Genomic DNA, 57,283 nt, shown 5'->3' with positions numbered 1-57,283 from the left:
ATCATTTGTATTTAAACTTAAATGACCATCGTTTTGAAGTGGCTTACTTTAAACATGGTAAATTATATTTATACAACACCTTTGAGTTTACGCACGAGGATGAACTGGCTTATTATACCGTATTTGTAAGTCAGCAATTAAAATTGGACATGAGTACGATTACGGTTGTTTTAGGCGGCAACATTGCCACTGGCGATAAACGCTACCATACTATTTTAGGCGATATTTTTAAAACGGTTGAACTAAATACCTTAACCGTTGCCCATATACCCGAAAGCCTGCCCCAACACCAGTTGCTGTCCCTTACCGCCCTACAATTATGCGCATCATTGGCGGACGCTTAAAAGGACTACGGCTTAATCCACCTAAAAACCTGCCCGTTAGGCCCACAACCGACCAGGCCAAAGAAGCCCTTTTTAATATTCTGCAAAACCAGATTGATTTGGAGAGCCTTAAAATACTCGATCTTTTTAGCGGAACAGGTAATTTAGCTTTAGAGTTTGCATCGCGCTATGCCGAAAGTGTTACCGCGGTTGACCGCAGCATCCATTGTGTAAATTATTTAAAGGATACTGCCCGCCAGCACGGTTTAACGCAGATCAGTACTTTTAAAAGTGATGTTTTCAAGTACCTGGAAATGGAGACCGAACAATACGACCTAATTTTTGCCGACCCACCATACGATCTGAACCGCATACCAGAATTACCTAAGCTGATTTTTGAAAAGAACTTGTTGCTCCCAGGTGGCCTGCTTATTATTGAACATCAAAGCTTGCAAAACCTAAGCCAGCATCCTAACTTCACCGACCAAAGACGGTATGGGCATTCGTCTTTTTCATTTTTCAATATGGCAGAAAGTGAAGGGATCTAAATGTGCAAATGAGAAGATGTGCTAATGATTTTTTTACTTTCGTCTTAGAACACCGGCCTCAAAACTTAACCCACTCTTGACTCACGACTACAAACTCGCTATCTTCCGTACATGAACCTGCGCAACAGTTACCTGGCCGATTTTGTGAACCTCCTGTTTCCGCGGTTATGTCAGGCTTGTAATGCCAGCCTACTTGGCACCGAAGATTTGATTTGTACCGATTGCCTGTACAACCTACCATACACCAACTTTCATACCCAGCCCGATAATATTGTAGCTCAGCAATTTTGGGGGAAGATAGATTTACAACAAGCCTATGCCATGCTATACTTTGAAAAGGGTGGCAAGGTACAGCACCTTATTCACCAGTTTAAATATAAAGGTATGCCCAAAATTGGTAACAAGCTCGGTAATATAGCCGCAGACCAATTGCTAAATAGTACTGCCATAAAACCGCTTGATCATATTATACCTGTTCCCCTGCATAAAAGCCGGTTGCGTGAACGCGGTTTTAACCAAAGCACCTGTTTTGCCCAAGGGCTGGCAGCTAAGTTACAGGCTACTGTAGAAGAACATAATTTAATAAGAGCTATTAAAACAGCGACGCAAACGCATAAAAACCGCTTTGCACGTTATGAAAATATGAAACAAGTATTCGCTGTGAAATATCCTGAACGCTTAGAAGGGAAACATATTTTGCTGGTAGATGATATTGTAACAACAGGATCAACCCTGGAAGCCTGCGCGCAGGAACTGTTAAAAATACCGGGACTTAAATTGAGTATTGCAACTATTGCTTATGCGCTGTAAGGTGCGAGGTGCGTAAAGGAAAATTGACTTGATACTGTCATGCTTTAATATTTCTTAACTTTTTCATCAAAAAACCTGCACATCTGCATATTTTCACATTAATAATGAAACTTTCTGAAAAGCACTCCCGTACAAGTACCCGGAGCGTTTGATCATAATTAGTGGCAGGAGTTCGTTTTAAAAAGCGGCTCCTGTTTTTTTGTACTCTATTGCTGCTGGTAGCGGCTTAATTTATCGTACAGGTTTTGGGGGTCAAATGGTTTCAGAATATAATCGTTCATTCCCGCATTTTCTATTTCATTCATCTGGTTGTTAAGCATCGATGCAGTAAGGGCGATGATGGGTACCTTTTTAAAAAATTCGTCATCTTTACCGCGTATTACCTGCGTTGCTTCTAACCCACCCATTTCGGGCATGTGAATATCCATTAATATCACATCATAGTTGCGGTTGGCAACCGTTTTTTGTACAGCCTCCAAACCATTTTCGGCAAAATCGGCCTGTATACCCCATTTCTTCAATACCTTATTAATAAGCAGACGGTTGATCTGATTATCATCGGCAACCAAAACATTCATTTTTAAGCCAATTTCGGCTGTATTGTTATTAACTACGGCAGTATTATCCACTTTTTTAAAGGTTATGGTAAACCAGAAAGTTGACCCCTGGTCGAGCACACTATCCACACTAATGCGCGAATCGTGTAACTCAATTAAACGCTTACTAATAGCAAGCCCCAAGCCGGTTCCACCGTATTTACGTGTAGTATCGCTTGATGCCTGCTTAAAGGATTCAAATATAGTATTAGTTTTATTTGCAGGTATGCCTATACCCGTATCCATCACCGCAAAGCGTATGCGCACCTCATGGGCACTTTCTTTAATTACTTTTAAATCGATAGTGATGCCGCCCAAATCGGTAAATTTAACAGCATTGCTTACAATATTTAATAATATTTGAATTAAACGGGTACGGTCGCCCAAAATAAACTTAGGCACCTCAACATCAATACTTTCTTTTAAATAAATATTTTTTTCTGCTATTTTGTATTTCATCGAACTGCATACGCTATGTATTAGTTCGCGCAGGTCAACACTGGCCTTTTCAAGCTCAATGTTATCGGTTTCTATTTTGGTAAAATCCAGCACATCGTTAATAAGCGTCATCAGGTTTTCGGCCGAAAATTTAAGAATAGCCAGGTTCTCTTTTTGAGACTCGGAAGGATTATCTTCAGACAACAAGTGCGACATACCAATAACCGCATTTAAAGGGGTTCGGATCTCGTGGCTCATTACCGATATAAACATGTCTTTAGCACGGTTTAACTGTAGAGCTTCTTCTTTAGCCGCAATTAGTTCTAATTCTGCTTTTTTCTTAGCGGTAATATCTATAATAACTTCAATGTACTTTTCTATCTGCCCGGTTTCATCTAATATAACCGAATTAATTACAGTTACCCAAAGCTGCTGCCCATTTTTACGGTAAACCAACAAATCAACTTCAAAAGACTGTTTGGCTTTGGAAAGCTCACGCGATTTTTCGATTATAGAATAATCAGTAAGTTCACCTTTCAGTACATCGCCCAAGTGCTTACCCTTCACGTTATCTAATTTGTAGCCCGTAATGTTCTCAAAGGCGCTATTTACCCACTCCACATAACCATCGCTATTATTAATTACCACACCGCTTACCGTACTACTGGCTACTAAAGAAAGCGTGGTTAACTGTTCTTCTGTCTTCTTACGCTCGTTAATGTCTACACATACCGTAATCTGCCGCTCAATCTGCCCTTGTTGGTTAAAGTATGGGCTATTAGAGAAAAACATCCATTTAGGTACACCATTTTTAGGATAAGCTTTAATTTCCAACTCGTAGGGCTTGTTGTTGGCTACAGCATCCACAGCCTGTTTGAATACCTCCATGTTAGATTCTTTACCCAACAATTTGGTGCCAAACTTTTGCCCCTTCATCTCCGCTAAAGAATAGCCTGTAATTTTCTCCAGCGCTTCGTTCATCCATATTACATTGGTATCCTTATCCCTGATCAGCATACCGCTTGGAGACTTCTCTGCAGCAAATGATAGAATTTTTATATCCTGCTCTGCCTTTTTACGGTCAGTAATATCAATCAGAATTTTAATATACTTTTCAGCTTTCCCCTCACTGTTAAGTATGGGTGAGTTCATAACAGACACCCACATGGAGTGCCCTTCTTTATGCTGAATTTGTGCTTCTATATCAAAAGCCTTACTTGTTTTAAGAAGCGTATCTACCTGATTCTTAATTTCATGATTGGCAAAATCGCCCATCAGCGTTGAGCCCATACGTTTGCCCAACATATCGGTCAGGTTATAGCCGGTTATTTTTTCAAAGGCATCATTTACCCAAATAATATGATTATCGGCATTGGCAATAGCTACACCATTACTTACCTTACTCGCCACTAATGAAAGTTGCTGTATTTCGGCCTGTACCTTCTTTTGTTCGGTGATATCCCGACCGCTGGCATACCATTTACCATCACGATTAATGGCGGTCCAGCTAACATATTTTTCCTTGCCACCTTTAGTTACTACGCAAGTTTCTAATTCAAAAGCCCTTTTACTACGCAAACCAACTTCAATTTGCTGGGCAAACTGGTTACGGTTTTGGTTCACCACAAATTCCCATAACGAACGGCCTATTAAATCCGCGGCTTTATAACCTAATATAGTTTCTACCGCATCGTTTACCAGTTCAATTTTAGATGTTTCGTCGGCAATGTAATGGATTTCCGATGAGCTGTTAAACAGCATAAAGAACTCTTTGTGCTGCTCTACACTTTTTTCGAGTTCCTTTTTTTGTTTACGCAAAGTAAGGTGAGAAATTACCTCTCCGGCCAAGGTGGTTAAAGCGTCGCGCTGTTCGTCATTTAAAGTTTTAGGCTTTTGATCGAACACGCAAAGTGTGCCCAAACGATAACCATCGGGATCAATTAAGGGGGCGCTGGCGTAAAAACGCACCATGCCTGCCTTTACACCATCAAAATGTGCGTACAGGGGATCTAATTCAGCATCTGGAACTTCTACCAATACATCACCCAAGATGGTGTATTGGCAAAAAGTTTGAACCCGTGGAGTTTCGGATATAGGCATTCCAATGGCAGATTTGTACCATTGACGTGTTTCATCTATAAATGATATTAAAGCAAACGGGGATTGACTAATATACGAAGCTAACCGGGTAATGGCATCATACTCAGCTTCTGGAAAGGTATCCAAAATATCATAAGTACGCAGCGCCTTTAAACGTTCATCTTCATTATCAGGTACAACACCCGGGGTTAATATCATATATAATATATTGTTTTCTTAGCTATAAAGCGGAAACTTCTCAGTTAAAGCATGTACGCTTTTACGTATTTTTTTTATAGAAGGTTGGCTTTCGGGGTCTTTTATTACCGCGTCTATCAGTTCGGCAATTTGCTCCATTTGCTTTTCTTTCATTCCGCGCGTGGTTACCGCTGCCGTACCTATACGGATACCGGATGTAACGAAGGGTGACTTATCATCATAGGGCACCATGTTTTTATTCACGGTAATATCGGCCTGTACCAAAGCATTTTCGGCATCTTTACCCGAAATGTTTTGGTTACGCAGATCTATCAATATCAGGTGATTATCGGTACCGCCCGATACAATTTCGTAACCTAAGTTAACCAGTGCTTTAGAGATGGCCTGTGCGTTCAGTTTTACCTGGAGTGCGTATTTTAAATAATCATCGCTTAGGGCTTCATGAAAAGCAACAGCTTTAGCTGCAATAATATGCTCTAACGGACCACCTTGCGTACCTGGGAATACGGCAGAATCTAACAGGGCCGACATTTTCCTGATCTCACCTTTAGGCGTTTTCAGTCCCCATGGGTTTTCAAAATCCTTACCCATCATAATCATACCGCCACGTGGACCGCGCAGGGTTTTGTGGGTAGTAGTGGTAACAATATGGCAAAATGGAAGTGGGTCTATCAGCAGGCCGCGGGCTATTAAACCAGCTGGGTGCGAAATATCGGCCAGTACCAAGGCGCCAACCTCATCGGCCACCTGGCGAATGAAAGCATAATCCCAATCGCGCGAATAGGCCGAAGCACCGCAAATGATCAGTTTTGGTTTTTCGCGCAGGGCAACCTCGCGGAGTTGTTCGTAATTAATTAACCCGGTATCTTTTTTTACACCGTAAAAATACGGCTGGTATAGCTTACCCGAAAAATTTACCGCCGAACCGTGCGTTAAGTGACCACCGTGCGAAAGGTCGAAACCTAAAATTTTATCACCCGGATTTAAAACCGCCAGCATTACAGCAGCATTGGCCTGCGCACCCGAGTGCGGTTGTACGTTTACCCATTCGGCGTTGAACAATTGCTTGGCACGTTCAATAGCAATAGTTTCAATTTCGTCAACAATTTCACAGCCGCCGTAATAACGTTTACCGGGCAAACCCTCAGCGTATTTGTTGGTAGCTACAGAGCCAGCAGCTTCCATTACCTGCTTGCTTACAAAGTTTTCGGACGCAATAAGCTCCAGGCCTTCTTCCTGGCGTTGCTGCTCATCGTCTAATAGTTGAAATATTATTTTATCTTTTTTCATGATGTATCGAGGCGCCTAAGTTAATCAAAATCAATGGTCTGTTCGAGTTGCTATCCAAAAATTATTATAATTGAGCCCTATTTGTATGTCAATTAATTCTTGTTGCAACATCTCTAACATGGCTAAAAAGTTATAGATAAAATGAACCCGGTTATCGGAGTTCTTTACCATACCATCAAAATCCATCCGACCGTTAATACGCAACAAATCACTAATAGCTTGTTTTTGCTTTTCGATGGTGTAGGGGTATTGCACCACGGTGTGGGTAACTTCTTCGCTACGGTTTAAATACCTGCGGTTAATCCGTTCGTACACCTGCATTAAGCGATATAGGGTAAGGTCGGCCAGTTCTTCGCCGGGTATGGCCACGGCTTCTATGTCCGCCAGTTCGGCTGCTATATTGCCCCGTCGTTCCTGTTTAATGCGTTCTTCTTCTAAAGGACGCAATTGCTCGCAGAGGTCTTTAAACTTTTTATATTCAATGAGTTTGCGAATAAGATCCTCTTTGCTATCGGCCTCGGTCTCCCCGTTTTCGGCCTCATAGCGGGGCAGCAGCATTTTAGCCTTAATGCGCATGAGTGTAGAGGCCACAAAAATAAATTCGCTGGCCAGCTCCATGTTCAAGCTACTCATCTGGTGTAGGTAATCCAGAAAATCATTGGTAATGCCGGCAATGGCTATTTCATGAATGTCCAGTTCATCGCGCTCAATAAAAAAGAGCAGCAAATCGAAAGGGCCCTCAAACTGTGGTAACCGGATGGCAAAACTATCTTCGGTCATATATTTTAAAGATAGGGAATGCAGTTGAAGGTTTTATGAGCAAAATTTGCATACATTCGGCTAAGCTATCGCTCCAGGATGTCCTTAAAATCGTAATGATCTACTTTTTTTGTTTTGTTCAATTGCCAGTTGGGCAACTCATTAAAAACAGCATACATTAAAAACTTCTTTTCCTTGTCTATGCCTGGTATTATTTTCCCAATTGATTTCCTAACTGCCTCGTGTTCTTGTTTTAGCATTACGGTATCCTTTAATCTGATCTTAGACAGATACATGACCAATGGAAAACGACCTTCATCCGTATCTTTATTCACAACCATAAAAATAACTGGGTGTGTTGGTACCTGGTTCATAGCTAATGGGAATTTGTACCGGCTTCCAACTTCATCAGATAATTGAGTGTAAAACTTATCCATTTCACTCTGCAGCGCATAACGCCACATTACATTAGGTGTGGAACAATTACGGGCCTGTTCCATAGAACTCATAGCATTACTGATATAACTACTCTCGTACTGTTTTTGCGCCTGTTGGTATAGTTGTGGAGCCGATTTACCATCTATGGTTAAAGGATTAAGTTCCAGTTCGCAAAGCTTCCAACCGTAATTTAATTTATTGTAAATGGCGCTTAATAACCATTGTTCGGCACCCTCGTTCACCATATAAAAAGCCACATACATTTCGCGGGTTGTAGGCTGGTAGGTCAGTGTATAGCTATTTATACCATGATCGGCTTTCATAGTGTTGTCCTTATTAAAGTCATGCACCATGTAATATTCATCAAGCGGTATGGTTTTACCTTTTCGCATCCGAATGCTGCACAGCTCAATTAACCTTACCTTATTCACATCTTCGAGCATAGTTTTCGACATGATCTTTTCAATAAGCTTAGGATTATTGGCTTTTAAACCCTCGAAGAGCACTTTGTTCAATTCACTAAAATCCTCCCGCACACTTGCATCAATCCCATCGTTTCGCCAGGCACCGGGCTCATGCTTGGAGCAACCGGACAATACTATCAGCATAAACAACGAAAAACATAAGGCAAGAAAGCTGCGCTTACAAGTTTGGGTTAACATATTAATTAAGGCTTAATGGCTCAAATATGCTCATAACATTTGTAAAATTACACGATTGCTTTTCTTATCCAACCTTCTTTTTTAACAGTTAATTATTAATTGCACCACTGAACAATTTAGATTTGTTACAAACAAACCTCATTAGTATATTGTCGTATTAAATTATCAACTAAATTAACTTACTTTGTAAGTTAATTATCCGCAATAATATCCATGCAAGTACCTGCCGGCAATTTACTTCAAAAAATAGATTATCCTTCTGATTTAAAGAAGTTTAGCGAAGATGAATTAGAGACTATATCGCATCAATTGCGCCAATACATCATTGATGTAGTATCGGTTAACGGCGGGCATTTTGGCGCCAGTTTAGGCGTGGTTGAGCTTACCGTTGCCCTGCATTACGTGTTAAACACCCCTTACGACCAATTGGTATGGGATGTAGGCCACCAGGCTTACGGTCACAAGATTTTAACCGGCCGCCGCGATAACTTTCACACCAACCGCATGTATAAAGGCCTGAGCGGTTTCCCTAAACGGTCGGAAAGTGAGTATGATACCTTTGGCGTAGGCCACTCTTCTACCTCTATTTCGGCAGCTTTAGGTATGGCTGTTGCCTCCCATTATAAGGGCGAAAAAGACCGTCAGCACGTAGCTGTAATTGGCGATGGAGCTATAGGCGGTGGTATGGCTTTTGAAGCTTTGAACCACGCCGGGATAGAAAACAGCAATTTGCTGGTGATCCTGAACGACAATAACATGTCGATTGACCCTAACGTGGGTGCCTTAAAGGAATACTTTGCCGATATCACTACTTCTAAACCCTACAATAGTTTCCGGGCCGATATTGGCTACATGCTATCCAAGATCTCTGCCATTGGCCCTGATGCATTAAAGTATGCCAAAAAGATTGAAAAGAGCATCAAGGGCACATTGCTTAAACAAAGCAATTTCTTTGAGTCATTAAAATTCAGGTATTTTGGCCCAATTGATGGTCATGATGTAAAGCATTTGGCTAAAGTACTGCGCGATTTGCGCGATATACCAGGCCCTAAAGTTTTGCATTGCGTTACCGTAAAAGGTAAAGGTTATGCCTTGGCCGAAAAAGACCAAACTAAGTGGCACGCTCCCGGCTTGTTCGACAAAATAACCGGCGAAATTAAAAAGACGTACTACGAAAAACCTCAACCTCCCAAGTACCAGGATGTTTTTGGACATACCATTATTGAATTAGCCGAGCAAAATCCTAAAATTATGGGAATAACGCCAGCTATGCCATCGGGCTGCTCGTTAAACTTGATGATGAAGGCCATGCCAGATCGTGCTTTCGACGTGGGTATTGCCGAGCAGCACGCGGTAACTTTTTCTGCCGGATTAGCCTCGCAGGGATTGGTGCCTTTTTGTAATATCTACTCCAGCTTTATGCAGCGGGCTTATGATCAAGTGATCCATGATGTAGCCCTACAAAAGCTTAATGTAATATTTTGTTTAGATCGTGCCGGCTTTGCCGGAGTGGACGGACCTACGCACCACGGTGCTTATGATTTGGCGTATATGCGTTGCATTCCTAACCTGGTGGTATCGGCTCCTATGAATGAGGAAGAACTGCGCAACCTCATGTACACCGCACAGCTCGAAAATGCTGGTCCGTTTGTAATACGCTACCCCCGTGGCAATGGTGTAATGGTGGACTGGCAGCGGCCCATGAAAGCCGTTACCGTTGGCAAAGGCCGTAAAATATGTGATGGCGAGGAACTGGCTATTCTATCCATAGGTTCTATTGGCAACGAAGTAGTAAAAGCTACTTCTGAACTGAACAACGACGGTTTATACCCTGCCCATTACGATTTGCGCTTTGTGAAACCATTGGACGAAGCCATGCTACACGAAGTATTTACCAAGTATAGTAAAGTAATTACGGTAGAAGATGGCTGTGTTGACGGTGGTGCCGGAAGCGCGGTATTAGAATTTATGGCTGATAATAAGTACAGTGCCGAAGTTGTACGTTTGGGTATCCCAGATGCGGTAATTGAGCACGGCGAACAACCGGAACTATGGGCCGAATGTGGCTTTGATGCTGCCAGCATTGTACGCACCGTGAAGAACATGGGCGTAAAGCAAAATCAGCATATTATAGCTTCTTAGAAGCTCAGAACATAGAATAAGGAGTCAAGAATATAGACTTTATGATGCCCGGCAGTAGAGCTGGGCATTTTTTGTTTATGATACCCTAACCACTGTTTGACCAAAGCGTAGCAAATCAGGATTTAATCCCAGTTCCTGCATGCGGTCGGTGTCCATGTCTATAACCACACCTTTTTCGTAGGCACCTTTGCCGCTAAATTCGATCTCTATACCTTGATCAAAGAAAGCCTGACGGAGATGGTCGCGTTGAGTGGTGCCGGTTTCGGTGATGACTGCATCCAGATTGGGTACGGGTACGAATTTTTGCAAGCCCTGCACTACACTGCTCACCGCAGGTGTGGAAATATTGTTCACGCTATTTTGTTCCATATCCAACTAAAAAACTTCATAAAACCTCATAAAACTTCATTTTTATTCATGTAAGCTCACTTTCAGGCGTTAACTTTAATGAAAAAAAATACAAATTGTGTGGAAATAGTTTTCACGCATGAACGCTTTATGAACGGTTTGTAAACGCTTTTGTGAACACTTTTCTAAACCGAATTTTCCCAGTCGTCGCAAAAAATCCTTTATAGTACGGTGTTAAATATCCGCAACATAAAGGACTCATTAATCAATAAAGTACAGAGTTGTGCCTGTTTACTTTGCTTGTTTCAATATTTTCATCAGGAACTGGCCGTAACCGCTTTTCACTAATGGCGCAGCAATTTCGGCTAACTTACCAGCATCAATAAAACCCATGCGGTAAGCTATCTCTTCAATACAAGCTATCTTGATACCCTGACGTTCTTCTATAACCTGAACAAATTGTCCGGCTTGCATCAGCGAGGCAAAGGTACCAGTATCTAACCAAGCCGTACCACGACTTAGTATGGCTACTTTAAGTTTGCCACGGTTAAGGTATTCTTTGTTAACATCGGTTATTTCGTATTCACCACGCGGAGACGGCTGAACGTTTTTAGCAATTTCTACCACGTCGTTATCATAAAAATAAAGACCGGGTACGGCATAATCAGATTTAGGCTCTGTTGGTTTTTCCTCTAACGATATAGCGTTGTTATTGCTATCAAACTCAACTACACCATAACGCTCAGGATCGGCTACCTGGTAGGCAAACACCATACCACCTTCTGGGTCAGCGCTTTCCTGCAACAAGTGCGAAAGGCCATCGCCATAAAATATGTTGTCACCTAAAATGAGGGCTACCTTATCTGTTCCAATAAAATTTGCACCTATAACAAATGCTTGTGCAAGTCCGTTAGGCTCGGCCTGTATAGCGTACTCAAAACGGCAACCTAAACGCGATCCATCTCCCAGCAGCTTTTGAAACTGCGGCATATCATGCGGCGTAGAAATAATCAGGATCTCTTTGATACCGGCCAGCATCAGCACCGATAGCGGATAGTAGATCATCGGTTTATCGTAAACCGGCATTAGCTGTTTACTTACAGCTAATGTTAACGGGTGCAGCCTGGTACCAGAGCCGCCGGCAAGTATTATTCCTTTCACAGTTATATTAAGTGTTAGATGTTGCTTTTTTATTCCGTTATTGCGAGGTACGAAGCAATAGCTGCGTTAAAAAAATAGACTACCACCTATCATGCAGTAATTGCTTCATACCTCGCAATGACGATTTTTATCAGGCCTAAGATATAAAAAGCTTTTTAAATACCTGCTAATTTATCTTCGAGCTCCTGGTACCACTCGGCACCGTATTTTCGTATGAGCGGTTCTTTTAAAAACTCGTGAACTCTCACTTTTAACTCATCTCCAAAGCTACAAGCGGGGCTGCAAATGTTCCAGCGATCGTAATGTAGCACGTCAAACTCGGGGTAATTGGTTATACGGATAGGGTACAAATGGCAGGAAATAGGCTTGCGCCATGCTACCGCTCCTTGCTCCCACGCTTTTTCAATGGCACATTTGGTAATACCGTTTTCCCAGGTTACGTAAGCACATTCTTTATTTACGTCTACACAGGGGGTAGTATAATCACCTTCAAAATCGGTTACATGGGTGCCTTCCCTTTCAATGGTGGCAATACCTTTAGCCGTCATGTAAGGCTTTACTTTAGGGTATATTTCTTTCAGAATGTCCAGTTCATCGGCCGCCAACGGCGCACCCGAATCGCCCTCCAGGCAGCAGGCACCTTTACACTTATTTAAATTACAAACAAAATTCTCGTTCACTACATCTTCGTGCAGTAAGGTACTCCCAACTTCAATCATTCTATTTTGTTACTTTTTTATAGGGTTTAAATTATTTTTAAGCCCCTTGGCTGCAGTGAGGTCCATAGTTACACTCCCCACCACCAGTTCCACATGTGCCTTAATGGGTATGCGGTTATTATCATCACTTACCCAAAGGTACAACTTACTGTTCTTACGAAAGATGCGGCCGGGTATAATGGTGGGATTAAATTTTAAACAGTTGAATGTTCCTAACGAGCATTCGGCTTTTTCTTTACCTAAATAGGTAATACCCAGCGTATGGATGCCATCTTCCGAAAAATATTGCAGGTCGAACTTATCGCCTACTTTTAATTTAGATACATCGAGGCAACGGGCAAAATAATAGGCTGATGGAAAATCGAACACCTTGCCGGTAAACGGAAATTCTCCATTTTTAGCGGTTATCTTTTTGGTTTGATGGTTGAAGGTAACCCTATCGGTACGCTTGTACTTCGCTTCGTGCCGGTCTTCGGTATATAAATAAGGGAGCAGGGTATTATGGTCGGTAAAGGTTTCGTACCGGTTACGCACTTTGTAAAAAACATCGAACGTACCGGCGGTATTACCATCGGCAATAATATGCCAGGCTGGTTTTCCCTCAAATTTGGTATCGGCATCTTCTACCCGTAAATGGGCTTCGGCACCGGTAAACCAACCGTACTTAAGCCGGTAGCTCAACTCTTCGCCTGCTTTAAACGTTGGCTCAGCCAGTTTAACGGGTTCCTGGGCATGGGCTACCAACAAAGAAATGAGAAGTACTGCTACAACAAATAGTAAGCCTTTAATTAATCTATTCATAACATGAACGCTATTATGCTTTGGTATAAGACTTCAAGTATAACATTAAGTTTAATAGCATTATGTAGCATATAGCAAGACACAAAGTATTGGTAACTATATACCACTTTACACCGTATCTAATTTGTAAGATAATTATTATTTTACTATAAGACTATCGCGGATATAATCGTCCAACATTTTTGCAACATTGGGTTTGCTTTTAACTTGTTCTTGCAATCCGACAACCATTCTTGCAGGTAACTTCAGTTCAAGACTTATTTTGCTTTTATCAAATATTAAAAACCCTTTGGGTTGTCCATAATTAAACAAATCACGTTGTTTAACCTTTTCATCATAAAACATGTTCAATGCAGACAAATAAGCGGTGGTATCATTCTCTGATTTAATCGTGAACACTGTATCCTTCTTTAAGAATGTACCTAATTTATCATCATACTTATCTCTATACAAAGTCATACCATAGGACTTTGTATTTTTACTTTCAATATGTTTGTTGGTTTTTTCTTTACAGGAAATGAAAATAATTAAAGCGATAACTATAAAAAATATTTTTTTCATTTAAATCTGATATTAATAAAAAGAGCCACTTGTTAGGTGGCTTAAATATATGAATAAGTTGTAGTTTTTACATCTATTTTAACACAACAACACCAGATTCTAAATCATCGTCCTCATCGTCCTTTTTATCTTTTTTAGGCTTGTAGTTTAAGGCTGTATTTAGTTTAGTATTAAAGTCCGATAGTGGCTCTTTTGCTTTTACCTCTACAAAATCAGCCGGGGTTGCGCTTTCTGCCAAATATTTCTTAAGCCCTTTTGTTTCATTTTTAAGCTGAATAGAAAACTTATCGAATTCCTTTAATGCTATTTGTTTTCCAACCTCTGCGCTCACTTTACCAGCGTCATAAAGTATAGGCTTTTCATTTAGTTTTAAAAAATCTATTAGTTTAGATACCCATGTTGCCATGTACATAGGGCGTTTTTCTACGCTTTGCAATTCAGCGAAAGACAAAAACTGATCGGATAGTAGATTTAACCTTTTAATCTCTAATTCGGTTAGGTAATTTTTTGCTACCACTACATCTTTTTTTGTTAATGCTGTGCCACCGTATGTATATAAACCCATGTTGTCTTTGTAGGCATCGGCGCGTTCTTTTATCAATTCAGCTGCTGTATGGCCATGTATAGCGTAATGAAACATGTTTTGAACGGTAGCAAAGAATTTTTTGGCTATCTCTGAATTACTGTCATAATCCATGCTTGTGCTTGCAAAAATATCTTTAACCTTATCCCAAAAATTGCGCTCCGATACCCTTATTTCCCTTACACGTTCTTGTAGCTCATCAAAGTAGTTTGATTTTTGACCTTTCAGTTTAGCATCATCTAAAACAAACCCCTTTACTACAAACTCTTTTAATTGATTGGTTGCCCAAATTCTAAAATGCGTTCCCTGAATAGTATTAACTCGATATCCTACAGATATTATGGTATCAAGATTATAGGTTAGAACGTCTCTTTTAACCTTTCTGTTCCCCTCAATTTGAACTATTGAATTTTTTTCAATAGTTGTAGATTCATGAAGTTCTCCACTTTCATAAATATTTTTTAAATGAACATTTATATTGTCAACACCTGTTTGAAATAGTGCTGCTATCTGTTTCTGAGTAAGCCAAACAGTGTCTTTATCCTTATCGATATTTACCTCTATTTCAGTATTTCCGTTAGGCGTTCTATAAATTAGTAACTGGCTATTATTCTCCATTATTTAATTAGGTTATTATAGGTTAAACGATTGTTACAGTTTGAAAGTAGTGTATTAAAACGAACTAAATCAGTTGCCTTGCGACTGTTAAAACGGAAAGTAAACTCGTCAGCATATTTTTGAATGTGCTTTGGTGATATGTAATGATAAATACCTATTACCATTCTATCAAATTGTGAGAAGCAGCCCTCAATGCCGTTTGTATAATTGTATCCCCGTCCGTACTCTTTTTTTCCATGATCTACAACGCCGTGATAAGCGTAATCTTTGCCAATTTTGAAATAAGTATTAGCCGTATCAGTCATTAAAACAGATTCTAAGTCCACGTTAGCCCTTAATAAGTCAGGCACAAAATCGGTTGGTTTAACGGCCTGTAAACGTAGTCTACTGCCACGTTCCATTAAGCCCAGCAGAACGGTCTTATTATTGTTGCGGTCTGCTTTAGTTTCGGCTATAACTTTACGCTTTTTGTTGCTCATATTTTTGGCCTTACCGCCAACTATGGTTTCATCAACTTAAACAATTACACCCGAACCACCAAGCTTATTATCGTTATCGATTTCAGTTTCGGCACTTTCAATGCCGAAACAATTACGGATGCGTTGTAACATAAACCAAGCGGTTTTTTGAGTTACGTTTAAGTCACGGCCTAATTGAAGTGAAGATATACCTTTTTTGTGTGCGGTAACAAGGTATATGGCAAGAAACCAAGTTTGTAATTCAACTTTGGTGTTATCAAATAAAGTAGCGGTACGAACGTTGAAATACTTACCAGTATTTTTACATTTGTAACCACGTGCGGTAGTGTAAACTTTAGATGTTTCATCAAACGGGCTAACTACGTTGCCGTTCCAACGTAATTGCTCTAAATGACTAATACAGGTTTTTTCATCAGGGAATGCCTTGATTAACTCTCTTATTGATTTAATCTCTATATTTATCATTGCGTTTCGATTACAATGTAAATATAGAAGTTAATTACACCAATTACAATTTATTTAAAAGTAATTGGTGTAAAGTAGTATATAGTTACCAAAGTATTGTGTCTCTACGGTTAGTTACCGGATGTAGAGGCAAAACACTTTGTGTGTTTATATAATCAATCTTTCCTTTTATAAATGGGCACCGTTGAGCAAGGTTCACCAAACATCAGGCTTTTGGCTATGGGGGTCAATCTTTTGGTTAGTTCTACATAAGCCGATGTAGGTACCGGCACATCGCCGCAGCCTTTTAACACGATGCGCTGATCGCGGTACTGTTCAAAATCTACTTTCGACATTGACTTTTCGAACAGCACAGTTTCCAATACTTCGGCATTGCCAAATACCACCTCGCGGGCATAAGGGGCCAAACGGTTAGCCAGCAACATATAAGCCCAGGCAGGTACAATGGCGTCGGCACTACAGGTAACGGCTATGTTTTTACCGGCATACTGAGTCCAGTCGTGCGTTTTAACAAACTCCCTAAAGTCCTTTTCGCGAAGCATTAGTTCCATAAACAGGTTATTTTTAATATCGTAGATCACCCTTTCGCCCTCGGGGTAAAAACTGGCCGGATCGAGCGTTACTAAACCGCTTTGTGCTACTTTATTTACAAACGTTTCCTGAATATCCATAATACTTAAAATAAAAAAATCCGAAAGCAGCATAACGCCACTTTCGGATGTAAAATTACTTTAATTTTTGCTATAAGAATTTAGCGCGGTAATCTTTTACATTCGCCTTATCTTTCAGGGCATCAAATAAACGGTTATCGGCCTGTTGCATCATGGTTTGGCTGATCTGCTCTTTTTCGCGAACCGTGTTAGTTAACGGAGCAGGGTTCAGGAAGCTATCTAAAGATACTACGTAAACACCATTTGCACCTTCAATAGCCTTCGACAGCTTTTTAGGCTGCATACCAAATACAGTACCTATTACTTTGTATTCTAATGATAAACCAGGAATAACAGGGTTAGCAAAAACAATATTTTCTATCGGTACCACCTGAGACCCTGCTTTTTGAGCCACTTGCTGCAAGCTTGATGCACCGTTTAAGGCCGATTGTAATTTTTCACTTAACTGACGGGCTTTTACTCTCGTCAATACTTCAGCTTTGATCTGATCTTTAACATCCTCTAAAGCTAAAACACCTTGTTTTTTTATTTTAGTCAGGTGAGCAATTACATACTGATCGCCCAGGGTATAAACCTGGTCAACCACATCACCCTTTTCGGCTTTGGTAAATGCCCATTTAACCAGTTCGCGGGCGTTATCCAAACCTGGCAAAGCCGAAGCTGTACCTGTTACATCGATGGCTGGCTTTACAGATAAACCTGCTTTTTTAGCTTCCTGCGCAAAGTTGTCATTATTTACATTAGCTAAAAATGTTTGTGCTTTATTATAAGCAGCACTTTGCGTTTTATCGGTTGCTACCAATGGCTTATCAACCACGGCTACTTTCACCACTTTAGATGAACCTTTTTGGCTTAATACATTAATTAAGTGTACCCCAAACTCTGATGTTACAATTTTAAGATCGCCTGGTTTACCATTGAATGCGGTTTCTTCAAATACAGGAACCATAGCACCACGGCCAAACGTACCTAAATCGCCACCCTTTTCGCCCGATGCTTTATCCTCGGAAAAGTTTTTAGCTAACTCGGCGAACGGACGACCGCCTTCTATCAGCTTTTTAACCGAATCGGCCTTGGCCATTGCTTTGTCAACACCGGCGGCAGTACTAAATAAAATATGACGTGCCGAAACCGAATCGGAACCTACGCGGCTGTCAACCAGTTTGGCAACCTTGTAACTTCCGCCAGATACAAACGGACCATATATAAAGCCCGGAGTAGCGTTAAACATTACCGAATCCAAAGCCGGATCTAACTGGCCTTTGCGTTTATACATTAACGGGGATTTTGTTTCAGAATTGATCTGTACAAAAAGTGAATCGTTAGCCGCAGTTTTAAACCCAGGGATAATTTTTTCCAATTGTTGCTTAATAGCGGCTGTATCACTTTTTGATGGTGAGGCGTTAAAGCTAACATAGTCAAAGCTTCTTAACTCCTGTGGGTTGTTAAATAATGGTTTATGCTCATTATAGTAGCTTTGGTAATCATCGTCAGTTACGGTAACCTTATTATCGGCCAGTGAACTGTAAGGCAATTGTACATAACTAAACTTAGCCAGTTTGTTTTTGGCCTGGTAGCTATCCTGAGCCTCTAATGAGTTTACATATAAACCATTATGTACTAAAGCGAAATATTTTTCTACTCTTTTTTGCTCAATTAATGAAGTAACCAAACCGTTCCATTGTTTTAACATCGGGTCGCCTGATTTGGCAGTTTGAATCTGGCGTAAAAAGTTATCTAAGCCGGCACGGTTAAACTGACCGGTTTTTTGATCGGTAAAATACTGGGTGATCTGTTGGTTAGGGGTTGGCCCGCTAACCATGGCTTGTGTTTCGTAAGTACCAACTACCAAAGCTAATTTATCAACTTCCTTTTTAAGGATGATGCTGCTTAAAGTTTGGTTCCAGGCATTTTCCTGTACATAATCGGTAATTTGTGGCGTTAAACTGGTTTGACCCGATTGTTGCATAAACATTTCGGTGCCTTGTTTAACTTTTTCCAGATAACCTTCATAAGCAACCTTCTCGCCTGCTACTTCAGCTATGGTGGTTTGATCGCCACCCATATAAGAGCGGCCGTACGTAATTACTTCGCCTGCAATAAAGGCAAAAAGCGCCACGCCAATGATCACAACTAAAATTGTACCCATGCGTTCACGCAAAAAACTCATTATACCCATATAACCTAAAAAAAATAAATTTTCACTTCATTTAAAAGAGGGCGCAAGATACAACTTTTCATAAAAAGTTTTTAAACAAAATTTACTGCCCAAAGTTTTGATTTACCGGTATTTGGCCGGTAGTATTTTGGATGGTCCATGGGTACATACTTTCGTTACTGCTGGCCCCGGTTCCGTAGAATATAGTACCGTCGGCAAAGGTAATCTGTACCGGCTTGTTACTGTAAAAGATCTTTTTATTCTGGTCCCAGATCAACTCGTCGGATTTGAAGGTTTGACCCTGAATATTAGTAGCTACTACATTGCGACGCAATTCAATAATCTTATCGTTCTGCCGTTCTATACCATAATCGGCCATAATCTGCCCAGCCTCCTTCATCCCTTTAGCCGAATCGTATGATACTATTTTCAGCCCTTTAGGCATTTCCCTAAAGTGCTTATCGGTATATTCGAGCAATAGCGGGGCAGTTAACCTCGATTTTACCTTTGCCGAATCACTGTATATTACATCAAGGCCCGTGGTACGGTTAATAGGCTTGCTTACCTCCTGCGACGATATTTTCTGAATGTCCTTCATATCGTTTTCGCAGGCGCTAAAAAGCAACAGGCCGGCTATAAAAGCCAGCCAGTAACCTTTGCTGATAAGAAATGCAAATATATTAATCAAATTTATATTTATTAAACCAGGTATCATTCAGCGTAAAGCCTATATGTATGGTAAAAAAGTTTTCTCTGATCAGGCTGTTCGATAGTGTGCCGCGTTGTCCGTATTCGCCAGCAAGGTTCACTTTATAAAATGCGCCGCCGTTACGTGGCAACGGCAGGCCTAAACCAAAACTTATGGCCTGTTGTTTAATATCGGTGTTGCTTACCCTAATGTTGGTTTTTTCGAGGCGTACGCCCAGCCGGTAATCAATTAAAGCCAGGTAACTGCGTAAGGAATTATTATTAGGGGTATATTGTCCTCCTATATTTAAGCTTTGGCTGTTTTGTAATCCTTCGTTTACTCCACCAATGGTTAAAGCCGACCAGTTGCCCAAGCTATAATCTGCACCTATTAAAAATTTGCCGTCTTTTTGAAAAGACACCCCAAAATGGTGTATTAAGGGTAGTTTAATTTTTCCGTTAGATAGGATCTGGTTGGATAGGGTGTCAATTGCCGGGGTCTCGGTACTCTCCAGGCCATCAATATTAACCAGGTATTGGCTTACCACATTTCTTATTTCAGATTTTAGACTGGTGTTGGCCGAACCCGAATAGCCAAATATCAAGTGTTTAGTTTCACTTAGGTCGAAATTAACTTGTGTACCATAATCGAAATTTATGCCTCCTACACTGTTACTGCGCTCGCTGCGGGTGTTAATAGCCCCGAACAGGTTAGGTAATTCGGTTGAACGAAATTTACGCAGGTTACCAAATATATAGGATATGTTACCACCAAAAGACAGGTGCTTGCCAATGCCAAACCCGTAACCGGCATAGGCTTTTGATAAACCGCCGTCGCCGTTGTAAATATAATTTACCGTATTGGTATCAATAGTGCCCGAGTTGCTGTAATTATAACCCAGTTCGGAATAAGGCACCAAACCAAAGCTGAGTGCCGAGCGTTTGCTTACAGGTGCTGCAAAATTAAAATGGCTTAAACGGAAGTTGCCGTTACTTTGACCGGTGAGACTACCTTGTTTAAGGGTGGATATATTGCCGTATAAACCAATATCGATACTGGTTAAGTTAATATAGCTGTACGATGCCGGGTTTTGAATGTTAATAGTATTGTAACCACTTAAACGGTTAATAGCGGTTGCTATACCACCCATGGCACGGGTTTGTGGCAGTAAGCCATCATTTAAGGTACCCAGGCCGTATTGCGAGTATGGCGAACTGGTGGTGGCCGTGGCCTGCGCCATGGCGCCTATGGTAAGTACGGTAAATAAAAAAGTAAGACCCGATCTTATATATTTAATCATTATGCTCTTGTATAGCTGCGTTTAATCCTTGCAGAACCAGGTATGGCTCCGTTTTTATATAGCCGGCAAAGATGCTATTTTTCAGCACAGTATCCAAAAAAACACTATCGCCGCCGGTGAGTATAATCTTCAGGTGTTTTTCCTGCTTGTTGTAGCTTTGTATAAATCCTTGTACTTCGTATAACATACCGTTTTGTACGCCCGAGCGTATGGCGGTTTCGGTATCGGTGCCGTAATAATTATTAAACCCGGCATCGGCCTTTACCAGCGGCAGCACCGAAGTATAATGCTGCAATGCCTTGTAACGCATTTGTAAGCCGGGAGATATACTTCCTCCGTAATAATTTGCGCTGGCATCTATTCCATCGTAGGTAATGCAGGTGCCGGCATCTATTACCAGGTTATCATTATTAGGGTACAGGTAACGGGCGCCCATAATTGCGGCCAGCCTATCGAGCCCCAGCGTTTGCGGTGTGCCGTAATGGTTGTGTATGCCGTGAGCCATATCGCGGTTGAAGTATTGTACTTTAACCCGCTCTTCCAGCATACCCAGCCAGGCATCCTTTTCTTTTTTTACGCTTGATACAATGGCCGTGGTAATTATATGGGTTTCAAACAGCTGGCTCACATCGTAATTATGAACCTCGGTGTAATTACCTATCCCCAATAAGTATGAACCGTTAAAAACGGCCATCTTTGTAAAAGTATTGCCAATATCAATGACCAGTTGTGCCATCTCAGGCCTTAACCATGCTCAATATCGACTCAAATATGGCCAGTCCGTCTTCGTTTGCCAGTAAAGTATCGGCGGCACGCTCGGGGTGGGGCATCAGGGCAAACACATTGCGGTTAAGGTTACACACGCCGGCAATATTCTCTAATGATCCGTTAGGATTGGCTTCATCGGTAATGTTACCCGCCTCATCAGTGTAACGGAACAAAATCTGGTCGTTATCTTTCAGTCCTTGCAGCGTATCTGCGTCGGCAAAATAATTTCCCTCGCCATGAGCTATAGGAATCTTTAACACTTTTTGCTCATCAATTTGCGAAGTAAGCAGCGAGTTGCGGGTTTGCGGAACCAGGAATGTGTTGCGGCAAATAAACTTGCGTTGCCTGTTGTGCAGTAACGCGCCCGGTACTAAACCGGCTTCGGCCAGTATCTGAAAACCGTTGCAAATACCCATTACATAACCCCCTTTAGATGCAAACTGTATAACCTCCTGCATAATAGGCGAAAAACGGGCGATAGCGCCGGAGCGCAGGTAATCGCCAAAAGAGAAACCGCCCGGCAGGATAATCATTTCGGAACCCTGCAAATCATGGTCCTTATGCCACAGGCGTACCACCTGCTGACCCATAATTTTTTCGAGCACATAAATAATGTCCTCATCACAATTGGAACCGGGGAAAATAACTACACCAAATTTCATGTTACAAAGCTAATACAACAGGTTGAACCTGAACGAATGTAAAAGTTAAAAATTGTTAAACTGGAAGTAAATAATGCTGGCTATAAGCAAAATAAACAACGTTTCGTACACCCATCGTTTGCCGGCGTACAAAAAATAGTAAGCAAAAAATATAGCTACAGGCACCGCGCACAACAAAAAGTGGCTCAATCCAAACTCGGGCCGCACATAAAAAGATACTGCCGCAATAAGCACCATAAAAAATAATAACTGGAACGCTTTGCGGATGAGCACATAACTTTTAAAGAAATTTTCCTGCAATTTAAACAGCCCTAAAAACACAATAATAACTACAGGGATGAGCAAAATCAAATCGTACTTATCTAAAACCTGCGGCGCCTTAAAGGTAGAACCCAGCGGCAGCCATATTTGATAGAAGTAAGGCAACCTGTCGTTGAGGTAATAAATTACACCTATAAAAAAGAATACGGTAATATAGCCAATAAGCGTAGCCGTCCACTCGCGCCAGTCGAACGGGCGAAAGATGATGAACGCAAACCAAACAGCTGCCATTAAATAAGTAAAGGGCAAATAAATAAGAGAGCCGGTAGCTACCAGCATACCCAGATCGAAACCTAAAGATTTGGATTCTTCGGTCTTATACAAATCGAGCAGTTTAAACAGCATCCAGATGATCACGAAGTTGCACAGCAAAGGCGCGCTCAAAACCAAAAACGGCGTAAACAACCCCGAAAGCACCACATACATTAAGGCCGGCAAAAAGCTGGGGCGGCCTAATAAGTTATAATGATTAATGAGGTAATTAACCAGTACCGATTGTAGCACCACCACCGCGCCTGCCAGTAATACGCTAACCGCGGGTGTTAAAGTATCGGCATAGGCTTGCGGCATTAGCGCGCGAACGAACGGCTCGGTTAAATGCAGCGGTATGGCGGCAGGCGCAAACAGCACATACCCAGCCCGCAATATAAACAGCAAAATTGCCAGCCAGAAAATGTTCAGCGGGTTAAACCGCCTGAAAATATCGATCATGCAGGTGCCATGGTTTCAAGTGGCAATATTACTGAAAATTGTTTAAGCTGGTACAGCTTACCGGCGGGTATATTGTTTAACCAGTTTTTCTACAATCTGCGCGGTTTCGTCGGGGAAGTTGACTTGTACTCTATTGTTGCTGCCTATCCAGTTGTTAATAAGCGGCAGGGTGTGGGCGTTTATGCTGTTAATTACCGGCACGCCCAGTTGTGATGCAGCCAGGGCGTTGCATTGCTGTTCGTACTGGCCCGTCATGGGTACCATCATCACCTTTTTTTGTAAGAACAGCGCCTCGGCCGGCCCCTCAAAACCGCCGCCGGTGAGCAGCCCCTCGCAGGAGGCCATGCTTTGATTGAATCTTGAATTATCGATAGGGAAAATTTGGATATTACCGGTTTGGTAAGGTGTTTTTTGCCGTTTTGAAAAAATATGCCAGGGCACATCAGTGGTTTGGCTCAAAAATTTCACCAGCGTTTTATCATCGTACGCCGGGAGGTAAACCGTATAATGGCCAGCATTAGTTGGTTCCAGCGCACGAATCTCACTACGGATAACGGGCGTATGAATAAAATCGTCGTACCTATCGAAATGGAAACCTACATGATACTCGGTTGGCGAATAGTATTTAAACAACCATTCGGCATAGTTCCAGCTTTTGGGCCTTGGCGTTTTGGGCGACACGAATGAGCATTGGTGACTTAACGATACGGCCGGTATTTTTTGCACCCGGCACGCCCAGGCACTTACAGGTTCAAAATCGTTAATAATGAGATCATACTGGCTGAGCGGCAGGTTATGAATATCCTTCCAGAGCCGCCACAGGTCCATACGTTTGAAGGTAGTCCACTTATCAACCCCTCCCTTTTTACCAAACACAAAGCTAAACCCGTGAAACTGGTGCTTGAGTGGTTGCGATAAAGCCACCTCGGCCTCGGTTCCGCTTACCAGCAAGTCCAGCTCGCCATACTGCTGCAACAGCGGAACAATCTCACGTGCACGGCTGATATGACCGTTCCCTGTTCCTTGTATGGCATAAAGTATTTTCATTTTTTGGCGGCTGGTAACATTGCAAATATAAACGGCTTTTAGGATAAAGCGTTTTTTGTAGGGATAATTTGATTGCAACGGCGTAATTTTACTGCTAATAACTTGCATAATTATCAGATATCATTAAACTAAAAATGGCAATCGAAATTCGATTGCCATTATATTATATTGTAAATATATGTGTTTATCTATTTGAATTTGATACAACAATATTCTTACCCCCAGTTACTTTTAATAATTGGGATTGCATTACTCTATTTCTACTTTGCTTCTTTTCATTCTCCATGTGTGAATGTGTATTAAAAAAATCTTTTAGATTTTTACTTGTTACTCCATTTTGGAGATTGTTAAATTCTTTTTTCATGATTAATAATTTATGTGTTTAGGTACCTCTACTTTATCGCCTGATAAAAATCTAAATCCATTTTCATCAATAACTGCTAATTTAATAACACCTCCTACGGTAGGTATATTTTTTGTATACTTCTGAAAATCAACCTCTAAACGCATCAACAAACTTGCAAGATCTACAGCATGTTGCAAACTTAGATTATTTAAATTGAGTAATTCAATATCTCCATAAAATATATTGTTAAAATAATCATCGTCACGTAATTGTTTTACGAATTCATTTATATTAAAGTTTTCTGGTAATGGAAGTTTGTTTAAAATATTATTAACAAAATCATCAAATATACCGTACATCTCTCTTCCTATACCATAAAGAATCTTTTCACTGATTTTATTTTGTCCATCACAAACTACATTAACCCAATCTTGCTCTTTATTTATGGAAACATAATTATAATTACTTTCATTCAACGTTTCGGCAGATGCTTCAAGTATACTTGCTCTGTAAATATGTGTTAGATGAGTATGTTTTTCATAATACGTAATTATAAATGCCAAGTACCCCATTACTCCGATTTGAGCAATATGTTCCCTTACAAGATTATTTAAGAAATGCTTTACTTGTTCTAACTTTTTTTCTATAGGAATAGCGATATCGTCTATATTAATCTCCGGGTCCAATCTTAAAATTTCAATTATGTCAGAGATACTCTTCCCATTTATATAAGCCATTCCTGTAGTCGTAATGGCAGTAAACCTGTTCAATCTAAAGAGCTTTTCTTCAAAATCTTTAGTGAAAGCTGGCTCTGAATTAAACAGTCCCAAAATATCTTCTGGATTAATTAACTTTTCACCTTGTTGATTATTAGGCTGAGAATCAAGGTACGTAAGGAATTTGTTATAATGTAAGATTGGTAATTGAGATGTTACCAAAGAGTCAGCAATTATAGCGACTCCTTTCTTTGCGACTACGCTTGCAATGAAGGTCATTAATGTGATGTAAGATTAGGCACGTAAGATATTAAAGATTTTAATATTCTAAGTATTAATCTTATAAATTCATTAAAAACAAATATACTAATAAATTTAGTTATATACAAATTTAAACAACATGCACTCCCTGCACTTTTCTACACCTCGCCCCCTGCAACCTCACTCCCCGCAACCCAAACCCAGCTCTTCTATTGCGTATCTACCTTAAACTTCTCCAGCAGCACTTTAATATCAAGGCTATTATTCAGGTCTTCAGTATCGGCTTTGTCTTCTTCGTCGGGTTCGGTATTAAAATCAGCAGCATTATATTTAAAGATGGTCCATTTACCATTAGCATATTCTAACGAAGTGAGACTTTCCACCCAGTCGCCCGAGTTAAGGTACAGTACCGAACCGGGAGCATCGGTAGCCTTAATTTCGCGGATATCGGCGTGATGGATGTGACCGCATATCACGTAATCATATTGCTTGTCAACAGCCAGGTCGGCGGCGGTTTGTTCAAAGTGGTTAATAAACTTCACTGCGTCTTTAAACTTCCCCTTTATTTTTTGCGAAAAGCTCATCTTTTGCCTGCCCAGGGTGGTAAGCAGCCAATTGACCATACTGTTGAGAATGATTAGGGTATCATATCCTACCGCGCCTAATTTGGCCAGCCATTTGGAATGCTGCATGGTTACATCAAACACATCACCATGAAATATCCAGGCTTTTTTGTTATCCACTTCCATCACCAGCTTGTTTAACAACTGGAACTGTCCAAGGTTAAAATCGGCAAACTTGCGGAGCATTTCATCGTGGTTACCGGTGAGATAATAAACCGGCACACCCTCGGTCACAAATTTAAGCAGGCGGCGTACCACTTTCATGTGCGATTCGGGCCAGTACGATTTGCTGAACTGCCAGATATCGATAATATCGCCGTTAAGAATTACTTTTTGGGGGCGGATGCTTTTGAGGTAGCGCAGCAACTCTTTGGCATGACAGCCATAAGTGCCCAGGTGCACATCCGAAATTACTACTATATCAACGTCGCGTTTAGCCATTACGGTTTTTTAAACGTATAGCGTTATTACTGCACATAGGTGCAGCTAAATACAAAGTTAAAAGGTTGATAGTACTACTCGTCGTCATCTTCTTCCTTTACGCTTAGCTCATACGGACTAAGGTAAAAAGCAGCCAACAAAAACAGCAATGCGGTAACTATCAGATAGGGGAACTCGATATTCATAATAACAGGATAAAAGTCAGGTATTTAAATTACTTCCCTGTTAAGACTATATTAAATGTGTGATAGTTACCTCTGTGGAAAACTTTTTTTAATCCTGTTTAATTGTTTGATATGATGCTGTAAGTGTATGCGTATAAATTTCAACCATTGCGGTCCGTTAAGCATGCCCAAACTGGGGTGACTTATCTTATTATCTTTATTAATGCCATTGTGCATAAGTGCCGCCAACTCCTCCACCCGTTTACGCAGGCGAACGATCAAATTGCGGGCTTCTTCCTTGTCTATTTTTTTGGTTAAAGCGGCTATCGCTGGCGGCGCTTGCCTTTTACCCGGCGGTAAACTGCCGATCAAAAAAACGAACATCCCTTTCAGATTCAAACCTTTGTTAGTAATGACCCCCGTTTTACGACAGCATTTTTCGGCCGCTACCGATGAACCTAAACTCGCCTGCATAATATGCGAATACACCTCGGCATAGCTCCATCCACCCATGGGCGGCGTTTGGCCAAACTGCTCATCGGGTATTTCGTCCAGCCAGCTGCGGTACGTATCCAGTGCATCGGTTATGGTTTTATGTTCATCGTTCACGTTCATAATAAGCGGGTTAGTTCATCTAAGCTATGGATCTGCACGGGCACATCATCGGGCTTAGGTGCTTTTAAGGGATTAAAATAGATGGCATCTATACCAAAATTGAGCGCACCATACACGTCAGCCTCCAGGCTATCGCCTATCATCATACTTTCTTCCTTTACTGCGCCGGCCAGGTTAAGGGCATGCTCAAATATAGCCTGATGGGGTTTGTTAAAACCTACTTCCTCGGAAATTATGATATGCTGAAAGTATTTGATCAATCCAGAGCCTTTCAGCTTAACATCCTGCGATTCCCGAAAGCCATTGGTGATTAAGTGCAACGTGTATTTATGCTGCAAGTAACTCAACGTTTCGTGCGCATGCGGAAAAAGATTGGTTTTGGTAGGGCATAGGTTTACATAAGCATCCTCAAAAGTAACCGGTATGGCATCGGGGTGCAAGCCCATGTCTGTAAACGTTTTTTTAAAACGGGTTTGGCGCAGCGTTTCCTTGTCTATCTTGCCCAAATGGTAATCTGCCCACAAAGCATGGTTATTACGGGTATAAGTGGCTATAAAATCGGCGGCGGATGCCAGTCCTAACGTTTCCAGTTCGTGTTGTACAAACAGCTCATGCAGGGCTTCCTCCGCATTACGGTCAAAATCCCAAATAGTATGGTCAAGGTCGAAAAAAAGATGGGTATAATGCTTCATATTTTAACGTGCGGATGTGCAAATATGCAGATGTGCGGATGAATTAAAAAACGGTAAATTGTTTTGAACCTGAATTTGCAGGATTATAGAATTGACAACATCCTACCATCTGCACATTTGCACATCCTTTAATCCGCACATCGCTTCTACACCTTTTCACCAAATGCCAAATCGCCCGCATCGCCCAGGCCGGGCACAATATAAGACTTGGAGGTCATTTCTTCATCTATCGCACCAATCCATAAATTGGCCATGGGCAGGTTGGCGCGCACGTGTTCCACGCCTTCGGCACTGGCAATAACTGCAGCAACATGCAGGGAAGCCAACTGGTACTGACCTAACAACTCCTTGCATACCTGCACCACACTTTGCCCGGTAGCCAGCATGGTATCAATAAGTATCAAAGTTTTACCGTCAAGATTAGGGGTGGATATATGTTCAATTTCTATGATGAAACTACCGGTCTTTTTGGTTTTACGGTGCGCCGTTACAAATGCCGAAGGCGACCTATCGAACATGTTCATAAACCCCTGATGAAAAGGCAAGCCAGCCCGTAGTATGGTACACAGCACGGGTATTTCGGCAGGCACGTTTAATTGCGCTATTCCCAACGGGGTTTGCACCTCAACGGCATCATACTTCAATTTTTTACTGATCTCATAAGCCAGCGCTTCGCCAATACGTTCCAGGTTACGCCTGAAACGCATACGGTCTTGCTGGGTTTCGGCATCGCGCAGTTCGGCCAGGTACTGGTTACAAACCGAATTAATATTGTTGAGTATAAAAAGCATGTGGCCCAGAAGTTTAAGTTTTAGCTGTTAATTGTACGGTATAAAAATAAACCTTTTATAATTATTAAACGTTTATAATCAGGCTTAAATATTTACATATAAGCAACCATTCTACAAAAGCTGTGGTTTAATTTTGCTAATATTTTTCGTATCTTTATCATACATGGATTTTAAAATCAATTCGCATTATATCCCTTCCGGCGATCAGCCTACAGCCATTAAGCAACTGGTTGATGGCGTACAAAGTGCCGAACCTTACCAAACCCTGTTGGGGGTTACCGGCTCGGGTAAAACGTTTACCATTGCCAATGTTATTGAGCAAACGCAAAAGCCTACACTCATTTTAAGCCATAACAAAACCCTGGCTGCCCAGTTATACGGCGAGTTTAAGCAGTTTTTTCCCGACAATGCGGTTAACTACTTTGTATCCTACTATGACTACTATCAGCCCGAAGCCTTTATACCTACCACCAATACCTATATTGAAAAAGACTTACAGATAAACGAGGAGATAGAAAAGCTTCGTTTGCGCACCACGTCTTCGCTCATGTCGGGCCGCAGGGATGTGATCGTAGTGTCGTCCATCTCGTGTATTTACGGTATGGGTAACCCCGAAGATTTTACCAACTCCATATTTAAATTTGCTGTTGGTACGCGTATTAGCCGCAACGCATTCTTGCACCGTTTGGTAGAAATTTTATACGCCCGTACTACTGCCGATTTTAAGCGCGGTACTTTCCGTGTTAAAGGCGATACGGTAGACATTTACCCGGCTTACCTCGATTATGCCTACCGCGTATCTTTTTACGGCGATGACATTGAAGAACTCAGCACCTTTGACCCGGCAACAGGCAAAACGCTGGAAAAAATGCCTAACATGGTACTTTTTCCGGCAACGTTATATGTTGCTCCGCGCGACAGGTTTACCACCAGCATTTGGGCCATACAGGAAGAACTGGAAATGCGCAAGCAGCAATTTATTGGTGAGCAACGCTTTTTAGAAGCCAAACGTTTGGAAGAACGGGTGAATTACGATTTGGAAATGATGCGCGAACTGGGCTACTGCTCGGGTATTGAAAATTATTCCCGCTTTTTTGATGGCCGTAAGCCTGGCATGCGCCCCTTTTGTTTGCTGGATTATTTCCCGGATGACTACCTGATGGTAATTGATGAGAGCCACGTTACCGTGCCCCAAATACGTGCCATGTATGGTGGTGACAGATCGCGCAAAATATCATTGGTTGATTATGGTTTCCGTTTACCGGCCGCTATGGATAACCGTCCGCTTAACTTTGATGAATTTGAACGCCTGGCCCCCCAAACCATTTATGTGAGCGCTACCCCTGCTGATTTTGAACTGGAGAAATCGGGCGGTGTGGTGGTGGAACAAGTGATACGCCCTACTGGGTTATTAGATCCGCTGATCGAAATCCGCCCCATCATAAACCAGGTGGATGACTTGCTTGACGAGGTAGATAAAACCATTAAAATGGGTGACCGTATTTTGGTAACCACTTTAACCAAACGCATGAGTGAAGAGCTGGCCAAATACATGGACCGCTTAGGGATTAAGTGCCGTTACATTCACTCCGAGGTTAAAACTTTAGATAGGGTTGAAATATTACGTGGTTTACGCCTGGGTGAGTTTGACGTATTGATAGGGATTAACTTGTTACGAGAGGGATTGGATTTGCCAGAGGTATCATTAGTGGCTATCTTAGATGCTGATAAGGAAGGTTTCCTGCGGTCGGAACGCTCATTGATACAAACTATTGGCCGTGCTGCCCGTAACGATCGCGGCCGTGTAATTATGTATGCCGATACCATTACCGAAAGTATGCGCGTAACCATTGAAGAAACCACCCGTCGCCGCGAAAAACAGATGGCCTACAACTTAGAGCATGGCATTACGCCAAAAACGGTAGGCAAATCGCGCGAGGCTATTATGGAGCAAACGTCGGTAATGGATTTTAAGGGTGGTACGCAAAAGGCTTACGTAGAAGATGCAGAAGTTACCCTGGCCGCCGACCCCATAGTACAGTACATGACCAAGCCCGAATTAAAGAAGGCCATAGAAAACACCAAAAAAGACATGATGGCCGCTGCCAAAGACATGGACTTTTTAGGGGCTGCCAAACTGCGTGATGAAATGTTTGCCCTGGAAAAAATGATGAGCGAAAAGTTTTAGGTGAATGTGCGGATGTGCAAATGATAGCTGATACATTCAGTTAATTCTATAATTCTGAAAATTCTGATTTATATTTGATATTATGCAGTTTTCCGATTTAGACTTAGATAAGACATACAGCTACGCAGATTACCTACAGTGGACATTTGAAGACCGCCTGGAATTAATTAAGGGTAAGATCTTTAAGATGACACCAGCACCGGCATCTTTGCGCCAACGTTTAAGTGGCGCAATTTTTGGTGAGTTATATATCTTTTTGAAAGGAAAACCATGTGCGGTATATTCTGCTCCTTTTGACGTAAGGCTTTCCTCGAAAAACAATGAGATAGAAGACAAAAAGGTATATACCGTTGTACAGCCCAATATCTGTGTAATATGTGATCCCGCTAAAATTGATAAAAAGGGCTGCACCGGCGCGCCAGATATTGTTGTAGAATTTTATCGCCGGGTAACAACAAAAAAGAGCTGCAAAACAAATACGAAGTTTATGAAGAATCGGGTGTAAAAGAATACTGGATCGCATCCCCTCAATACAAAAGCTTTTTACAGTACACATTAACCGATGCTGGCCTTTATAAAGCATCCCGATTAATGACCACTGGCGACGAAGTAATTACTCCTATCTTACCGGATTTTATTTTAAACCTGGAAACGGTTTTTGAAAATATAGACTATAATTTATGACAAACTGATAGCAGAACCAAATCATATCCAAACATTTTTTCCGTTATAAACTTATATTTGTAGTCAAATTTTCACCGGATGTTATTAATACGTTTCCTGATCATTGCCATTTGTGTTTTATATATTGTTCGCAGCCTGGCGCGTATATTTTTGCCTATGCTGTTTCAAAGCATGGTAAACAAAGCACAACAGCAACAAAATACCCATCAATACAAAGAACAACGCCCTAATCAAACCGAAAGCAAGATCAAAGTCGACTTTGTACCTCCATCCTCAAAGAACACTATACCTGATAACGAGGGCGATTTTATTGATTACGAGGAGGTGAAAAAATAACATGAAACCACCCGAAAACGTATTTAGAGATCGTAATTATAGCTTACAAGCAGTAATATCTTTAATTACTGCCAATTACATCGTGTTTGCTATTGCCGTGCAGGCCTCAGTTAATTGTGAACGCATCCATTGGTTTTTATGGCTGGTACTAATAGGTTTAGCTTTATACAATTACTATATTATTAAGCGTAACACCGATGAGTTTGCCGAGAAAAGAACCCAGGTAATTTATGCTACGAGCATTTTAGGAATGGGATTACTGTACTATTTATTAGGAGTAGTTAACCTGCATTGCCATTTAGTTAAACCCCTTATAAACTAATCGTTCCTATTATCGCTCATTTTTATATTTTTGGGGAATAATTTTTTCCCTAAATATAAATGAGTAACTGGTTCAAGCGCAATGGCATTCACTTTGCCATCTTCGGAATTTTTTTAGCAATATGTTTCTTTTACTTTACTCCTGCATTTCAGGGTAAAGCCCTCAATCAGGGCGATGTGCTCAGGGCGCAATCAACACAAAAAGAAATAATGGACGTGAAGGACAAAACCGGTAAAGCACCGCTTTGGACCAACGGCATGTTCAGTGGTATGCCCTCTTACCAGGTATGGGCGCCTTATTCAAGCAATATAACTACATACGTGGTTAGCACGCTTAAAGCGGTGTTCCCTAACCCGGTGGATACTGTGTTATTATTATTGCTGGGCACCTACTTTTTATTATCGGTATTAAAGCTTAACCCCTGGCTTGCAGCTGCGGGTGCTATAGCTTTTGCCTTTTCATCGTATAACTTCATATTAATTGATGCCGGGCATGCCAACCAGGTATTTGCCATTGCATTTTTTGCGCCTATCATAGCCAGTATTATTATGGCGTTCAGAGGGCAATACCTGTTAGGTTCAGCGCTTACAGCATTTTTCCTGGCAATGGAAATCAGGTCGAACCATATTCAAATGACCTATTACCTGATGCTGGCCCTCATTATTTTTGTGTGTATTGAAATGTACCACGCATTTAAGAACAAGCAAACTAAACCTTTCTTTAAAAGCATTGGATACTTAAGCGCGGCTACTATTTTGGCTATTGCCGTAAACGCTGGCTCGTTATGGACCACCTACGAATATGGTAACGAATCCATTCGTGGAAAATCCAACCTCAATGCCAAAACTACCGAGCCATCAAACGGCTTAAGTAAGGAATATGCGTTTCAGTGGAGCCAGGGCATTGGCGAATGCTTTACCTTTTTAGTACCTAACTCCTACGGTGGCGGTAGCCGCAGCACCATTGATGCCGACTCTAAAGTGGTTAAAGTATTAACCGATAAAGGTGTTGATCCTACACAGGCAGCAGGATTTGCTCAGCAAATGCCATCATACTGGGGAGCTAAACCTTTTACCGAAGGGCCTTCTTACTTTGGCGCTGTAGTTTGCTTCTTGTTTGTATTTGGCTTAATTGCAGTTAAGAGCCGCTTAAAATGGTGGTTATTAGGAGCTTCGGTCTTGACCATTTTACTATCGTTCGGCAGCAACTTTCCGTTACTGTCCGATATTTTCTTTAACTACTTCCCGCTCTATAACAAATTCCGTGCGCTGGATTCTATTTTAGCCATAGCTGAACTTTGCTTCCCTGTATTAGGCTTTTTAGCCGTGCACGAAGCTATCACCACTACCGATAAAGCAGCTATACTAAAAAAGCTGATGATCGCTTTTGGTATCACAGGAGGCATCACCTTAATTATTTGGTTGCTGCCCGAACTATTCTTAAGTTTTAAAACTACCGCACATCAGGATTTTATAGCGACCATGGCACAGGCTATAGGAGGCGATACACCATTTGCCAACGCGATAGCCAACGCGCTGATTCAGGACCGTGCTCACTTAGCTTCTGCCGATGCCTTACGTTCGCTTATATTTATTGCTATTGCCTTTGGTTTGCTCTGGGCTGTGTTAAAGCAAAAAATCAACGCATCCGTTGTGTCAATTGCATTTCTACTTTTAGTGGCTGTTGACCTTTGGAGCGTAGATAAACGTTATTTAAAAGACGATAGCTTTGTAGCTAAAGAAGATTTGGCTAAGCCAAGGGAGCGCGAGGTTGATCAGTTTATCCTTCGTGATACCGATCCTGATTTCCGTGTGTTCGATTTAAGCGAAGGTGATCCGTTTAGCAATGCCAATACCTCTTACTTTCACAAAAGTATTGGCGGGTACCATGCAGCCAAATTAAAACGCTATCAGGAACTGATTGAGAACCAGTTTACCAAGAGCATTAACCAAGATGCATTGGATATGTTGAACGCTAAGTACATCATTACTGCTGATGAAAAATCGGGTAGTGCAAAAATGCAGGCTAACTCTACAGCCTGCGGACATGCCTGGTTTATAAAAAGTATTAAATATGCAGCCAATGCCGATCAGGAAATGGAAGCCATCAGCAGCTTTGATCCTAAAAATGAGGCTATTGTTGACGAGCAATACAAAAGCATGATGAGTAAGCCGCATGCACTTGACCCGGCGGCTACTATTAAATTAACCAGCTACAACCCCGATCATTTGATTTACGAAACAGGCTCACAAACTCCTCAAACTGCGGTATTTTCCGAAATCTATTATGACAAAGGCTGGAAAATGCTGATAGACGGTGAAGAGAGGCCATTTTTTAGAGTAGATTACTTACTGCGTGCTGCCGAAATTCCGGTTGGTAACCACAAGATAGAATTCATTTTTCATCCAACCTCCTACTATGCTGGCGAAGGTATTTCTTTGGCCGGCTCTGTACTATTGGTATTAATGCTGGGCGGTGCTTTTTACATGGAGAGCAAAAAGAAAGGCCAGCTGATAAATAAAGAAGCGTAAGCAAATAATTAATCAAACGAAAAAGGGATAAGCCGGTGGTTTATCCCTTTTTACGTTTAAACAATTAATGCTAAATTTACTTAATGGAAAATTATTTGGAGAGGATAACAATTGATACTGGTATATGTCATGGTAAGCCATGCATTAGACACATGCGCTGGCCGGTAGAGGCTATAATTGACCTGGTAGCATCCGGTATGTCTTTCAATGAGATCATCAATGACCATCCTGAGTTAGAGAAGGAAGATATTTTAGCTTCTCTATCTTACGCGAAAGTTGTTCTATCAGGTAAATCTTTGTTAGAGGTTAATTAATGAATTTCTTAATTGATGTTCATTTGCCAATAAGCCTGTCCAAATATTTGAATAATCAAACAGGTTGCACTTCAATTCATGTAAATCAGATTTTACAAAAGTGGCATACCACCGATGCCGAAATAAGCCGGTATGCTGATGAAAATAATATGGTTGTGATCAGTAAGGATAGCGACTTTAAGGATTCTCATTTCATCAACAAAACGCCTGAGAAATTAATAAAAATAAATTTAGGCAACATATCAAACAGTGATTTGATAACACTATTTAAAAGCTACTTGTACTTTATTATGCCTTTAAATGACAAGGCAAGTTTTTACATAGAAGTCAGTAAAGAACAACTGACTATCATAGATTAATCATTTGTCCTCTTATGCAATAACCAGTACCAGCCCAGGTTAAAGGCAATTACCAGATGGTTAAATAATGTGGGCACCAAACCGTAATGCTCTCGCATAATGAAAAAACGCTCCAACAAACTTTGACGGTGCTTGGTTTTCGACATTCCTCCTACCAGGTATTTGGCCACATACTGATGTACATTCACAATTCTTTCCGCTCGTTTTGCCGCTTGTAGTATCCAGTCTATATCGGCGCTGAGCTGGTACTTAGAATTATAGGGTTGCGTTAAAGAGCGTTTAATGTAAATAGCCTGATGGCTGATGGCCATTCCATACTTAAAATCTTTCCAGGTAAACTGTTTAGGCGCCTTGTGGCGGCGCTGACCTAAACTATGTCCCGCATCATTGATCATTTCTGTCTCACCATAGTAGATATCGGCATCAGTATAAGAAGAAAAGATTTTCGCAACGGTATCGGGTGCATAGATCTCATCGCCCGAGTTCATGAATAGTACATAATCGCCCGTTGCTGCGGCCAGCCCTTTATTCATGGCATCGTAAATACCTTTGTCCTTGCCGCTTATAATAATATTGATCCGGTCTTTATATTTGTTTATAACATCCAACGTACCATCGGTAGAGGCACCATCAATTACAATGTATTCGATGTTGCTGTACGATTGACCAATCACCGAAAGTATGGTGCGCTCTATATCGCGAACGTTATTGTACACAACGGTTATTACGCTAAGTTCAGGGTTAAACATGCGCTCCTCCGGGTTCGGGCTTATTCACCAACTGATTATACAATTGCATGTGTTTTTGCGCTATAACTGGCTCCGCAAATTTTTCCATTACCGTTTGTCGGGCTTGCTGCTGCAAGGCCTGCTTTTCTTCGTTATTAATAACCCATTCCATACCATCGGTAAAACTTTTAGCCGACCGGTACTCGGCCAGGTAGCCGTTGTGCAGGTGTTCAACCATATCGGGGATGCCACCGGTGTTAAAGGCCACTACAGGCGTACCGCAAGCCAGGCTTTCCATTACAGTATAAGGTAGATTATCTTCTAAGGAAGGGATCAAAAATGCATCTGCGGCAGCGTAACACATGGCCAGCTTTTCATCATCGTTAATAGTGCCTAAAAAACTGGTCTTGAAAGAGAAATCGGGTACATCCTTGGCATTGCGGTTCCCGAAAACTACCAGCTCTATCTGCGATGCTTTTACGCCCAAACGTTCTTTCAACAGTTCCAAACTTTCTAACAGGTAACTGGTACCCTTGTGCAGATCCTTACGCGATGGCATAAAGCCGGTTAAAAAGATAAACTTGTCTTCGGGTAAACCCATTTGCTTTTTAGCGTTTGCCTTACCGGCAGGTATAAAAACTTGGGTCTCGAGGGTGTTAGCGATATTTAATACAGGCTTATCTTTCATGAGGCTGCTTTGCAAAACCGAGTTCAGCATCCATTTGCTTGGCGCTATCACATTGAAACTTAATTGCCTGTATGCATCGGCCTTTTGCTTCCATATTTTGTGTGAGGCATCATCGGCTCCCGCCTTTTTAAGCAACGGACAATAACCGCACTGGCGCATAAAATGATCGCAGGTATAACGCACATGGCATCCGCCGGTAAAGGCATTGCTATCATGAAAAGTCCAAACAATGGGCTTATTCAGCTTTGCCAGTTGGGCTAGGTGGGCGGGGTTTAAAAAGCTGTGGTTTATCCAGTGCAGGTGTATGATATCGGCAGCCTTCACATCGGGGTGCTCAATTACCGACCTCCCGAACCACGTAAACGAAAATGGCGTACGTTTCAAAGTATTCAACATCCGCTTAGCCAGTATGCGTTCGAAAACAATAGTGGCTGCCGTGTATGCTTTTTGTACCGCCGTTTTGTTAAACGTACCTACCGATAAATTCTTTCCAAACTTATAATGTACAACAACTTTCGAGTCAATACTTTGGGCAAGTAATGCCTTGTTTAAGCGCAGGCAAGCCCTGCCCGCTCCCCCATTACCGTCATAAGTGTTAATATGCACTACTTTTAGCATGCTCAAAAATACATTTTTGATGCATAGTTAGCTTATAAATCAGCAATATGAAAAGATTATACCTAAGGCAGCGAACTAAAACAATTTTGTAAAAAAAACAGGGCAATATGGCGAGGTGGCTTTAATTATCTTTTCTTTGCAACTACATGAGCAACGAACTCACCGACCGTAAATTTTGGGCTAATTACTGGGAATCGAAAACCGACCTGGCTTTTGCCGTACCGGCAAATTACACGTTTCACCAGCTTTTTAAAAAACTGCTGGCTGGTAAGTCTATTAAAACTGCTATAGAACTGGGCGGCTTTCCAGGGTATTACGCTATATTTTTGAAAAAGTATTTTGGGTTGGATGCCAGCCTGTTCGATTTTTATGTACACCAGCCGGTATTAAAGGAAGTGCTTGCCGCCAACCGGCTTAGCCAGAATGATGTAAAAGTAATTGAGGGCGATCTGTTTAAATACCAACCCAAACTGCAATACGACCTCGTACTTTCCTGCGGATTGATCGAGCATTTTCAGGACACTAAAGATATAATAGCCCGCCACCTGCAGTTTTTGAAACCGGGCGGTACCCTGTTTATTACCCTGCCTAATTTTACCGGCGTTAACGGCTGGGTACAGCGTAAGTACGATATGGACAATTACAATAAGCACAACATCAGCAGCATGAACCCTACCCTGCTGGCCGGTTACTGCAAAGAGTTAGGCTTGCAACAGGTGGAGGCTTATTATTACGGTCATTTCTCTATTTGGCTCGAAAACATGAAGCAGCAAAACGGCCTCACTAAAGGCTTTTTAAAGGCTTTGTGGCTGACGGGTAAAGTGTTCACTAAAGTAATTCCTATAGAAAGTAAAAATTTATCCCCTTACATTGTAGTTAAGGCTGTTATGTAGTAAATCATCCGCCTGAAAAACAGGAAATAAACAGAACCTGCCTATGCCAAAACGGTGGATTTAAAAAGTGATTCATACCTGGCCTTGCTGGAAATGCAGATCTGACATTATACTATCTTAATAGCATACTTAACCAGTAACCCCGCCAAGCCCTGTTCTGCAAAAACAGCTTTTTTAAGCGTGTTAATTTCAGGGTCGATGGTGTAATTGTATGCCGTAACAAAGTTAACGCTGCTCAAATCAGTACGGTTAAAAACGGTACCGCCCATATCACACTCATGGAACTGGGAACCGGTGAGGATAGATTGTATAAAGCTTGTTTCTTTTAAGGAGCATTTACTGAAGTTGGTCTTCAGCATTTTTTTGCCGGCGAAGGAGGCAAAATCAAGTGTACAGTTTACAAATTCTACACTAAATAAAAAATCGCTGCACTCGTGAAAGTTTACCCCAAGTATTTTACAGTCTTTAAAAGTTACGCTTTGCAGGCTGGTATTACCTAATTTCATAAGTGCTAAGTTGCATCCCTCAAAGGTGCAATCTAAAAACTTATTATCCGAAAACGTACTGTCTGAGAAATTGCACAGCTTAAAAACACAGTCCTGAAACTCGCGCCCTGTAATGAACTTACCGGTGTATATTACTTTCTCAAAAGTTTGATCATCGTAGGTTAACTGCTCCATTTATTAGCTTTATTTATGAAATTTTAACACCCGTTTTTACTTATAAGCAGCTGCTAATTTGCAATTCAAAAATCAGAAATTAAATCTAACTTTGTTTATCAATTATCCTGCTAAATTATGAAAACCGCCCTGTTCCCCGGCTCGTTCGATCCTATTACCAAAGCCCACGTAGATATTGTAAAACGATCATTAAGCTTATTTGATAAGCTGTACATAGGTATTGGGGTAAACAGTTCTAAACAAAGTTTTTTAACCATTTCGCAACGTCAGGAAATGCTGCGGGCAGTTTTTGAAATGGAACCTAAAATTCACATTATAGCTTACGAAGGCCTCACCGTTGATTTTTGCAAAAGCATTAACGCCGGTTATATGATACGGGGCATACGTACCGTGTCGGATTTTGAATACGAAAAAGCCATTGCGCAAATGAACCATGCCCTGGCCCCCGATATTGAAAGCATCTTTATTGTAAGCAAACCGGGTTACTCCTCTATCAGCTCCACCATTGTAAGGGAAATATTGCGCCACAACGGCGATGTGAGCCAGTTTATTCCGAAAGAGGCACAGGAATATTTGCAAGCAAATCACGTTTCAGCAGCACATCCATAATAGATGGAAATGTATTGCCCGCAACCAGCGTGATATCGTTTTTGCCCATCCAGCGTACATCGGTAATTCCTTCTTCAATTTGAGGTTTCAGTTTGCCTTTACCTTTATACTTCATTTTATACCAGTGGGTCTTTTTAAGCACCACTTCGCCTTTAATGGTATAAACATGGTAAGTGTTCACAATTTTGTCGCCGCATTTATCAATAGCTATACCGCACTCTTCTTCAACCTCACGTACAGCACCTTCTTTAGGCTTTTCACCTTTCTCTAACTTACCCTTAGGCAAATCCCACTTACCGTTACGAAAAATAAACAGGTAATCTTTTTTACTGTTTTTCACCAAGCCACCGGCAGCTTCTATTAGCGTAACGCTTTTCATTACTTTTTTCAAGAAACCTTTGGCATCATCACATAAAATATAATAGTACAACTTCGGATTGTTGCCAATAATTTTATTGTATAATATTTTCAGATCAAAGGATTGCTGGTCAAGCTGTTCGTACATCTCTGTTTGGGCAGGCGTGGTTTCTGTAATTAAAACCACTTTTTGGTTGATATAAATTCTGTATTTTAGTGCCATGTTTAATAAAAATGAGATTGAACAGCAAGTGGCTGAATTTCTGTTGCAAATTAAAGCAATTAAATTACAACCCGACAATCCTTTTACATGGGCATCGGGGTGGAAATCGCCAATTTACTGCGATAACCGGATAACTTTATCGTACCCCTCCATCCGTACCTATATACGCCAGCAATTAAGCCTCTTAATTCAGGAAGAATTCGGTTCGGTTGGCTGCATTGCAGGTGTAGCTACGGCAGGTATTCCACAAGGTGCATTAGTGGCTCAAGAATTAGGGCTACCTTTTATTTATGTGCGTGCCAAACCCAAAGAACATGGCACCGGTAACCTTATAGAAGGCGAAATTATGCCAGGGCAGCGTATAGTAGTTGTGGAAGACCTGATATCGACCGGTAAAAGCAGCTTGCAGGCTGTTGACGCTTTGCGCGATGCCGGTTATGAAGTAGCTGGTTTAGCCGCAATATTCAGTTATGGCTTTGATATTGCCAATGAAAATTTCAAAAAAGCTAAATGCCGTTTTGTTACTCTTTCTAATTATAACGCCATGTTAAAATTTGCTGAAGAAAAGCAGTATATTAACATGAAAAGCATGGACCTGCTTAAACAATGGCGCACTAACCCATCTCAATGGGGACGGTAACTCTCCAATATATTATCTTTCCATAAAAAAACAGGCTGATTAAATAACCAGCCTGTTGACCTGTTTTATAAATGGAAGCAGGAATTAATACCTGCCGTTACAAAATAGATTAATAAACCTTTTTGCTCTCTGCGTTGTAATATGCAACTATTACATTTACAACCACTAATCCTATAATTATAGCTACCATAACAATGTGTTTATTGTGTGAACTTATACAATGTTAAACGCAAATTATAAACCATTAGTTCATCAATTACACCTTTGAAAACACTTTTCAACAATTAGCAGCAATATTAATTTTAGCTGTAAAATTTGTTAACTAAATATACCATCTATTATAAATTTCTAATCGTAAAAACCGCCCCTCAGCATTATTATAGCGCCATGTAAAAATGTGAGGTGTTGATTTAGATACCCACCAGCGCACAATTGTGGCATATTTACCGTATTTTTGCACAAATACAATACAAGGAACGTCACATGATAACAGTTTCCAATTTATCCCTGCGCTATGGAAAGCGCACCTTATTCGAAGATGTAAATCTGAAGTTTACACATGGCAATTGCTATGGCATTATAGGCGCCAATGGTGCTGGTAAATCTACCTTTTTAAAGATCCTCTCGGGTGAGATAGATCCATCTACCGGTTCGGTAAGTTTTACGCCGGGAGAACGTATGGCAGTGTTAAAGCAAAATCACTATGAGTTTGATGAATATCCGGTTATAGAAACTGTACTGATGGGCCATAAGGAGCTGTATAGTACCATGAAGGAAAAAGATGCTATTTACCTGAAGGAAGATTTTACTGATGCCGACGGTGAGCGTGCAGGCGAACTGGAAAATATTTTTGCTGAAATGGATGGCTGGAATGCTGAAAGTAATGCCGCTACCCTGTTAAGCAACCTGGGTATTAAAGAAGATGCCCACTATAAATTACTGAAAGAATTAGACGGCACCCAAAAAGTACGCGTATTACTGGCTCAGGCCTTATTTGGCAAGCCCGATATTTTACTATTGGATGAGCCCACCAATGATTTGGATATACATACCATTAGCTGGCTGGAAGACTTTTTAGCTGGTTACGAGGCTATTGTTTTAGTGGTATCGCACGATAGACACTTTTTGGATACGGTGTGTACCCATGTGGTTGATATTGACTTTAGCAAAATGACTATTTATACCGGTAACTACACGTTCTGGTATCAATCGAGTCAGCTGGCTTTAAAACAACGTTCGGATCAGAACAAAAAAATGGAGGATAAAGTTAAGGAGCTCCAGGACTTTATCAGCCGTTTTAGCGCTAACGCATCAAAATCGAAACAAGCTACCAGCCGTAAAAAAGCTCTGGATAAGATCAACCTCGATGAAATCAAACCATCGAACCGTAAGTACCCGGCTATTATGTTTAACCAGCAAAGTCGCGAAGCTGGTGACCAGATTTTGCAGATTGAAAACCTGGGCAAAACCCTTAACGGTGAAGTACTGTTCAGCAATATTAATATGATGGTGGGCAAGGGCGATAAAATTGCCATACTGTCGCAAAACAGTTTAGCTACAAGCGCATTTTACGATATTTTAACCGGCAGAGATACCGATTTTACTGGTACCTTTAAATGGGGTATTACCATTAACCCGGCCGATATACCTGCTGATAATGCCGGTTATTTTAAAGGCAAGGACATGAATTTAGTAGATTGGCTGCGCGATTATTCCGCAGGTGATAAAGACGAGCAATTTATCCGCAGCTTTTTAGGCCGCATGCTGTTTTCGGGCGAGGAAGTGTTGAAGAAAAGTACCGTACTATCGGGTGGAGAAAAAATGCGATGCATGTTTAGCCGCATGATGCTACAACAACCCAACGTACTGCTGTTTGATGAGCCAACCAATCACCTTGACTTGGAATCGATAACCGCGCTTAACAACGGCATGAAAGATTTTAAAGGCACTATTTTATTCACCTCGCGAGATCATGAGCTTACCGAAACCGTTACCACCCGTGTAGTAGAACTTACACCAACCGGGCAAATAGATAAGATGATGAACTACGATGACTACATTAACAATAACGTTGTACAAAAGCAACGCGAAGAAATGTATGCTATGGTATAAATACCTATAAATCATATAGTTCATAGTTGATAATCCATCGTTATTAGCATCTAATGTTGTTATTAACTATATAACGCCGTAACTAAAAGCTAAATCAAATATTTTTCGTTTATTTGTAATTGAGTAAATAAAACTGACTTCTTAGCTCAGCCGGTAGAGCAACTGACTCTTAATCAGTGGGTCCGGAGTTCGATCCTCCGAGGGGTCACCAAGAAAAAGCTGCCTTTAAAGGCTAAAAAAGGGGCTTTACAGTAAATAAGGGCACTTTTGAGTGCCCGCTTATCTTTAACTGACGTCCGTCGGTTTCGTAAGATTATCATATTTTTTTGTTTAACTTAACGCAAAAGCGTCACAAATACGTCACGAAGCTTTTGCGTTCAAAAATTTATGCAATGGCTACTGTATGTGCTAAGGTATATGAACATCATAAAAAAAATGATGGATCATATAATGTCAAGATTCGCATTTTCCATAAAGGCGAAAAAAAATATTTAGATACTCCATTTTTCTTAACTGCGAAGCAGCTTACCAAAGGCTTTGAGATCAAAGACGTATTCGTTAAAAAATCGGTTCAAACTCTTGTTGATAATTACAGAAAGGAAATTCATGGATTAGAAGATCGCCTTCAATTATTTTCTGTCGAAGAGCTTAAATATTTTCTTGAGGAAAAAAATGAGGATATTGATTTTATTAAATTTTGTGATAAGCATATTGATCAATTAAGGGCGGATAAAAGAATGGCAACCGCAGCTAACCATACCACTGTAAGAAATAGCTTAATTGATTATTTTAAGAAAGATGTAATTTCCGTTAGAGAAATAACTTCTCAGTTTCTAAGGCTTTACGAACGCCATTTGAGAAAGCCAAGAAAGGTCACACGCTTAAATCAATTTAAAAAAGAGATTACTGTTTTGAAAGAAGGTGTAAGTGATCAAAGTGTATACAATTATACAAGAGATTTACGCACTCTATTTAATGAGGCAAAAAGGGTTTATAATAATGATGATCTCGGAATTATAAGAATTACACATTATCCTTTTACTAATTATTCGATGGTTAAGCCTCCGGCAACAAAGAAAAGGAATCTGACAATCGAAAAAATTAAAGCTATCAGGGATTGCAATTGCGTTCCAGGCAGCCGAGCTGAATTAGCAAGAGATCTCTTTATGCTAAGTATTTATATGTGCGGTATGAACGCGGTCGACTTTTATAACTTTCTGGATGCTGACTGCTATGATAGATTAGAGTATAACCGATCAAAAACGTCAGGCCAAAGGCATGACAACGCATTTATTAGTATAAAGGCTGTTAACGAGGCAACCGAATTAATTAAAAAACATGGTGGTACATTCAAAAAAAGGTACACCAATTATAGAGGGTTAGACAAAGCGCTCAGTAAAGGATTTTCGGTTTTGTGTGAACAGCTGCAACTTAAAGGCGTAACATTTTATTGGGCTCGTCACTCCTTTGCAAATTTGGCTTACAACACATGTAAGTTAAGTAAAGATCATATTGCCCAGGCTCTAAATCATGTAGATGACGGGCACAAAACAACTGATATTTATATCCAGAAAGATTGGGCAATAATAGATGAGGTGCAGCGAACTGTGATTAATTTATTAGAATCTCCGGAAACCATTTTGAGTGATGATAAGAAGCCTGCTACGGTAATATCACATGAAGATCTGTCCTTTCTGAGTTCATTAATAATTTCAAATCAGTTGGACTTGGACACAAGGAAAAAAGTCATGGAATTACACTATAAGCTAACACTATAATTCTTTTTTACTATCTATGGCCTTTGCACGATTAAAATATGAATTCGAATGTAACCGACATTAAATGTAGTAGACTTTTATGTTAATACCTTAAACAATTAACAAACAGGATGTCGGCAACCCTGACAGAAACTATAATAATGTTGAAGAGGATTATAAGTTAAAAGCACGAATTTATGAGACGCGATGATATAGCAAAACTTACCTATAATAATAAGAAATTGCATAAAATAATAATGATTTAGACAATGGTAAGTAGGCATGGTATCTAATAATTACCTATGGCATGGGATTAACTAGAACTACGCTGCATACTAACGGTAGTTAGTCATGCTCTTACCGGGTCTTTTAATTGAACATACATGGGGCATCGTGAGAAAATGATTCCAAGTATTACCGCTGTGCCTCTGCGTATAATTCCTGAAAGCCAAGTAAGATTGCTCCAAGCCGGAGATAAATGTAACTACCACCAGTGTTTTGTACTATATGTTATATCCACATTTTTCGGTTGTACACACGTGCGCCGCGTGCCCTAAAAACAAGGAATTCGTTACCAGATTCAGCCATGGATTTTTAAAGGGAGATGGCAATCTAAATTTTGTAGGAAATTTCAAATGCGGATGTTAAGGAATAGCGGATTTGAACATCAGTTCAGCAAAACAGTTAAATGCCTTACCTTCCAAGTATAAAAATCCAGTGATTCTTCTGAAATATCCCGTGAGCAGTACATGATCAGTTCTGGTGTCATCTTAGCAGGGTCGAGTGACATCGAATCAATAAATGCCTTCTGATAGCCTGCTGAATAAGTTACTTCATCAAATTCCCGCTTGATTTCAATAAAGGCCCAGTAATCAATTGCATATCGGATGAGCTGATGCCTGAAGTAAGGCTCATATTCTATCTTTTCCGGATCTACAACGCCGAATCCGGTGATAAATTCAACATCCATGGGATTGACCGGATGAGGTCCGGTATGGTAACGGCCATAGGCCAGCAAGCACCAGTCTGGTACGTTTTCGGGAACCTTTTCCATGTGGGATGACCTGTATCTCCAGCTTTCTTTTTGGGCAGGTGAGTAGATCATAATTCTCGTGGTGGGTGATCACAAATTCTTCCATTGTAAAAGAGGGATTATAAGTAACGTAATCTGTCGTCTTTATGATTGTTCATGGACTGATGACCATTGAAGTTTGCTATAAAGGCTGCCAGTTGCTCCTGTTCTGAAATATCAAGATGGTTCCCATCATAGATCCAATACCCGTTTTTGTCGAACAGGATCCGGCCGCGGCTATCTGCCGCTGAACGGTCACTGGAGGCTGTATCAGGAGCAAGCCCGTATCGCTTAGGCTCATGGATATAGAAAAAGCCGACGTCATTCCGAAAGAGCTCATAGACAAAAGGGCCGTCTTTATCTACAGGCAATGGTATAACCTTGATGATGGAAAACACTCCACTATCACTTTCAACAGGAAACGTTTCTTCCGACTTTAAAGCTGGTACTTTCATCTTTTAGTCAATTAGTGTTTTAACATCTCTTTTTATTTCGTTTACGCTGCGCAGCAGTTCCTGCATCATGGTTTCCGATGATGGAATAACATCAGTGATGTGGCTATGATATTTCCAAATCTCCAGCACATCACCCGCAAAAACTTCTTTATCGGCATAAGCCGGGTTAAGCGAATGCAGTAATAACATATCCTCCCGGCTCGTCACCATTTTAAACAGGAAGCTTTGTTCCGTTCCCATAATTACAATGCAGGCCGTATCTTTAAGTTCCCGCCAGTCGCCGGCGTATTCGGTGATGACCAGGCAGTTCTCCGGAATGGGTAACATACTATCACCTTCTGTGGGGAACATCCGGTAAGTACGGTTTTCCGGCAGATGCGGCATCGTGAATTTAGGCAAGCTGGTAATGTATTCCGGGTCATTGTAACCTACCAGGTAACCGGCCTTGGCCTTGATCGGCACAAACTCAATATTCTCTTTGTTATTAGCGTTAACAGTTATCGCTACCACTCTCAATTTTCCGCCTGATACAAACACGTCATTGCCCGCTTCCAATTCCCGCAGTTTAAGTTCGGTAATCTTGGCCAGGTTAACCTTTAAGAACGTATCAATGGCTAATCTAAAATAGGTAGCGACTGCTATTAAGTCTTCAATAGATGGGTTTTTGGTAGCCGCACTTTCCAGCGCGTTCAGTTTTACGCGCGTGAAACCTAGCTCTTCAGCTAGTCTTTCCTGACTCATTTTCTTCCTCTCCCTGAGGAACTTAATATTGGTTGCCCAAAAGATTTTTGGTTTTTCCATTTGCTTTCGATACTATTAGTATCAATAAAATGATACCATTGGTATCAAAAGTAGCGGTAAAAAATTAAAAAGCAAGCATATGGAACGAAAAATTGTGCATTTGGATATGGATTCCTTCTTTGTGAGTGTAGAACAGTTACGTGACTCCCGGCTCAAGGGTATCCCCCTAGCCGTTGGTGGAACAGGCGACCGGGGCATTATCACGACCTGCAGTTATGAGGCCAGGGCATTCGGTGTACGATCAGGCATGTCCATGAAATTGGCTAAAAAGCTTTGCCCGCAGCTGTTGATCATCCGGGGAGATTTTGAACGTTATAGCATGTATTCGCGGATGATCACCGAGATCATTGCTGATAATACCCCTAAATACGAGAAGGCCAGTATTGATGAGTTCTATGTAGATATGAGCGGGATGGATACGCATTTCGGTTGCCTTAAATTCAGTACGGAGTTACGCCATTACATCATGAATCAAACAGGATTGCCGGTATCCTTTGGACTGGCCTCCAATAAACTGATCAGCAAGGTGGCGACCAACGATGCCAAGCCTAACGGGCAACTGGAGATAGAATATGGATTGGAGAAAGATTTTTTGGCACCCAAGCCGGTGGAGAAGCTTCCAATGGTAGGTGATCAGACGGCTTATGCTTTACGTAAGAAAGGGATCGAGACTATCAAATTACTCAGTGAAGTGCCGTTGCCCTACATGGAATCCATGTTTGGCAAAAACGGGATCGAGTTGTCCCGCAGGGCGAACGGCATCGATGATTCCCCGATCATCCAATATTCAGAACAAAAAAGCATCAGCACAGAGAACACCTTTGAGCAGGACACGATCGATATGCAGTTCTTACACAGTGAACTGGTGCGGATGACGGAAAAAATATCCTTTGATCTACGCAGCAAGGGTTTGCTGACCGGCTGCATTACGGTGAAACTTCGTTATACCAACTTTGATACGGTGACCAAGCAGCAAACCATTGCTTATACCAATAGTGACCACATGCTGCTGCCGATTGCTAAAGAGCTGTTCGCCAAACTCTATGACCGCAGGTTGCTCATCCGGTTGCTCGGTATTCGTTTTACACACCTGGTTCCCGGCACTTACCAGATCAACTTGTTCGAGGACAGCCATAAGGTCATCAGCCTCAACAATGCAATGGACAATATAAAAATGCGTTATGGTGCCGGAAAGATCACCCGGGCAGTTACTTTGCTAAACCGTTAAGCGATGTTCCTGAACTGTAAAACCTATTTCAGCTTCAGGTACGGCACCTATAGTGTGGAAGAACTGGTGGGCCATGCGGCATCATTGGGGCACACCTCTATTGCATTAACCAACATCAATAACACCTGCAGAATCTGGGACTTTGCGGAACTCTGCCGAGATAAAGGTATCAGTCCAGTGCTGGGTACTGAAATTCGGGATAAGAAAAACCGGTTCCAATACATTTTACTGGCCAGGAATACCGCAGGCTTCGGTGAACTGAACCATTTCCTGTCTACGCACCTGGAATTAAAGTTGCCTTTTCCAAAACGGCCGGAGGCTACAAAAGACCTCTATGTCATTTATCCTCTGGGTTGTTTCCAGCCAGAGGAATTGAACGAAAACGAATTGATCGGCGTGCAGCCAACCGAGGCGACCAGGCTCTTTGGAAAGGGCGTAGAGAAATACACTAAGAAATTTGTCGTCCGTCATCCGGTCACTTTTAAAAAGGAGGATTATAACTTACACCGGTTGCTTCGCGCGGTGGATGAAAACATTGTGCTGTCCAAGCAGGAACCCGGGCAAATTTCCCCGCCCCATGAGCGTTTTGTGCCAACTGAAAGAATAGAGAAGGCTTTTGAGCTATACCCGTTCATTGTAGAGAACACCCGGCTGGTTATGGAGGACTGTAGTGTTAAACTGGAGTTCCATACCGACAAGAACAAAAAGCATTACAGTGCCAGTAGTGAAGATGACCGGATCTTTTTAGAAAAGCTAGCTTTGGAGGGGATGCGCTACCGGTACGGCAGCAAGAATAAAGAGGCCGAGCGCAGGGTAAGAAAGGAATTGAAAGTTATTCACGATCTGGGCTTTAATGCCTATTTCCTCATTACCTATAATATTATTCTGTATGCACAGAGCCGTGGCTTTCCGCACGTCGGCCGGGGAAGCGGTGCGAACTCGATCGTAGCGTACTGCCTAAAGATCACCGATGTTGACCCCATCAAGCTTGACCTGTATTTCGAGCGGTTCTTGAATAAGTTCCGGACTTCCCCTCCTGACTTTGACATCGATTTTTCGTGGACCGACCGGGACGAGGTGATCGACTATGTGTTCAAAAGCTACGGAAAGGACCATGTAGCATTGCTGGGCATGTACACCACTTTCCAGCATAAGGCTATCGTTAGGGAACTTGGAAAAGTATTTGGCCTGGCCAAGACGGAAGTGGATAGTTTACTTCGTGATCGCGACGCTACCTTTCAGGAAGACAGTGCGCAGCGGCTCATCTTAAAATACAGTCAGCGCCTGATTAACTTTCCCAACCACTTGTCCATTCATCCCGGTGGGATGCTGATCAGCGAAGAGGCGATGCGCAATTACTGTGCAACGGATATACCACCCAAAGGATTTGTCACCTCACAGCTGGATATGTTTGCGGCAGAAAAGGTGGGCCTGCATAAATTGGACATTCTGAGCCAGCGTGGATTGGGCTCCATCAAGGAAACCATCCGGCTGGTCAAATTAAACAAGGGTGTCGACATCGATATTCACCAGGTCGAAAAGTTTATCAGCGACCCAAAGCTGGCAGAACAGATCAAGCGGGCTGATACCATCGGCTGCTTTTATATCGAGTCGCCCGCCATGCGGCAATTGCTGACCAAACTGCGTTGTGATAGTTACATCACACTGGTGGCTGCCTCCTCTATCATCCGGCCAGGCGTTTCATCCAGTGGTATGATGCAGGAGTATATCTGGCGGTATAACAACCCTGGTAAATTTAAATACCTGCATCCGGTGCTGGAAGAACATCTAAAGGAAACTTATGGGGTTATGGTTTACCAGGAAGACGTGATCAAGATTGCCCACCACTATGCCGGGCTGGATATGGCCGAAGCCGATATCCTGCGCAGGGCGATGTCGGGCAAATATCGGGGCGATAAAGAAATGCGACGCTTGGAGGATCAGTTTTTTGCTGGCGCAAAAGCCCTGGGGCGACCGAAAGAGGTTACAGCTGAAGTATGGCGGCAGATCAGAAGTTTTGGCGGCTATTCGTTCAGCAAAGCGCATTCGGCAAGTTTCGCAGTTGAAAGTTACCAGACCTTATACCTGAAAACCTATTACCCGATGGAATTTATGGTGGGGGTGATCAATAATTTCGGTGGCTTTTATTCTACGGAGCTATATTTTCATGAATTGAAAAAAGCCGGTGCAACGGTTCACCTGCCCTGCGTTAACCATAGTGAGATCATGACCAGTATCAAAGGGGTTGATGTATTTACCGGCCTGGTTCATATTCTGGGCTTGAATGATAAGCTTAAAGAAACCATCATTGAGGAACGCTCTTTGAATGGCCCCTATGCTGATCTGGCTGATTTCATCGAACGAACGAATATCGGTGAGGAATCACTCCATACGCTGATCAATATCGGAGCATTACGCTTTACCGGTCTGAACAAAAAAGAACTGTCCTGGCATGCGACTTTCCTGAAAACGAAAATGAAGAACCGGCATTTAGGTAAACAACTGTTCAAAACCCAGCCGATTGAGTATCAACTGCCACCACTGACCCAATATTCATTGGAGGATGCCATCGACGAGATCGAATTGTTGGGCTTTACCATGTGTAACCCTTTTGATATCGTGGATGATGATGGCGAGTATGTGCCTGCGGCCCATCTGGTGCCTCATCTCGGCAAAGAGATCGTGGTATTGGGTTACCTGATCGACTGGAAACCAGTGCATACCAAGCACGGTCAGTTCATGTTCTTTGGAACTTTTATAGATGCTGCAGGGAATTGGCTCGATACCGTTCACTTTCCAAACGCGGCAAGCTTTTATCCGTTGCAGGGAAAGGGATATTACCGAATGTATGGTACGGTGATCGAAGAGTTCGGGCAATATTCGCTCAATGTAGGTAGGCTGGAAAAAGTTGGCATCAAGAAACGAAAAGGTCAGTTGACGCATTGATGATGCCACAACAGGGTATTGAATAGTGAACTGTAAAATTGAACGATCTTATAAAAAGAGAATAGCCATTAATAAAAGGTATCTTTCGAAAAAACACTATGGCAACCATTAAAAATATCCAGCCGTTAAGCGCTGAAGCTTTGTTCGATATATTGAAAAAAGAGTTTACAGATTATTTGAATACGGCTTTAGATGCAAATATGAGTGTAGATTATGCCCACGTATCTGACATCATCAATATCCACTTCCCGGAAATCACTGAAGGTATTGTATTTTCCCTGACCGTATCAGATGACGCTATCGAGATCGAGAAGGGAGAGATCAAAGAAGATTACAATACGGAGTTGTTGGAACAGCACCTGACAGCTTTCCTCTCTTTGAAAGCGGAATAAAAATTCAAAAAAAGAAGCCGATGCTGACATTGGCTCCTTTTGATTTAATCTTTATAATTTTTGATCGTATCCTCAGAGCGCATTTTGGCTCTTTCCGGGTCTTCCCCTGCATCACGAAATGCCCTGCGCTGACGTAACAGATCCCAGTATTGATCTAACTCGGATTTTAAACGGTGTAGTTCTTTAACATCGTCATCGCTCAGGTCTTCCTTGCCATGTAACTGTTCTTCCCTTGCGGTGAGTTCTTTGATATGCGTTAAAACGTTAACATCTTCTTTCTTTTCCATGATACTCAGATTTTGAACTCGTAAGAAGGCAAGTTATGAATCTTACTTGAATAATATACATAACTACCCAGCACTAGGCCTCATCCACAAAATTGTAATCCAGGGCCGGCAGACCTTCATGTTCAAATCTCATACTAGGCTCCGTAGATTCCAGGAAGTCTTTAGCTATCGAACAGGCATCCATTTCGAAAGATGAATATTGCGTGCGGGCAATTTCGGTAATTCTTGCTTCATTCAGATCGCCCATGATCCATTCATAAGCAAGTGCATCGTTCAATATGGTAGGCATCCGCTCTTTATTGTTGTGCACCTGACGCATCAGATGATTGGCTTCCGTGGTAATGATCGCCAGTGTGTCCACATGTTCGCCGGTATCTTTATCCGTCCAGGACTGCCAGATACCTGCCATATAAAAATAATCTTTGTCCTTCAGGGTAACGTAATAAGGATATTTGATTGCCGTTTTAACGGGCAGGCCTGTTCTTTTATTAGCAGGATAAATATGACGCCATTCGTAAAAGCCGGTCGACAGCAATAAGCACCGTCGCTCTTTAGCCGCATAACGGAACATTGAAGGTTCCCCCTTTTCATTCAAAAACAGATTTTCCGCTTTAGCATTAAGCGTGGTAAAACCAGTATGCCAGATGCCCTTAGCATCTTTATAACCTTTTCTAAAACGGTCAACTGCTTCCCGGTTTCGTAAGTTAGATGGCAAGAATCCCCATTCCATGGGAACGATATCAAAATCATTTCTGGCTTCCGTAGGCTTCAATACAGCGGCATGGCTGTAAGTAAAACCGTCATGAATATCCCTGTCTAAAAACTCATAATGCTCAACTGCCTTTTCTAGGTCCAATAACCTGATGAACTCTGTTCTGGATACTTTTTGCCCGTTATAATAGCACATTTTATTTTTGGTTTAAGTAATTGGTGATCAATGGCCCGATCAGCTCTGCTTCCGCCTGTCTGCCTTCCGGAATCGATGTCCAGAAAACATTTTGTTTCCTGTCCAGTGCCTCGTTTAACACCAGCGGCTTTCGGGCAGTTTTAAAGAGCACCCGGTAAACGATCTGGGTACCAATTTTGACTTCGCTTACCCTTGCGGGGCCTCCATCGAGTTCAATATCAAAAATCAATCCGTTATTCTCCATGTTTTATCATACAAGATATAACTGTGGTATCAGCATTCTAGTTGTACTAAGATACGCAATTCCATAAAACTTTTTAACTGAAACCAAAACCGTTAGGATGCCGACGATTTCTTACCGTAATTTACAGAACGATGAGTTCTCCCGAAAACACCAGTCCTATTTCATTATCCGAACTTGCCGGTTTGGTCAAGGGTGTAGTGGAACAGGCTTTGGGCAGGCACACCTTTTGGGTAATAGCCGATGTGGCCAACCATAATCAAAAAAGCGGCAGGCATTATTTCGATCTTTTGGAGAAGGATGCGGCAGGAGTCGTGATCGTGGCGAAAATTCCTACACGGGCATGGGCAGAAGGCGTACAGAAGATCCTTGCTTTCGAAAAAGTAACCGGTCAAGCTTTCACCACGGGGCTTAAGATTCTGAGTTTAGTGAGTGTGGCATATAACCCGATCTACGGGTTGCAGCTCACGCTAATGGATATCGATCCCAATTTTACTTTGGGCGTACTGGAAAGACAGCGTAAAGAAACGCTGCTGCGCCTGATCACAGACAATCCGCAGCATGTTTGGTTAGCGGATGGCTTATACGTTACTTTGAACCAAAATCTGCCTTTGCCAAAAGTGATCCAGCGGATTGCGGTTATTTCCTCTGCCGTTTCCGCGGGACTGGAGGACTTTCAACATACACTAGACCACAATACGTTCGGATATGAATTTAAGATTGATCGATACTACTCCTATGTGCAGGGTGAAAACAATGCCCAATCGGTCGTTGACCAGTTCATTGCGATCTTTAATTCAGGTATTGCCTATGATGCCGCTGTGCTCATCCGTGGTGGTGGTTCTCAAACGGACTTACTGATCTTTGAACATTATAACATTGCCAGGGTCATTGCCCGGTTCCCAATCCCTGTTTTCACCGGCATCGGGCACCAAAAGAATGAGACGATTGCGGACCTGATGGCACATACGGCTTTAAAGACACCAACGAAAGCAGCTGAATTCATGGTCGCCCACAATAAGGCATTCTTTGATGAGCTATTGTCCCTGGAAAAAAGCATCCTGATCAAAACTCAGCAGTCCATGGCCCGGCACAAACAATTATTTTCTTTGAAAAAGAATGAGGTGAGTATGATTGCCAGAACCTATATCAGCCAACACGTTCAGCAATTACATCAAAAGAGCCAGGGCATCACACATCTGGGCAGGTCGGTGTTGTCGGAGGAACAAAGCAGGCTCCGCTTGTTAAGTGGAAAATTATCCGGACGTGCTCAATTGCTTCTTTACGGCCATAGAAGAAACCTTTTTCAGCGCAGCACGGAAATTGGAATTCAAACAAAGAACTATTTGGCGGAACAGGATAAACGTATCGCTGCTTATCAATCGGAGTTGCATCTGATTTCGCCTGATCGCCTGCTTAGACGGGGCTACGCGCTGATCAAAAAGAATGGCAAGATATTAGGACGGGCGGACAAGCTGGAAAAAGGCAATGAAATAGCGATTATATTAGCCGACCGGGAGGTTTCGGCGACGGTAAATGAGAATAAAAAACATGACGGAAGTGATTTTAACATATGATGAGGCTTACCGGGAACTTGATGAAATTCATGATTCCCTGGTCAATGGGGAAGTTCCGGTAGATGTACTGGCTGAAAAGTTGAAACGTACCGCTTTTCTGGTGAAATACTGCAAGGAGAAGCTGCAAAGCGCGGACAAGGATGTGAATGCGATCATCAGTGAAATGGAACAGGAGGAAAAAGTATCAAAGGGGGCTCTATGATCAACCCGGTTAATCTAACCATGACCTCCGGAAACATTGATCGCCACCTGAGCATCAATCCGGTATATCTGCAGGCTTCGTCGGAAGAGCCGGTTATGCATACTGAAACCTTTTTGATATACGAGGAAATCACGCCTTACGAGGGTATGACCGATGCAGATATATTTAATCATTTAAGCAAGACCCAGGAGCCGGATTACGATCCGAACGATGAGCTCCTTTATCTGGGTGCCATTAAATTCACCTCCCACGAACGCATGACCTGGGAGTGGGAAGGCAAATCCCCTGGCTTTTCAGGGAAAGAGATGGCAGTACTGATCAATTTTATCACTAAGTTCTTTGAGGGAGACGGTGAAAAAAAAGCAAATATGGAAGCTGGCGAAGAATTCATATTGCCCCTGCCGCCAGACACGTTTACCATTAACTTAGTTATTAACGGGATCAGTCAGCCATGCACGGTAAGCAATTGGGGCGAGATTTTTGAGGTCCACCTCCCAGAAGGATACGTTCTTTTGAGTATTGACGAGAATTTGATCTGGCGGCAAACCGAAGGCGTACCGTTACCGGCATCGCTAATTGATGAAATCGGTTACAAGATCAATTCGTTCTATGCATAGAGCCATCCCCATAATAACTTTAAGGATTCCAATAGTATATACGTTTGTAAGTCGCTGAATACAAATGCATCGTTCCCGTATCAAACATTCAAGAACAATAGGTTCAAAACCAGTCAGTCGAAATACACATCATTATCCCATTTCACCCACTTTCCATTTTCAATACGGTTTACTTCCTGGCAAGATTCCCCAAGGTGCTCGTCACAAAAATAATCGACCGCATCCTTCATCAGGTCCCAATCCCATAATAAGCGTCGTTCGCTATGCAGGTTCATCACCTGAAAAAAACGATACTTACTGCGTTCCGGATTAAATTTTCCATACATGGATTTGGAATGAAAGACTGCTACAAGATACAGGTGATCAGCAGGATAGCGGTCTTTTCTTTCCTGTTCAGCAAGTACTTTGATCAATAGTCCAAGCTCCTTGAATCTGATGAACTGTTGATGAAGATCACCCGGCTCAAGAGCGATCTCGAAATTTGGTCTGCCCATGATATAGGATATGAATAATTAAAAATCAAGTTCTTCAATCAGGAAGCCCGCACCCTTCGGTGTTTCTTTTAACAGGCTGTCGGCAGACTGGTAAATATTTTCGAACGGTTGTTTATGAACCATCATGAGTTCCACCAAACCGTTCAAAGCAGCATACGAGGCAATGGCCTCTTGGATGGCTTCATTGGTCCACTGCATGATCGCCGTTTCTTTCATGACCGAGCGCAGCACAAAATGCAACACCAGCATATCGTCCTTCGGGCCAAAGCAGGCATGGTAGATGACTTCCTCCCGGGAAAGGTCCGCATCAGGTTCTATGTTACTGCTGACTACTTCGAGGTATGAATTGATATTTTGGGAAATGACCAGGTCGCGTAACGGATTATCAGGCTTTTTGCGGTGAATAAAGGAAGCTTGCATCATAATGAATATTGAATAACCACCACAAAGCTATGCTAATATTTTTAGTAATTTAAAATCTATTTATTAACATATCTTGTGGAAAACCTTAAAATTTGGTTTTACAGATGTTGAGTTAAGTTGCCGATGCATCATTATGGCGGGATCAGTATACTGCATAAAAAATTAAGCGGCTGTCTTTCGCTTGGTTAGCGATGAACACCTGATTTTTAACAAAGAATTTATAAACGTTTGCGATCTTGCAACAAATATCGATGATGAAAAAAATTTATTTGCTGAGCGGTAGCCTTCTGGTAGCCGCACTGAGTTTGATTTCGTGGGGATTTAAAGGACACCGGGCGGTTGCGAGCATTGCGCAGCAACATTTATCGGCCACTACGGCCTATACGGTGGGCGCATACCTGAAAGGGGAAGCCATGGCTGACGTCAGCACCTGGGCGGATGAGAACAAGAACACCACTACGGCCCCCTGGCATTTTTTGAACTTGGCCCTGGGACTGAACCATGAGCAGTTCGTTAAGGCAGTCAGTGAAATGGGGAATGATAATGTGTATTCCGCTATTTTGAAAACGGAAGCTATTTTAAAAGAAG

At 41.7% G+C, this 57,283-nt stretch carries 60 protein-coding genes, 1 tRNA gene and 1 pseudogene (2 of these 62 cut by a window edge); 24 read left to right on the top strand and 38 right to left on the bottom strand.

All coding sequences use genetic code 11. The annotated features are described in order from the left end of the window. The 3 genes from ACFQ3S_RS09355 to ACFQ3S_RS09345 all read left to right on the top strand — a co-directional run. A protein-coding gene (locus ACFQ3S_RS09355) for a DUF3822 family protein (protein ID WP_377163623.1) crosses the window boundary here: on the top strand, positions 1–344 show its 3' end. Its footprint begins 472 nt before the window's first position; 344 of the gene's 816 nt are visible here — the last part of the coding sequence; the start codon falls outside the window, past its left edge; the stop codon is at positions 342–344. Continuing rightward, positions 320–871 (top strand): 16S rRNA (guanine(966)-N(2))-methyltransferase RsmD, encoded by a 552-nt coding sequence (gene rsmD / locus ACFQ3S_RS09350; protein ID WP_377163621.1) that lies wholly within the window; start codon positions 320–322, stop codon positions 869–871. The genes ACFQ3S_RS09355 and rsmD overlap by 25 nt, the downstream gene beginning before the upstream one ends. A gap of 111 nt (positions 872–982) precedes the next feature. Beyond that, positions 983–1,681 (top strand): ComF family protein, encoded by a 699-nt coding sequence (locus tag ACFQ3S_RS09345; RefSeq protein ID WP_377163619.1) that lies wholly within the window; start codon positions 983–985, stop codon positions 1,679–1,681. Between the two features lie 206 nt (positions 1,682–1,887). Here the strand turns inward: ACFQ3S_RS09345 and ACFQ3S_RS09340 are convergent, their stop codons facing one another. The 4 genes from ACFQ3S_RS09340 to ACFQ3S_RS09325 form a co-directional block, all read right to left on the bottom strand. Next, positions 1,888–5,013, bottom strand: coding sequence for a PAS domain S-box protein (locus ACFQ3S_RS09340; protein ID WP_377163617.1), 3,126 nt, complete (start codon positions 5,011–5,013; stop codon positions 1,888–1,890). Positions 5,014–5,031: 18 nt separating this feature from the next. After that, positions 5,032–6,303: a serine hydroxymethyltransferase gene (locus ACFQ3S_RS09335; RefSeq protein WP_377163615.1), complete on the bottom strand. Its 1,272-nt coding sequence runs from the start codon at positions 6,301–6,303 to the stop codon at positions 5,032–5,034. A gap of 30 nt (positions 6,304–6,333) precedes the next feature. After that, complete coding sequence (locus ACFQ3S_RS09330) at positions 6,334–7,083, bottom strand: segregation and condensation protein A (protein WP_377163613.1); 750 nt, start codon at positions 7,081–7,083, stop codon at positions 6,334–6,336. 65 nt (positions 7,084–7,148) lie between these two features. Next, positions 7,149–8,108 carry a hypothetical protein gene (locus tag ACFQ3S_RS09325; RefSeq protein ID WP_377163611.1) on the bottom strand — a complete coding sequence of 320 codons (960 nt, stop codon included), beginning with the start codon at positions 8,106–8,108 and terminating at the stop codon, positions 7,149–7,151. Between the two features lie 267 nt (positions 8,109–8,375). On the opposite strand from ACFQ3S_RS09325, the gene dxs reads away from it, so the two are divergent. Then, positions 8,376–10,304, top strand: a complete 1,929-nt coding sequence (gene dxs / locus ACFQ3S_RS09320; RefSeq protein ID WP_377163609.1) for a 1-deoxy-D-xylulose-5-phosphate synthase — start codon at positions 8,376–8,378, stop codon at positions 10,302–10,304. Positions 10,305–10,379: 75 nt separating this feature from the next. Here dxs and ACFQ3S_RS09315 read toward each other — a convergent pair whose 3' ends face one another. From ACFQ3S_RS09315 to upp, 22 genes are all read right to left on the bottom strand, one after another. Continuing rightward, positions 10,380–10,673: a hypothetical protein gene (locus ACFQ3S_RS09315; protein WP_377163607.1), complete on the bottom strand. Its 294-nt coding sequence runs from the start codon at positions 10,671–10,673 to the stop codon at positions 10,380–10,382. 270 nt (positions 10,674–10,943) lie between these two features. Next, positions 10,944–11,813: a glucose-1-phosphate thymidylyltransferase RfbA gene (gene rfbA / locus ACFQ3S_RS09310; protein WP_377163605.1), complete on the bottom strand. Its 870-nt coding sequence runs from the start codon at positions 11,811–11,813 to the stop codon at positions 10,944–10,946. 155 nt (positions 11,814–11,968) lie between these two features. Next, on the bottom strand, positions 11,969–12,532 hold the full coding sequence (locus ACFQ3S_RS09305) for a DUF3109 family protein (RefSeq protein WP_377163603.1): 564 nt from the start codon (positions 12,530–12,532) through the stop codon (positions 11,969–11,971). Between the two features lie 9 nt (positions 12,533–12,541). Continuing rightward, the gene (locus tag ACFQ3S_RS09300; protein ID WP_377163601.1) at positions 12,542–13,333 is read right to left on the bottom strand and encodes a DUF3108 domain-containing protein; all 792 of its coding nucleotides are present in this window, start codon (positions 13,331–13,333) and stop codon (positions 12,542–12,544) included. 138 nt (positions 13,334–13,471) lie between these two features. After that, a complete protein-coding gene (locus ACFQ3S_RS09295; RefSeq protein WP_377163599.1) occupies positions 13,472–13,894 on the bottom strand; it encodes a hypothetical protein in 423 nt (140 codons plus the stop codon). Between the two features lie 73 nt (positions 13,895–13,967). Next, a complete protein-coding gene (gene rhuM, locus ACFQ3S_RS09290) occupies positions 13,968–15,095 on the bottom strand; it encodes a RhuM family protein (protein WP_377163597.1) in 1,128 nt (375 codons plus the stop codon). After that, entirely contained in the window at positions 15,095–15,598 is a 504-nt protein-coding gene (locus tag ACFQ3S_RS09285) for an IS1595 family transposase (protein WP_377163713.1), read from the bottom strand. Before ACFQ3S_RS09285 ends, rhuM begins: the two co-directional genes overlap by 1 nt. 12 nt (positions 15,599–15,610) lie before the next feature. Then, complete coding sequence (locus ACFQ3S_RS09280) at positions 15,611–16,039, bottom strand: hypothetical protein (RefSeq protein ID WP_377163595.1); 429 nt, start codon at positions 16,037–16,039, stop codon at positions 15,611–15,613. A 155-nt stretch (positions 16,040–16,194) separates the two neighbouring features. Continuing rightward, on the bottom strand, positions 16,195–16,710 hold the full coding sequence (locus tag ACFQ3S_RS09275) for a DUF2480 family protein (RefSeq protein WP_377163593.1): 516 nt from the start codon (positions 16,708–16,710) through the stop codon (positions 16,195–16,197). Between the two features lie 70 nt (positions 16,711–16,780). Then, positions 16,781–18,880, bottom strand: coding sequence for a peptidylprolyl isomerase (locus ACFQ3S_RS09270; protein ID WP_377163591.1), 2,100 nt, complete (start codon positions 18,878–18,880; stop codon positions 16,781–16,783). 91 nt (positions 18,881–18,971) lie between these two features. Continuing rightward, positions 18,972–19,556 (bottom strand): LPS export ABC transporter periplasmic protein LptC, encoded by a 585-nt coding sequence (gene lptC / locus ACFQ3S_RS09265; protein WP_377163589.1) that lies wholly within the window; start codon positions 19,554–19,556, stop codon positions 18,972–18,974. Beyond that, a complete protein-coding gene (locus ACFQ3S_RS09260) occupies positions 19,549–20,856 on the bottom strand; it encodes a hypothetical protein (RefSeq protein WP_377163587.1) in 1,308 nt (435 codons plus the stop codon). The genes lptC and ACFQ3S_RS09260 overlap by 8 nt, the downstream gene beginning before the upstream one ends. Continuing rightward, positions 20,849–21,592 carry a type III pantothenate kinase gene (locus tag ACFQ3S_RS09255; RefSeq protein ID WP_377163585.1) on the bottom strand — a complete coding sequence of 248 codons (744 nt, stop codon included), beginning with the start codon at positions 21,590–21,592 and terminating at the stop codon, positions 20,849–20,851. The genes ACFQ3S_RS09260 and ACFQ3S_RS09255 overlap by 8 nt, the downstream gene beginning before the upstream one ends. Before the next feature lies 1 nt (position 21,593). Further along, positions 21,594–22,286: a phosphoribosylformylglycinamidine synthase subunit PurQ gene (gene purQ, locus ACFQ3S_RS09250; protein WP_377163583.1), complete on the bottom strand. Its 693-nt coding sequence runs from the start codon at positions 22,284–22,286 to the stop codon at positions 21,594–21,596. Positions 22,287–22,331: 45 nt separating this feature from the next. Continuing rightward, entirely contained in the window at positions 22,332–23,318 is a 987-nt protein-coding gene (locus ACFQ3S_RS09245) for a DUF6427 family protein (RefSeq protein WP_377163581.1), read from the bottom strand. 57 nt (positions 23,319–23,375) lie between these two features. After that, positions 23,376–24,365 (bottom strand): glycosyltransferase family protein, encoded by a 990-nt coding sequence (locus tag ACFQ3S_RS09240; protein ID WP_377163579.1) that lies wholly within the window; start codon positions 24,363–24,365, stop codon positions 23,376–23,378. A 184-nt stretch (positions 24,366–24,549) separates the two neighbouring features. Continuing rightward, a complete protein-coding gene (locus ACFQ3S_RS09235) occupies positions 24,550–24,729 on the bottom strand; it encodes a hypothetical protein (protein WP_377163577.1) in 180 nt (59 codons plus the stop codon). Positions 24,730–24,731: 2 nt separating this feature from the next. Then, positions 24,732–25,706 carry a hypothetical protein gene (locus ACFQ3S_RS09230; protein ID WP_377163574.1) on the bottom strand — a complete coding sequence of 325 codons (975 nt, stop codon included), beginning with the start codon at positions 25,704–25,706 and terminating at the stop codon, positions 24,732–24,734. A 191-nt stretch (positions 25,707–25,897) separates the two neighbouring features. After that, a complete protein-coding gene (locus tag ACFQ3S_RS09225) occupies positions 25,898–26,752 on the bottom strand; it encodes a UDP-2,3-diacylglucosamine diphosphatase (RefSeq protein WP_377163572.1) in 855 nt (284 codons plus the stop codon). A gap of 251 nt (positions 26,753–27,003) precedes the next feature. Then, the gene (locus ACFQ3S_RS09220) at positions 27,004–27,531 is read right to left on the bottom strand and encodes a DinB family protein (RefSeq protein WP_377163570.1); all 528 of its coding nucleotides are present in this window, start codon (positions 27,529–27,531) and stop codon (positions 27,004–27,006) included. Then, entirely contained in the window at positions 27,528–28,223 is a 696-nt protein-coding gene (locus ACFQ3S_RS09215; protein ID WP_377163567.1) for a YjjG family noncanonical pyrimidine nucleotidase, read from the bottom strand. Before ACFQ3S_RS09215 ends, ACFQ3S_RS09220 begins: the two co-directional genes overlap by 4 nt. A 146-nt stretch (positions 28,224–28,369) precedes the next feature. Further along, entirely contained in the window at positions 28,370–29,014 is a 645-nt protein-coding gene (upp, locus tag ACFQ3S_RS09210) for a uracil phosphoribosyltransferase (protein ID WP_377163565.1), read from the bottom strand. A 163-nt stretch (positions 29,015–29,177) separates the two neighbouring features. On the opposite strand from upp, the gene uvrB reads away from it, so the two are divergent. The 7 genes and pseudogenes from uvrB to ACFQ3S_RS09175 all read left to right on the top strand — a co-directional run bounded on the left by uvrB (position 29,178) and on the right by ACFQ3S_RS09175 (position 35,748). Beyond that, on the top strand, positions 29,178–31,202 hold the full coding sequence (gene uvrB / locus ACFQ3S_RS09205) for an excinuclease ABC subunit UvrB (protein WP_377163563.1): 2,025 nt from the start codon (positions 29,178–29,180) through the stop codon (positions 31,200–31,202). Between the two features lie 82 nt (positions 31,203–31,284). Next, positions 31,285–31,886, top strand: a pseudogene (locus tag ACFQ3S_RS09200) (Uma2 family endonuclease). A gap of 78 nt (positions 31,887–31,964) precedes the next feature. Beyond that, positions 31,965–32,222: a DUF4834 family protein gene (locus ACFQ3S_RS09195; RefSeq protein WP_377163561.1), complete on the top strand. Its 258-nt coding sequence runs from the start codon at positions 31,965–31,967 to the stop codon at positions 32,220–32,222. Between the two features lies 1 nt (position 32,223). Then, positions 32,224–32,544: a hypothetical protein gene (locus ACFQ3S_RS09190; RefSeq protein WP_377163559.1), complete on the top strand. Its 321-nt coding sequence runs from the start codon at positions 32,224–32,226 to the stop codon at positions 32,542–32,544. A gap of 59 nt (positions 32,545–32,603) precedes the next feature. After that, the gene (locus tag ACFQ3S_RS09185) at positions 32,604–35,075 is read left to right on the top strand and encodes a YfhO family protein (protein ID WP_377163557.1); all 2,472 of its coding nucleotides are present in this window, start codon (positions 32,604–32,606) and stop codon (positions 35,073–35,075) included. Between the two features lie 95 nt (positions 35,076–35,170). Further along, complete coding sequence (locus tag ACFQ3S_RS09180; RefSeq protein WP_377163555.1) at positions 35,171–35,389, top strand: DUF433 domain-containing protein; 219 nt, start codon at positions 35,171–35,173, stop codon at positions 35,387–35,389. Continuing rightward, on the top strand, positions 35,389–35,748 hold the full coding sequence (locus ACFQ3S_RS09175; protein WP_377163552.1) for a DUF5615 family PIN-like protein: 360 nt from the start codon (positions 35,389–35,391) through the stop codon (positions 35,746–35,748). The genes ACFQ3S_RS09180 and ACFQ3S_RS09175 overlap by 1 nt, the downstream gene beginning before the upstream one ends. Here ACFQ3S_RS09175 and ACFQ3S_RS09170 read toward each other — a convergent pair. Continuing rightward, positions 35,745–36,497: a glycosyltransferase family 2 protein gene (locus ACFQ3S_RS09170; protein WP_377163550.1), complete on the bottom strand. Its 753-nt coding sequence runs from the start codon at positions 36,495–36,497 to the stop codon at positions 35,745–35,747. The genes ACFQ3S_RS09175 and ACFQ3S_RS09170 overlap by 4 nt on opposite strands. Further along, positions 36,490–37,782: a glycosyltransferase gene (locus ACFQ3S_RS09165; protein ID WP_377163548.1), complete on the bottom strand. Its 1,293-nt coding sequence runs from the start codon at positions 37,780–37,782 to the stop codon at positions 36,490–36,492. Before ACFQ3S_RS09165 ends, ACFQ3S_RS09170 begins: the two co-directional genes overlap by 8 nt. A gap of 146 nt (positions 37,783–37,928) precedes the next feature. Here ACFQ3S_RS09165 and ACFQ3S_RS09160 point away from each other — a divergent pair, with 146 nt between their 5' ends. Next, on the top strand, positions 37,929–38,675 hold the full coding sequence (locus ACFQ3S_RS09160; RefSeq protein WP_377163546.1) for a class I SAM-dependent methyltransferase: 747 nt from the start codon (positions 37,929–37,931) through the stop codon (positions 38,673–38,675). Between the two features lie 107 nt (positions 38,676–38,782). Here ACFQ3S_RS09160 and ACFQ3S_RS09155 read toward each other — a convergent pair whose 3' ends face one another. After that, entirely contained in the window at positions 38,783–39,355 is a 573-nt protein-coding gene (locus ACFQ3S_RS09155) for a pentapeptide repeat-containing protein (protein ID WP_377163544.1), read from the bottom strand. Between the two features lie 117 nt (positions 39,356–39,472). On the opposite strand from ACFQ3S_RS09155, the gene coaD reads away from it, so the two are divergent. Then, positions 39,473–39,964 carry a pantetheine-phosphate adenylyltransferase gene (coaD, locus tag ACFQ3S_RS09150; protein WP_377163542.1) on the top strand — a complete coding sequence of 164 codons (492 nt, stop codon included), beginning with the start codon at positions 39,473–39,475 and terminating at the stop codon, positions 39,962–39,964. Here coaD and ACFQ3S_RS09145 read toward each other — a convergent pair. Next, positions 39,903–40,544: an NUDIX hydrolase gene (locus tag ACFQ3S_RS09145; RefSeq protein ID WP_377163540.1), complete on the bottom strand. Its 642-nt coding sequence runs from the start codon at positions 40,542–40,544 to the stop codon at positions 39,903–39,905. The two genes, coaD and ACFQ3S_RS09145, sit on opposite strands and share 62 nt — an antisense overlap. On the opposite strand from ACFQ3S_RS09145, the gene pyrE reads away from it, so the two are divergent. The 4 genes from pyrE (at position 40,543) to ACFQ3S_RS09125 (ending at position 45,074) form a co-directional block, all read left to right on the top strand. After that, the gene (pyrE, locus tag ACFQ3S_RS09140; RefSeq protein WP_377163538.1) at positions 40,543–41,184 is read left to right on the top strand and encodes an orotate phosphoribosyltransferase; all 642 of its coding nucleotides are present in this window, start codon (positions 40,543–40,545) and stop codon (positions 41,182–41,184) included. The genes ACFQ3S_RS09145 and pyrE overlap by 2 nt on opposite strands. Before the next feature lie 483 nt (positions 41,185–41,667). Beyond that, positions 41,668–43,296, top strand: coding sequence for an ABC-F family ATP-binding cassette domain-containing protein (locus ACFQ3S_RS09135; protein ID WP_377163536.1), 1,629 nt, complete (start codon positions 41,668–41,670; stop codon positions 43,294–43,296). Positions 43,297–43,431: 135 nt separating this feature from the next. After that, positions 43,432–43,507, top strand: a tRNA-Lys gene (locus ACFQ3S_RS09130). A 181-nt stretch (positions 43,508–43,688) separates the two neighbouring features. Beyond that, on the top strand, positions 43,689–45,074 hold the full coding sequence (locus tag ACFQ3S_RS09125) for a site-specific integrase (protein WP_377163534.1): 1,386 nt from the start codon (positions 43,689–43,691) through the stop codon (positions 45,072–45,074). A gap of 646 nt (positions 45,075–45,720) precedes the next feature. On the opposite strand, the gene ACFQ3S_RS09120 is transcribed toward ACFQ3S_RS09125, so the two are convergent. The 3 genes from ACFQ3S_RS09120 to ACFQ3S_RS09110 all read right to left on the bottom strand — a co-directional run bounded on the left by ACFQ3S_RS09120 (position 45,721) and on the right by ACFQ3S_RS09110 (position 47,381). Continuing rightward, entirely contained in the window at positions 45,721–46,107 is a 387-nt protein-coding gene (locus ACFQ3S_RS09120) for a hypothetical protein (RefSeq protein ID WP_377163532.1), read from the bottom strand. A 98-nt stretch (positions 46,108–46,205) separates the two neighbouring features. Beyond that, on the bottom strand, positions 46,206–46,580 hold the full coding sequence (locus ACFQ3S_RS09115; RefSeq protein ID WP_377163530.1) for a hypothetical protein: 375 nt from the start codon (positions 46,578–46,580) through the stop codon (positions 46,206–46,208). 3 nt (positions 46,581–46,583) lie between these two features. After that, positions 46,584–47,381 carry an XRE family transcriptional regulator gene (locus ACFQ3S_RS09110; protein ID WP_377163528.1) on the bottom strand — a complete coding sequence of 266 codons (798 nt, stop codon included), beginning with the start codon at positions 47,379–47,381 and terminating at the stop codon, positions 46,584–46,586. A gap of 79 nt (positions 47,382–47,460) precedes the next feature. On the opposite strand from ACFQ3S_RS09110, the gene dinB reads away from it, so the two are divergent. From dinB to ACFQ3S_RS09095, 3 genes are all read left to right on the top strand, one after another. Next, on the top strand, positions 47,461–48,609 hold the full coding sequence (dinB, locus tag ACFQ3S_RS09105; RefSeq protein WP_377163526.1) for a DNA polymerase IV: 1,149 nt from the start codon (positions 47,461–47,463) through the stop codon (positions 48,607–48,609). Positions 48,610–48,612: 3 nt separating this feature from the next. Then, positions 48,613–51,555 (top strand): DNA polymerase III subunit alpha, encoded by a 2,943-nt coding sequence (locus ACFQ3S_RS09100; RefSeq protein ID WP_377163524.1) that lies wholly within the window; start codon positions 48,613–48,615, stop codon positions 51,553–51,555. A gap of 98 nt (positions 51,556–51,653) precedes the next feature. Then, a complete protein-coding gene (locus ACFQ3S_RS09095) occupies positions 51,654–51,947 on the top strand; it encodes a hypothetical protein (RefSeq protein ID WP_377163522.1) in 294 nt (97 codons plus the stop codon). Between the two features lie 44 nt (positions 51,948–51,991). On the opposite strand, the gene ACFQ3S_RS09090 is transcribed toward ACFQ3S_RS09095, so the two are convergent. The 3 genes from ACFQ3S_RS09090 to ACFQ3S_RS09080 all read right to left on the bottom strand — a co-directional run bounded on the left by ACFQ3S_RS09090 (position 51,992) and on the right by ACFQ3S_RS09080 (position 53,385). Beyond that, entirely contained in the window at positions 51,992–52,234 is a 243-nt protein-coding gene (locus ACFQ3S_RS09090) for a DUF2630 family protein (RefSeq protein ID WP_377163520.1), read from the bottom strand. 73 nt (positions 52,235–52,307) lie between these two features. Next, positions 52,308–53,141 (bottom strand): SOS response-associated peptidase, encoded by an 834-nt coding sequence (locus ACFQ3S_RS09085; RefSeq protein ID WP_377163518.1) that lies wholly within the window; start codon positions 53,139–53,141, stop codon positions 52,308–52,310. A 1-nt stretch (position 53,142) separates the two neighbouring features. Next, entirely contained in the window at positions 53,143–53,385 is a 243-nt protein-coding gene (locus ACFQ3S_RS09080; RefSeq protein ID WP_377163516.1) for a hypothetical protein, read from the bottom strand. 131 nt (positions 53,386–53,516) lie between these two features. Here ACFQ3S_RS09080 and xseA point away from each other — a divergent pair, with 131 nt between their 5' ends. The 3 genes from xseA to ACFQ3S_RS09065 are packed head-to-tail and all read left to right on the top strand — an operon-like array spanning position 53,517 to position 55,778. Beyond that, positions 53,517–54,959, top strand: coding sequence for an exodeoxyribonuclease VII large subunit (gene xseA, locus ACFQ3S_RS09075; RefSeq protein WP_377163514.1), 1,443 nt, complete (start codon positions 53,517–53,519; stop codon positions 54,957–54,959). Further along, on the top strand, positions 54,934–55,161 hold the full coding sequence (xseB, locus tag ACFQ3S_RS09070; RefSeq protein WP_377163512.1) for an exodeoxyribonuclease VII small subunit: 228 nt from the start codon (positions 54,934–54,936) through the stop codon (positions 55,159–55,161). The genes xseA and xseB overlap by 26 nt, the downstream gene beginning before the upstream one ends. After that, positions 55,158–55,778, top strand: coding sequence for a hypothetical protein (locus ACFQ3S_RS09065; protein ID WP_377163510.1), 621 nt, complete (start codon positions 55,158–55,160; stop codon positions 55,776–55,778). Before xseB ends, ACFQ3S_RS09065 begins: the two co-directional genes overlap by 4 nt. Positions 55,779–55,891: 113 nt before the next feature. Here the strand turns inward: ACFQ3S_RS09065 and ACFQ3S_RS09060 are convergent, their stop codons facing one another. Then, on the bottom strand, positions 55,892–56,272 hold the full coding sequence (locus ACFQ3S_RS09060; protein ID WP_377163507.1) for a hypothetical protein: 381 nt from the start codon (positions 56,270–56,272) through the stop codon (positions 55,892–55,894). A gap of 18 nt (positions 56,273–56,290) precedes the next feature. After that, the gene (locus ACFQ3S_RS09055) at positions 56,291–56,695 is read right to left on the bottom strand and encodes a hypothetical protein (RefSeq protein ID WP_377163505.1); all 405 of its coding nucleotides are present in this window, start codon (positions 56,693–56,695) and stop codon (positions 56,291–56,293) included. Between the two features lie 251 nt (positions 56,696–56,946). Here ACFQ3S_RS09055 and ACFQ3S_RS09050 point away from each other — a divergent pair, with 251 nt between their 5' ends. Continuing rightward, positions 56,947–57,283, top strand: partial view of a S1/P1 nuclease gene (locus ACFQ3S_RS09050; RefSeq protein WP_377163503.1) — the 5' portion only. It continues 779 nt past the right edge of the window; only the first 337 of its 1,116 coding nucleotides appear in the window; its start codon is at positions 56,947–56,949; its stop codon lies off the right edge, out of view.

The organism is Mucilaginibacter terrae (assembly GCF_042679325.1).
GTDB classification, from domain to species: domain Bacteria; phylum Bacteroidota; class Bacteroidia; order Sphingobacteriales; family Sphingobacteriaceae; genus Mucilaginibacter; species Mucilaginibacter terrae.
Note: the sequence above shows the minus strand (reverse complement) of the source record. Positions and strands in the feature narration are given on the sequence as shown.

Bases quoted from the DNA above. Each gene is read 5' to 3' on its own strand.
- ACFQ3S_RS09305 (WP_377163603.1), bottom strand. From the start codon at position 12,532: ATGATTGAAGTTGGGAGTACCTTACTGCACGAAGATGTAGTGAACGAG.
- ACFQ3S_RS09095 (WP_377163522.1), top strand. From the start codon at position 51,654: ATGGCAACCATTAAAAATATCCAGCCGTTAAGCGCTGAAGCTTTGTTC.
- xseA (WP_377163514.1), top strand. From the start codon at position 53,517: ATGAGTTCTCCCGAAAACACCAGTCCTATTTCATTATCCGAACTTGCC.
- ACFQ3S_RS09270 (WP_377163591.1), bottom strand. From the start codon at position 18,880: ATGAGTTTTTTGCGTGAACGCATGGGTACAATTTTAGTTGTGATCATT.
- ACFQ3S_RS09325 (WP_377163611.1), bottom strand. From the start codon at position 8,108: ATGCTGATAGTATTGTCCGGTTGCTCCAAGCATGAGCCCGGTGCCTGG.
- ACFQ3S_RS09055 (WP_377163505.1), bottom strand. From the start codon at position 56,695: ATGATGCAAGCTTCCTTTATTCACCGCAAAAAGCCTGATAATCCGTTA.
- ACFQ3S_RS09175 (WP_377163552.1), top strand. From the start codon at position 35,389: ATGAATTTCTTAATTGATGTTCATTTGCCAATAAGCCTGTCCAAATAT.
- ACFQ3S_RS09235 (WP_377163577.1), bottom strand. From the start codon at position 24,729: ATGAAAAAAGAATTTAACAATCTCCAAAATGGAGTAACAAGTAAAAAT.
- purQ (WP_377163583.1), bottom strand. From the start codon at position 22,286: ATGAAATTTGGTGTAGTTATTTTCCCCGGTTCCAATTGTGATGAGGAC.
- ACFQ3S_RS09335 (WP_377163615.1), bottom strand. From the start codon at position 6,303: ATGAAAAAAGATAAAATAATATTTCAACTATTAGACGATGAGCAGCAA.
- ACFQ3S_RS09160 (WP_377163546.1), top strand. From the start codon at position 37,929: ATGAGCAACGAACTCACCGACCGTAAATTTTGGGCTAATTACTGGGAA.
- ACFQ3S_RS09085 (WP_377163518.1), bottom strand. From the start codon at position 53,141: ATGTGCTATTATAACGGGCAAAAAGTATCCAGAACAGAGTTCATCAGG.
- coaD (WP_377163542.1), top strand. From the start codon at position 39,473: ATGAAAACCGCCCTGTTCCCCGGCTCGTTCGATCCTATTACCAAAGCC.
- upp (WP_377163565.1), bottom strand. From the start codon at position 29,014: ATGCTTTTTATACTCAACAATATTAATTCGGTTTGTAACCAGTACCTG.
- ACFQ3S_RS09185 (WP_377163557.1), top strand. From the start codon at position 32,604: ATGAGTAACTGGTTCAAGCGCAATGGCATTCACTTTGCCATCTTCGGA.
- ACFQ3S_RS09115 (WP_377163530.1), bottom strand. From the start codon at position 46,580: ATGAAAGTACCAGCTTTAAAGTCGGAAGAAACGTTTCCTGTTGAAAGT.
- ACFQ3S_RS09190 (WP_377163559.1), top strand. From the start codon at position 32,224: ATGAAACCACCCGAAAACGTATTTAGAGATCGTAATTATAGCTTACAA.
- rsmD (WP_377163621.1), top strand. From the start codon at position 320: ATGCGCATCATTGGCGGACGCTTAAAAGGACTACGGCTTAATCCACCT.
- ACFQ3S_RS09345 (WP_377163619.1), top strand. From the start codon at position 983: ATGAACCTGCGCAACAGTTACCTGGCCGATTTTGTGAACCTCCTGTTT.
- ACFQ3S_RS09170 (WP_377163550.1), bottom strand. From the start codon at position 36,497: ATGTTTAACCCTGAACTTAGCGTAATAACCGTTGTGTACAATAACGTT.
- ACFQ3S_RS09090 (WP_377163520.1), bottom strand. From the start codon at position 52,234: ATGGAAAAGAAAGAAGATGTTAACGTTTTAACGCATATCAAAGAACTC.
- ACFQ3S_RS09230 (WP_377163574.1), bottom strand. From the start codon at position 25,706: ATGACCTTCATTGCAAGCGTAGTCGCAAAGAAAGGAGTCGCTATAATT.
- ACFQ3S_RS09120 (WP_377163532.1), bottom strand. From the start codon at position 46,107: ATGGAAAAGGTTCCCGAAAACGTACCAGACTGGTGCTTGCTGGCCTAT.
- ACFQ3S_RS09135 (WP_377163536.1), top strand. From the start codon at position 41,668: ATGATAACAGTTTCCAATTTATCCCTGCGCTATGGAAAGCGCACCTTA.
- ACFQ3S_RS09295 (WP_377163599.1), bottom strand. From the start codon at position 13,894: ATGAAAAAAATATTTTTTATAGTTATCGCTTTAATTATTTTCATTTCC.
- ACFQ3S_RS09315 (WP_377163607.1), bottom strand. From the start codon at position 10,673: ATGGAACAAAATAGCGTGAACAATATTTCCACACCTGCGGTGAGCAGT.
- dinB (WP_377163526.1), top strand. From the start codon at position 47,461: ATGGAACGAAAAATTGTGCATTTGGATATGGATTCCTTCTTTGTGAGT.
- uvrB (WP_377163563.1), top strand. From the start codon at position 29,178: ATGGATTTTAAAATCAATTCGCATTATATCCCTTCCGGCGATCAGCCT.
- ACFQ3S_RS09080 (WP_377163516.1), bottom strand. From the start codon at position 53,385: ATGGAGAATAACGGATTGATTTTTGATATTGAACTCGATGGAGGCCCC.
- ACFQ3S_RS09275 (WP_377163593.1), bottom strand. From the start codon at position 16,710: ATGGATATTCAGGAAACGTTTGTAAATAAAGTAGCACAAAGCGGTTTA.
- ACFQ3S_RS09155 (WP_377163544.1), bottom strand. From the start codon at position 39,355: ATGGAGCAGTTAACCTACGATGATCAAACTTTTGAGAAAGTAATATAC.
- ACFQ3S_RS09110 (WP_377163528.1), bottom strand. From the start codon at position 47,381: ATGGAAAAACCAAAAATCTTTTGGGCAACCAATATTAAGTTCCTCAGG.
- ACFQ3S_RS09125 (WP_377163534.1), top strand. From the start codon at position 43,689: ATGGCTACTGTATGTGCTAAGGTATATGAACATCATAAAAAAAATGAT.
- ACFQ3S_RS09260 (WP_377163587.1), bottom strand. From the start codon at position 20,856: ATGATTAAATATATAAGATCGGGTCTTACTTTTTTATTTACCGTACTT.
- rhuM (WP_377163597.1), bottom strand. From the start codon at position 15,095: ATGGAGAATAATAGCCAGTTACTAATTTATAGAACGCCTAACGGAAAT.
- ACFQ3S_RS09220 (WP_377163570.1), bottom strand. From the start codon at position 27,531: ATGAACGTGAACGATGAACATAAAACCATAACCGATGCACTGGATACG.
- ACFQ3S_RS09145 (WP_377163540.1), bottom strand. From the start codon at position 40,544: ATGGCACTAAAATACAGAATTTATATCAACCAAAAAGTGGTTTTAATT.
- ACFQ3S_RS09225 (WP_377163572.1), bottom strand. From the start codon at position 26,752: ATGGCTAAACGCGACGTTGATATAGTAGTAATTTCGGATGTGCACCTG.
- ACFQ3S_RS09215 (WP_377163567.1), bottom strand. From the start codon at position 28,223: ATGAAGCATTATACCCATCTTTTTTTCGACCTTGACCATACTATTTGG.
- ACFQ3S_RS09195 (WP_377163561.1), top strand. From the start codon at position 31,965: ATGTTATTAATACGTTTCCTGATCATTGCCATTTGTGTTTTATATATT.
- ACFQ3S_RS09300 (WP_377163601.1), bottom strand. From the start codon at position 13,333: ATGAATAGATTAATTAAAGGCTTACTATTTGTTGTAGCAGTACTTCTC.
- xseB (WP_377163512.1), top strand. From the start codon at position 54,934: ATGACGGAAGTGATTTTAACATATGATGAGGCTTACCGGGAACTTGAT.
- ACFQ3S_RS09255 (WP_377163585.1), bottom strand. From the start codon at position 21,592: ATGGCACAACTGGTCATTGATATTGGCAATACTTTTACAAAGATGGCC.
- ACFQ3S_RS09060 (WP_377163507.1), bottom strand. From the start codon at position 56,272: ATGGGCAGACCAAATTTCGAGATCGCTCTTGAGCCGGGTGATCTTCAT.
- ACFQ3S_RS09100 (WP_377163524.1), top strand. From the start codon at position 48,613: ATGTTCCTGAACTGTAAAACCTATTTCAGCTTCAGGTACGGCACCTAT.
- ACFQ3S_RS09280 (WP_377163595.1), bottom strand. From the start codon at position 16,039: ATGATAAATATAGAGATTAAATCAATAAGAGAGTTAATCAAGGCATTC.
- ACFQ3S_RS09065 (WP_377163510.1), top strand. From the start codon at position 55,158: ATGATCAACCCGGTTAATCTAACCATGACCTCCGGAAACATTGATCGC.
- ACFQ3S_RS09240 (WP_377163579.1), bottom strand. From the start codon at position 24,365: ATGAAAATACTTTATGCCATACAAGGAACAGGGAACGGTCATATCAGC.
- ACFQ3S_RS09330 (WP_377163613.1), bottom strand. From the start codon at position 7,083: ATGACCGAAGATAGTTTTGCCATCCGGTTACCACAGTTTGAGGGCCCT.
- ACFQ3S_RS09245 (WP_377163581.1), bottom strand. From the start codon at position 23,318: ATGATCGATATTTTCAGGCGGTTTAACCCGCTGAACATTTTCTGGCTG.
- dxs (WP_377163609.1), top strand. From the start codon at position 8,376: ATGCAAGTACCTGCCGGCAATTTACTTCAAAAAATAGATTATCCTTCT.
- ACFQ3S_RS09165 (WP_377163548.1), bottom strand. From the start codon at position 37,782: ATGCTAAAAGTAGTGCATATTAACACTTATGACGGTAATGGGGGAGCG.
- ACFQ3S_RS09340 (WP_377163617.1), bottom strand. From the start codon at position 5,013: ATGATATTAACCCCGGGTGTTGTACCTGATAATGAAGATGAACGTTTA.
- pyrE (WP_377163538.1), top strand. From the start codon at position 40,543: ATGTTTAATAAAAATGAGATTGAACAGCAAGTGGCTGAATTTCTGTTG.